Source organism: Lysobacter sp. TAF61 (assembly GCF_052113485.1).
Taxonomy (GTDB): Bacteria; Pseudomonadota; Gammaproteobacteria; order Xanthomonadales; family Xanthomonadaceae; genus Lysobacter_J.
Genome location: NZ_JBFRDH010000003.1, coordinates 284734 through 341644, shown reverse-complemented (window position 1 = coordinate 341644; position 56911 = coordinate 284734). Strand labels below are relative to the sequence as shown.

The 56911-nt window shown below is 65.9% G+C and carries 50 protein-coding genes, 4 tRNA genes and 3 pseudogenes (1 of these 57 cut by a window edge); 11 read left to right on the top strand and 46 right to left on the bottom strand.

Features of this window, described 5'->3' with window-relative positions:
- Positions 1-67 precede the first annotated feature (67 nt).
- The 3 genes from AB4Y64_RS09205 to AB4Y64_RS09195 all read left to right on the top strand — a co-directional run bounded on the left by AB4Y64_RS09205 (position 68) and on the right by AB4Y64_RS09195 (position 3149).
- On the top strand, positions 68-1309 hold the full coding sequence (locus AB4Y64_RS09205) for a patatin-like phospholipase family protein (protein WP_441816143.1): 1242 nt from the start codon (positions 68-70) through the stop codon (positions 1307-1309).
- Positions 1310-1386: 77 nt separating this feature from the next.
- A complete protein-coding gene (locus AB4Y64_RS09200) occupies positions 1387-1956 on the top strand; it encodes a phasin family protein (RefSeq protein ID WP_441816142.1) in 570 nt (189 codons plus the stop codon).
- Positions 1957-2201: 245 nt separating this feature from the next.
- On the top strand, positions 2202-3149 hold the full coding sequence (locus AB4Y64_RS09195) for a restriction endonuclease (RefSeq protein WP_441816141.1): 948 nt from the start codon (positions 2202-2204) through the stop codon (positions 3147-3149).
- Between the two features lie 4 nt (positions 3150-3153).
- Here the strand turns inward: AB4Y64_RS09195 and AB4Y64_RS09190 are convergent, their stop codons facing one another.
- Positions 3154-5145 carry an SDR family oxidoreductase gene (locus AB4Y64_RS09190; protein WP_441816140.1) on the bottom strand — a complete coding sequence of 664 codons (1992 nt, stop codon included), beginning with the start codon at positions 5143-5145 and terminating at the stop codon, positions 3154-3156.
- Between the two features lie 153 nt (positions 5146-5298).
- Here AB4Y64_RS09190 and AB4Y64_RS09185 point away from each other — a divergent pair, with 153 nt between their 5' ends.
- Positions 5299-5571 (top strand): acyl-CoA-binding protein, encoded by a 273-nt coding sequence (locus tag AB4Y64_RS09185; RefSeq protein WP_441816139.1) that lies wholly within the window; start codon positions 5299-5301, stop codon positions 5569-5571.
- Positions 5572-5619: 48 nt separating this feature from the next.
- Complete coding sequence (locus AB4Y64_RS09180) at positions 5620-6246, top strand: TetR/AcrR family transcriptional regulator (protein ID WP_441816138.1); 627 nt, start codon at positions 5620-5622, stop codon at positions 6244-6246.
- On the opposite strand, the gene AB4Y64_RS09175 is transcribed toward AB4Y64_RS09180, so the two are convergent.
- The gene (locus AB4Y64_RS09175) at positions 6234-6605 is read right to left on the bottom strand and encodes a hypothetical protein (RefSeq protein WP_441816137.1); all 372 of its coding nucleotides are present in this window, start codon (positions 6603-6605) and stop codon (positions 6234-6236) included. The two genes, AB4Y64_RS09180 and AB4Y64_RS09175, sit on opposite strands and share 13 nt — an antisense overlap.
- 151 nt (positions 6606-6756) lie before the next feature.
- Between AB4Y64_RS09175 and AB4Y64_RS09170 the strand changes: the two genes are divergently transcribed.
- Entirely contained in the window at positions 6757-7611 is an 855-nt protein-coding gene (locus AB4Y64_RS09170; RefSeq protein WP_441816136.1) for a hypothetical protein, read from the top strand.
- A 59-nt stretch (positions 7612-7670) separates the two neighbouring features.
- Here the strand turns inward: AB4Y64_RS09170 and AB4Y64_RS09165 are convergent, their stop codons facing one another.
- A complete protein-coding gene (locus tag AB4Y64_RS09165) occupies positions 7671-8294 on the bottom strand; it encodes a response regulator (RefSeq protein WP_441816135.1) in 624 nt (207 codons plus the stop codon).
- A gap of 84 nt (positions 8295-8378) precedes the next feature.
- On the opposite strand from AB4Y64_RS09165, the gene AB4Y64_RS09160 reads away from it, so the two are divergent.
- Positions 8379-10115, top strand: a complete 1737-nt coding sequence (locus AB4Y64_RS09160; protein WP_441816134.1) for a histidine kinase — start codon at positions 8379-8381, stop codon at positions 10113-10115.
- Positions 10116-10145: 30 nt separating this feature from the next.
- On the opposite strand, the gene AB4Y64_RS09155 is transcribed toward AB4Y64_RS09160, so the two are convergent.
- The 14 genes and pseudogenes from AB4Y64_RS09155 to AB4Y64_RS09090 form a co-directional block, all read right to left on the bottom strand.
- The gene (locus AB4Y64_RS09155) at positions 10146-11531 is read right to left on the bottom strand and encodes a hypothetical protein (RefSeq protein WP_441816133.1); all 1386 of its coding nucleotides are present in this window, start codon (positions 11529-11531) and stop codon (positions 10146-10148) included.
- Positions 11532-11535: 4 nt separating this feature from the next.
- Entirely contained in the window at positions 11536-12678 is a 1143-nt protein-coding gene (locus AB4Y64_RS09150) for a glycosyltransferase (RefSeq protein ID WP_441816132.1), read from the bottom strand.
- A gap of 47 nt (positions 12679-12725) precedes the next feature.
- Positions 12726-13925, bottom strand: coding sequence for a glycosyltransferase family 4 protein (locus AB4Y64_RS09145; RefSeq protein WP_441816131.1), 1200 nt, complete (start codon positions 13923-13925; stop codon positions 12726-12728).
- Positions 13922-15118 (bottom strand): hypothetical protein, encoded by a 1197-nt coding sequence (locus AB4Y64_RS09140; RefSeq protein WP_441816130.1) that lies wholly within the window; start codon positions 15116-15118, stop codon positions 13922-13924. The genes AB4Y64_RS09145 and AB4Y64_RS09140 overlap by 4 nt, the downstream gene beginning before the upstream one ends.
- Positions 15119-15144: 26 nt before the next feature.
- Positions 15145-16383 (bottom strand): WcaI family glycosyltransferase, encoded by a 1239-nt coding sequence (locus tag AB4Y64_RS09135; RefSeq protein WP_441816129.1) that lies wholly within the window; start codon positions 16381-16383, stop codon positions 15145-15147.
- A 193-nt stretch (positions 16384-16576) separates the two neighbouring features.
- Positions 16577-17965: an undecaprenyl-phosphate glucose phosphotransferase gene (locus tag AB4Y64_RS09130; RefSeq protein WP_441816128.1), complete on the bottom strand. Its 1389-nt coding sequence runs from the start codon at positions 17963-17965 to the stop codon at positions 16577-16579.
- A gap of 62 nt (positions 17966-18027) precedes the next feature.
- Positions 18028-19362: an O-antigen ligase family protein gene (locus tag AB4Y64_RS09125; protein ID WP_441816127.1), complete on the bottom strand. Its 1335-nt coding sequence runs from the start codon at positions 19360-19362 to the stop codon at positions 18028-18030.
- Positions 19363-19443: 81 nt separating this feature from the next.
- Entirely contained in the window at positions 19444-19851 is a 408-nt protein-coding gene (locus AB4Y64_RS09120; protein ID WP_441816126.1) for a hypothetical protein, read from the bottom strand.
- Between the two features lie 108 nt (positions 19852-19959).
- The gene (locus tag AB4Y64_RS09115) at positions 19960-20223 is read right to left on the bottom strand and encodes a hypothetical protein (RefSeq protein ID WP_441816125.1); all 264 of its coding nucleotides are present in this window, start codon (positions 20221-20223) and stop codon (positions 19960-19962) included.
- Positions 20224-20268: 45 nt separating this feature from the next.
- On the bottom strand, positions 20269-21441 hold the full coding sequence (locus tag AB4Y64_RS09110) for a hypothetical protein (RefSeq protein WP_441816124.1): 1173 nt from the start codon (positions 21439-21441) through the stop codon (positions 20269-20271).
- 55 nt (positions 21442-21496) lie between these two features.
- A pseudogene (locus AB4Y64_RS09105) lies at positions 21497-22123 on the bottom strand (CpsD/CapB family tyrosine-protein kinase); the annotation flags it as partial.
- Between the two features lie 141 nt (positions 22124-22264).
- Positions 22265-23650 (bottom strand): annotated as a pseudogene (locus AB4Y64_RS09100) (GumC family protein); the annotation flags it as partial.
- Positions 23647-24327, bottom strand: coding sequence for a polysaccharide biosynthesis/export family protein (locus tag AB4Y64_RS09095; RefSeq protein ID WP_441816123.1), 681 nt, complete (start codon positions 24325-24327; stop codon positions 23647-23649). The pseudogene AB4Y64_RS09100 and the gene AB4Y64_RS09095, both read right to left, overlap by 4 nt.
- Before the next feature lie 112 nt (positions 24328-24439).
- Positions 24440-25273 carry a tyrosine-protein phosphatase gene (locus AB4Y64_RS09090; RefSeq protein ID WP_441816122.1) on the bottom strand — a complete coding sequence of 278 codons (834 nt, stop codon included), beginning with the start codon at positions 25271-25273 and terminating at the stop codon, positions 24440-24442.
- A gap of 136 nt (positions 25274-25409) precedes the next feature.
- Here AB4Y64_RS09090 and AB4Y64_RS09085 point away from each other — a divergent pair.
- Both AB4Y64_RS09085 and arsC read left to right on the top strand, forming a co-directional pair.
- Positions 25410-25484, top strand: a tRNA-Val gene (locus AB4Y64_RS09085).
- Positions 25485-25593: 109 nt separating this feature from the next.
- The gene (gene arsC, locus AB4Y64_RS09080) at positions 25594-25947 is read left to right on the top strand and encodes an arsenate reductase (glutaredoxin) (protein ID WP_441816121.1); all 354 of its coding nucleotides are present in this window, start codon (positions 25594-25596) and stop codon (positions 25945-25947) included.
- Here the strand turns inward: arsC and AB4Y64_RS09075 are convergent, their stop codons facing one another.
- The 3 genes from AB4Y64_RS09075 to AB4Y64_RS09065 form a co-directional block, all read right to left on the bottom strand.
- A complete protein-coding gene (locus tag AB4Y64_RS09075; protein WP_441816120.1) occupies positions 25948-27570 on the bottom strand; it encodes an FMN-binding glutamate synthase family protein in 1623 nt (540 codons plus the stop codon). It abuts the gene before it with no gap.
- 50 nt (positions 27571-27620) lie between these two features.
- Positions 27621-28901, bottom strand: a complete 1281-nt coding sequence (locus tag AB4Y64_RS09070; protein ID WP_441816119.1) for a nucleotide sugar dehydrogenase — start codon at positions 28899-28901, stop codon at positions 27621-27623.
- Between the two features lie 84 nt (positions 28902-28985).
- Positions 28986-30023 carry a YeiH family protein gene (locus tag AB4Y64_RS09065; protein WP_441816118.1) on the bottom strand — a complete coding sequence of 346 codons (1038 nt, stop codon included), beginning with the start codon at positions 30021-30023 and terminating at the stop codon, positions 28986-28988.
- Between the two features lie 71 nt (positions 30024-30094).
- Here AB4Y64_RS09065 and AB4Y64_RS09060 point away from each other — a divergent pair, with 71 nt between their 5' ends.
- Positions 30095-30985, top strand: a complete 891-nt coding sequence (locus tag AB4Y64_RS09060; protein ID WP_441816117.1) for a LysR substrate-binding domain-containing protein — start codon at positions 30095-30097, stop codon at positions 30983-30985.
- Positions 30986-31245: 260 nt separating this feature from the next.
- On the opposite strand, the gene AB4Y64_RS09055 is transcribed toward AB4Y64_RS09060, so the two are convergent.
- The 24 genes and pseudogenes from AB4Y64_RS09055 to AB4Y64_RS08940 all read right to left on the bottom strand — a co-directional run bounded on the left by AB4Y64_RS09055 (position 31246) and on the right by AB4Y64_RS08940 (position 52161).
- A tRNA-Leu gene (locus tag AB4Y64_RS09055) sits at positions 31246-31332 on the bottom strand.
- Positions 31333-31384: 52 nt separating this feature from the next.
- Positions 31385-32296 (bottom strand): VOC family protein, encoded by a 912-nt coding sequence (locus tag AB4Y64_RS09050; protein ID WP_441816116.1) that lies wholly within the window; start codon positions 32294-32296, stop codon positions 31385-31387.
- Positions 32297-32521: 225 nt separating this feature from the next.
- Positions 32522-34186 (bottom strand): AIPR family protein, encoded by a 1665-nt coding sequence (locus tag AB4Y64_RS09045; protein ID WP_441816115.1) that lies wholly within the window; start codon positions 34184-34186, stop codon positions 32522-32524.
- A gap of 44 nt (positions 34187-34230) precedes the next feature.
- Positions 34231-34812: a hypothetical protein gene (locus AB4Y64_RS09040; RefSeq protein ID WP_441816114.1), complete on the bottom strand. Its 582-nt coding sequence runs from the start codon at positions 34810-34812 to the stop codon at positions 34231-34233.
- A gap of 397 nt (positions 34813-35209) precedes the next feature.
- Positions 35210-35283 (bottom strand) — tRNA-Cys (locus AB4Y64_RS09035).
- Between the two features lie 128 nt (positions 35284-35411).
- A tRNA-Gly gene (locus AB4Y64_RS09030) sits at positions 35412-35487 on the bottom strand.
- 154 nt (positions 35488-35641) lie between these two features.
- Entirely contained in the window at positions 35642-36208 is a 567-nt protein-coding gene (pgsA, locus tag AB4Y64_RS09025; protein ID WP_441816113.1) for a CDP-diacylglycerol--glycerol-3-phosphate 3-phosphatidyltransferase, read from the bottom strand.
- Positions 36205-38076, bottom strand: a complete 1872-nt coding sequence (gene uvrC / locus AB4Y64_RS09020) for an excinuclease ABC subunit UvrC (protein ID WP_441816112.1) — start codon at positions 38074-38076, stop codon at positions 36205-36207. Before uvrC ends, pgsA begins: the two co-directional genes overlap by 4 nt.
- A gap of 166 nt (positions 38077-38242) precedes the next feature.
- Positions 38243-38728, bottom strand: coding sequence for a low molecular weight protein-tyrosine-phosphatase (locus tag AB4Y64_RS09015; protein ID WP_441816111.1), 486 nt, complete (start codon positions 38726-38728; stop codon positions 38243-38245).
- The gene (kdsB, locus tag AB4Y64_RS09010; protein WP_441816110.1) at positions 38721-39518 is read right to left on the bottom strand and encodes a 3-deoxy-manno-octulosonate cytidylyltransferase; all 798 of its coding nucleotides are present in this window, start codon (positions 39516-39518) and stop codon (positions 38721-38723) included. Before kdsB ends, AB4Y64_RS09015 begins: the two co-directional genes overlap by 8 nt.
- Complete coding sequence (lpxK, locus tag AB4Y64_RS09005) at positions 39515-40579, bottom strand: tetraacyldisaccharide 4'-kinase (protein ID WP_441816109.1); 1065 nt, start codon at positions 40577-40579, stop codon at positions 39515-39517. Before lpxK ends, kdsB begins: the two co-directional genes overlap by 4 nt.
- Positions 40576-42324, bottom strand: a complete 1749-nt coding sequence (gene msbA, locus AB4Y64_RS09000) for a lipid A export permease/ATP-binding protein MsbA (protein ID WP_441816108.1) — start codon at positions 42322-42324, stop codon at positions 40576-40578. The genes lpxK and msbA overlap by 4 nt, the downstream gene beginning before the upstream one ends.
- Positions 42321-42767 carry an ExbD/TolR family protein gene (locus tag AB4Y64_RS08995; protein WP_441816107.1) on the bottom strand — a complete coding sequence of 149 codons (447 nt, stop codon included), beginning with the start codon at positions 42765-42767 and terminating at the stop codon, positions 42321-42323. The genes msbA and AB4Y64_RS08995 overlap by 4 nt, the downstream gene beginning before the upstream one ends.
- A 13-nt stretch (positions 42768-42780) precedes the next feature.
- Positions 42781-43416, bottom strand: coding sequence for a MotA/TolQ/ExbB proton channel family protein (locus AB4Y64_RS08990; RefSeq protein WP_441816335.1), 636 nt, complete (start codon positions 43414-43416; stop codon positions 42781-42783).
- Positions 43364-45807, bottom strand: a pseudogene (locus AB4Y64_RS08985) (DNA internalization-related competence protein ComEC/Rec2); the annotation flags it as partial. The gene AB4Y64_RS08990 and the pseudogene AB4Y64_RS08985, both read right to left, overlap by 53 nt.
- A 14-nt stretch (positions 45808-45821) precedes the next feature.
- Positions 45822-46544: a lipoprotein-releasing ABC transporter ATP-binding protein LolD gene (gene lolD / locus AB4Y64_RS08980; protein WP_441816106.1), complete on the bottom strand. Its 723-nt coding sequence runs from the start codon at positions 46542-46544 to the stop codon at positions 45822-45824.
- Complete coding sequence (locus AB4Y64_RS08975; protein ID WP_441816105.1) at positions 46537-47781, bottom strand: lipoprotein-releasing ABC transporter permease subunit; 1245 nt, start codon at positions 47779-47781, stop codon at positions 46537-46539. The genes lolD and AB4Y64_RS08975 overlap by 8 nt, the downstream gene beginning before the upstream one ends.
- 6 nt (positions 47782-47787) lie before the next feature.
- The gene (locus AB4Y64_RS08970) at positions 47788-48237 is read right to left on the bottom strand and encodes a hypothetical protein (protein ID WP_441816104.1); all 450 of its coding nucleotides are present in this window, start codon (positions 48235-48237) and stop codon (positions 47788-47790) included.
- Positions 48188-48385: an FAD assembly factor SdhE gene (locus AB4Y64_RS08965; protein ID WP_441816334.1), complete on the bottom strand. Its 198-nt coding sequence runs from the start codon at positions 48383-48385 to the stop codon at positions 48188-48190. Before AB4Y64_RS08965 ends, AB4Y64_RS08970 begins: the two co-directional genes overlap by 50 nt.
- Before the next feature lie 151 nt (positions 48386-48536).
- Positions 48537-49319: a succinate dehydrogenase iron-sulfur subunit gene (locus AB4Y64_RS08960; RefSeq protein ID WP_441816103.1), complete on the bottom strand. Its 783-nt coding sequence runs from the start codon at positions 49317-49319 to the stop codon at positions 48537-48539.
- Between the two features lie 15 nt (positions 49320-49334).
- Positions 49335-51128, bottom strand: coding sequence for a succinate dehydrogenase flavoprotein subunit (sdhA, locus tag AB4Y64_RS08955; RefSeq protein ID WP_441816102.1), 1794 nt, complete (start codon positions 51126-51128; stop codon positions 49335-49337).
- Positions 51129-51131: 3 nt separating this feature from the next.
- Positions 51132-51521, bottom strand: coding sequence for a succinate dehydrogenase, hydrophobic membrane anchor protein (gene sdhD / locus AB4Y64_RS08950; RefSeq protein WP_441816333.1), 390 nt, complete (start codon positions 51519-51521; stop codon positions 51132-51134).
- Positions 51522-51523: 2 nt separating this feature from the next.
- Positions 51524-51934, bottom strand: a complete 411-nt coding sequence (gene sdhC, locus AB4Y64_RS08945) for a succinate dehydrogenase, cytochrome b556 subunit (RefSeq protein ID WP_441816101.1) — start codon at positions 51932-51934, stop codon at positions 51524-51526.
- Positions 51935-51996: 62 nt separating this feature from the next.
- On the bottom strand, positions 51997-52161 hold the full coding sequence (locus AB4Y64_RS08940; protein ID WP_158731306.1) for a DUF1674 domain-containing protein: 165 nt from the start codon (positions 52159-52161) through the stop codon (positions 51997-51999).
- Between the two features lie 30 nt (positions 52162-52191).
- Between AB4Y64_RS08940 and ygfZ the strand changes: the two genes are divergently transcribed.
- Positions 52192-53067 (top strand): CAF17-like 4Fe-4S cluster assembly/insertion protein YgfZ, encoded by an 876-nt coding sequence (gene ygfZ / locus AB4Y64_RS08935; protein WP_441816100.1) that lies wholly within the window; start codon positions 52192-52194, stop codon positions 53065-53067.
- Between the two features lie 129 nt (positions 53068-53196).
- On the opposite strand, the gene asnB is transcribed toward ygfZ, so the two are convergent.
- Positions 53197-55140, bottom strand: a complete 1944-nt coding sequence (gene asnB / locus AB4Y64_RS08930; protein ID WP_441816099.1) for an asparagine synthase (glutamine-hydrolyzing) — start codon at positions 55138-55140, stop codon at positions 53197-53199.
- Positions 55141-56911, bottom strand: partial view of a thiamine pyrophosphate-dependent enzyme gene (locus tag AB4Y64_RS08925; protein WP_441816098.1) — the 3' portion only. The gene runs 497 nt beyond the window's last position; the window shows 1771 of its 2268 coding nt (coding positions 498-2268); its start codon lies beyond the right edge, outside the window; the stop codon is at positions 55141-55143.

The window sequence follows — 56911 nt, the reverse complement described above, 5'->3', positions numbered from 1 at the left end:
ACCGGACGGGCCGGTGGCGCCCGCCGAACCCGGCTACACTCGGGTCAACCCCGCAACCCGTGCCTCCATGCTGTCAGTCCATTCCGCCCGGCACCGGCCGCGCATCCGCTCCGATCGCCCCAGCCGGATAGGCCTGGCGGTTGCCGGCGGCGGCCCGATCGGCGGCATGTACGAGCTGGGCGCCCTGCGCGCGCTCGACGAAGCTCTCGATGGCCTCGACCTCACCCGCCTGGACAGCTACGTCGGCGTCAGCAGCGGCGCCTTCCTGGCTGCCGGCCTGGCCAACCGCATGGACACCGCGCAGATGTGCCGGATCTTCATCACCGGCGACAGCGACGACGTGCAGTTCCGTCCGGAGACCTTCCTGCGCCCAGCGATCTTCGAATACCTGCGCCGTGCCGCCGGCCTGCCGCGCCTGGCCGCGCAGTGGGGTCAGGACATGCTGTGCTCGGGCAAGGAAGCGCGCTGGTCGGACCTGCTGATGCGCTTCGGCGGGCTGGTGCCGACCGGGCTGTTCGACAATGCCCGGGTCGAGGAATTCCTGCGCGACGTGTTCACCCGGCGCGGGCGCAGCAACGATTTCCGTGAACTCGACGCCACCCTTTACGTCATTTCGGTCGACCTCGACAGCGGCGACGTCGTGCGTTTCGGCGGCGAGGGCTGGAACGACGTGCCGATCTCCACCGCGGTCCAGGCCAGTGCCGCCCTGCCCGGCCTGTATCCGCCGGTCGAGGTCCGCGGCCGCCACTTCGTCGATGGCGCGCTGCGCCGGACCATGAACGCTTCGGTGCTGCTCGAGCGCGACATCGACCTGCTCATCGGCATCAACCCGCTCGTCCCCTTCAACAAGGGCGATGCCGGCGTTGCCGTCAGCCGCGAGCGCAGCCTCGCCGCAGGCGGCCTGCCGGCGGTGCTGTCGCAGACCTTCCGCACGCTGCTGCAGTCGCGCATGCAGGTCGGCCTGGCGCGCTACGCCCAGCAGTACCCGGACATCGACCAGCTCATCTTCGAACCCAATGCCGAGGACGGCGAGCTGTTCTTCACCAACGCCTTCAGTTTCTCGGCGCGCCGGCGCATCTGCGAGATCGCCTACCGCAACACCCTGGCCGACCTGCACCGTCGCGCCGACACCCTGGGCCCGCAGCTGGCCGCGCACGGCATCCACCTGCGCACCGACCTGATCGTCGATGCCGGGCGCTCGATCCTCGACGGCCTCGACATGCCGACCCGGCACACCGAAACCACCGCCAGGCTCGACCGCGCCCTGGACGATGTCGGCCGCCTGGTCGCCGCTCGCCGCCGTCGCTGATTCCTCGCTGGTGTGAAAGCTCTAGAGCGCGGGGCGATGGTGGTGGCACATCAGCCACTCCCATCGAGGGAACCCGCATGGCGAAGTTCAAGAAGGCGGCCAAGAAGGCCAGCACCGGCCGCACCAGCACTGGTCGCAGCACCGCTGGCAGCAAGGCAAGCAAGGCCGAAGCCGACAAGGCCGAACAGCTCTCGCGCAGCCTGAGCGAATCGGCGCAGCAGATCTGGCTGGCTGGCGTGGGCGCGTTCTCTCGCGCGCAGGCCGAAGGCACCAAGCTGTTCGACGCGCTGATCAAGGAAGGCATGACCCTGGAGCAGACCGCGCGCAAGTTCGCCGGTGGCCAGGCCGATGCCGTCCGTGACGTCGTGGAATCCCGGGTTGGCCAGGCACGCGACCGCGCCGCCGATACCTGGGACCGCCTCGAAAAGGTCTTCGAGGAGCGCGTCAACCGCGCCCTGATCAAGCTCGGCGTGCCGGGCCGCGACGACCTGACCGAACTCAGCCGCAAGGTCGATGCGCTCACTGCCGAACTGCGCCGCCAGGGCGGCAAGCCGGCCGCCGCGCGCAAGGCACCGGCAGCGAAGAAGGCCGCCAAGGCTGCCAAGTCGCCGGCAGCACGCAAGCCGCGCAAGTCCGCCGCGTCCTGACCCGCCGCAACTGACCTACCGGGGCCGGCCCAGGCCGTCCCTGCCGCTTTACCGCACGGCCAACCGCCGCGCGCACAAACAAGCCCGCCAGTCCGCGCTTCCGTATGCTCCCCTCCCCTTACGGTTTCGGACTGGCGGGCTTTCTTTTTGCAGTGCGAACTCTGCCATGCGAGTTGAGATGAAGCTGGCGTATATTCGCGGGCCCTGAACCAACAGAGTCATGCATGTCGGCCGGCTTTTCCCCTTTGATTGCGACCGTAGTCGTTGTCCTTTCCGGTGCCCTGGCCACGGCCTACCTGTGGCTGGTCCGCCAGCGCCAGGCAGAAACCGCCGCCGGCATCGACGCCCTGGCCGGCATGCGCTGGCGCGAGTTCTCGCGGCTGGTGATCGAAGCCCTCCATGCCCGCGGTTTTGTCGCCGAATCGGTCGAGCAGACCCTCGAGCACGGACCGCAGGCCGAGATCCGCCTGATGCGCGAAGGCCGCACGTGGCTGCTGGCCTGCAAGCAGGCCGGCGCCCGCTCGCGCCTGGGTGCGGCGAGCGTGCGCGAGCTGGCCGATGCGGTCCGCTTCAACGGTGCCGCCGGCGGCATCCTCGCGACGCCGGCGCGGATCGACGCCGAGGCGCGCAAGGCTGGCGGCGAAATGGAGCTCTACGACGGCACGGCACTGTGGGCGCTGGTCAGCCAGATGCTGCCCTCCTCGCTGCGCGAAGACCTGACCGCGAGCGCACGCAAGCGCAGCATCCGCGAGATCGTCATCACATGGCTGGGCGCGATCGTGCTGGGCGTGGCGGTGGGCTTCCTGCCCGCCGTGATGCAGGGCGCGCCGGACACGGCACAAGTCACCGCTCCGCCGCTCGCCCAGCGCCCGTCTGCGGCGCCGGGCACGCCCGCCGCGCAGGCCAACGAGCCTGCCCTGATCGCCGCGGCACCGGCCGATCCCAATCGCGAACAGTTCGAGCGCGGCGAAGTCATCCACGCCATCTCCGCCCTGCCGTGGGTCGAGCGGGTGTTGTGGTCGACCAGCTCGACGTTGTTCATCCAGCAACGCGAGGATGTCCAGGAACTGCACGTGCAGGAAGTGTGCGCAGTGCTCAACCGCTACGAGTCGCTGCGCGCCTCACGCCTGCAACTGCAGCCGCCGGCGGAAAGCCAGCGGACGGTGCGGTTCCTGCAGTGCAGCAGCTACTGAATCGCTACCAGTGCACGCCTCGCATCAGCGAGGCGAACGCGATCTGCTCGTTGCTCGGCTTGACCTCGCCCCGTAGCGCCTGCTTGTCGCCACGTGCCGCCGCCGAATCGGGGAACAGCTCGAACGCGGTGCTCATGATCACCTCGTAGGCCTTCGGCGCGAGCGCATTGAGCACCGAAGCGGTGATGCCCAGTCGCGTCGCAATCCGGCTGGGTCGTTCGATGATCCCCTTCACGACCAGGTCGGCGGCTTCGTCCGGCGTCAGCGTCGGCACCGAGTCGTACATCTTGGTCGGCGCGATCATTGGCGTCTTCACCAGCGGCATGTTGATGGTGGTGAAGCTGATGCCCTTGCCGGACAACTCGCCCTGGGCGCAGCGGCTCCATGCATCGAGCGCCGCCTTCGAGGCGACATAGGCCGAAAAACGCGGCGAATTGGCCAGCACGCCGATCGAACTGATGTTGATGATGTGGCCCTTGCGGCGCTGGACCATGCCCGGCATGACACCCATGATCAGGCGCAGGCTGCCGAAGTAGTTGAGTTGCATCGTCCGCTCGAAGTCATGGAAGCGGTCGTAGCTGAGCTCGATCGAACGCCGGATCGAACGGCCGGCGTTGTTGACCAGCACGTCGACGCGGCCGTGCTCCTCGAGCACGGTCTTCACCAGCCGGTCGCAGTCCTCCATGTCGGCCAGGTCGGCGGTGTAGGCGAACACCTTGCCGCCGGCGGCCTTCATCTCGTCGCGCGCCTTGAACAGCTCGATCTCGCCACGCGCCACGATCACCGTGATCGCGCCGGCCTCTGCCACGCGCTGCGCCGTCGCCAGGCCAATGCCCGACGAACCACCGGTGATGACCACGACCTTGTTGCGCACCTTGCCCTTGAGCGAGCGGTCGACGAACAGGTCCGGGTCGAGATGGCGCTCCCAGTAGTCCCACAGGCGCCAGGCATACCCTTCCAGCGGTGGAACATGGATGCCGCTGCCCTTGAGCGCACGCTCGGCCTCGCGGTTGTCGAAGCGCGTGGGATAGGTCAGGAACTTCAGTGTCGCCTTGGGAATCTTGAAGTCGCGCAGCAGCATCCCGACGAAGCGCCGCACCGGCGGCAGGTTGCCTACCATGCCGCGCACGCTGCCGGGGATGAAGGCGAACATGCGCGCATCGATGCGCATGGTCATTTCCGGCGAATGGCCGGCGCGGGCGAAGGTGTTGAGCACCTCGCCCACGCGCATCGGTTCTGGATCGGTCAGGTGGAAGCAATGCCCGTCCAGGCGCGGCTTGTGGGCGATGTGGTCCATCGCATCGACCACAAAGTCTACCGGCACCACGTTGATGCGCCCGCCTTCCAGGCCGAGCATCGGCATCCACGGCGGCAGCAGCTCGCGCAGCTTCTTGAGGAAGGTGAAGAAGTAGTAAGGGCCGTCGATCTTGTCCATCTCGCCGGTCTGCGAGTGGCCCACGACCATGCCCGGCCGGTAGATGCGCCATTTGATCCGGGATTCGCGCCGCACCAGTCCTTCCGAATCGTGCTTGGTGCGCAGGTACGGATCGTCCAGACCTTCGGCCTCGTCGAACATGTCCTCGCGGAACACGCCCTGGTACAGGCCGGCCGCCGCGATCGAACTGGTGTGGTGGAACACTTCGGCCTTGATCGCCACCGACAGGTCGAGTGCGTTCTGGGTGCCGTCGATATTGGCCGCACGTTGCGATTCGGCGTTGGCGGTGAGGTCGTAGATCGCCGCCAGATGGAAGAAGTGCTTGACCTTGCCATTGAGCGCGCGAAGCTGCGCGGCGCTGACGCCGCAGTTGGGCTGGGTCATGTCGCCATCGACCAGGACCACGCGCTTGCTGTCCCATCCCATCTTCTTGGCGATGGCATCAAGCTTCTTGTGCGAGTCCTTGCGCACCAGCACATAGATGGTGCCCTTGCGCTTGAGCAGCTTGCTGACGAGGAAGCGTCCGATGAAACCCGTCGCGCCCGTGACGAAATAACTCATGTCCCACTCCCTGACCTTGAGCATGCCGCTTGGCGGCGTAATGGGCCTACGTTGCCAGAGCCGGTCGCGCGCGACAATTCCCGGGCGTATTGACCACCCCTGCGGTGCGTGCGGTAATGCCCGCACCATCTTGGCCGCCGGGAGGGGCGACCCATGTCCGATCTGCGAAACACCGGTTTACAGCAGGACTTCGAGCAGGCCGCCAAGGATGTCAAAACGCTGACCGACCGCCCCGACAATGAGACGCTGCTGCGGCTGTACGCGCTTTACAAGCAGGGCTCCGAAGGGGATGTCAGCGGTCCCAAGCCGGGATTCTTCGACTTCGTCGGCACCGCCAAGTACGAGGCCTGGGCCAAGCTCAAGGGCACCTCTACCGACGACGCCAAGAAGAAGTACATCGACCTGGTCAAGCGGCTGCGCGCCTGATTTTCACCCGACCCTCACACGCGTCCCCTCCGCCCCACGAGAGAACTGATGGCGAAACAGACCCGCCAGCGCATCCTTGAGAGCGCGTTGACCATGTTCAACGCGCTGGGCGAGCCGAACGTCACCACCAACCATATCGCCGACGAGCTGGAGATCAGCCCGGGCAATCTGTACTACCACTTCCGCAACAAGGACGACATCATCGAGCAGCTGTTCGCGCGCTTCGAGGAGCGCATGGACGCCGCGCTCGCCGCGCCGCAGGGACGATTGCCCGGCCTGGAGGACATCTGGTTGCAACTGCACCTGGTGTTCGAGTGCATCTGGGATTACCGCTTCCTGCATCGCGACCTGGTCGAGATCCTCAGCCGCAACCGCCGCCTGCGGCTGCGCTTCGCCCGCATCCTGCGCCGTGCCGACGAGCAGGCGCACACGGTCATGCGCGGCCTGGTGCAGGCCGGGATCATGCGGGCGTCGAAGGACGAAGTGGCAGCGACCGCGACCAACGTGCTGGTGATCGCCACGTTCTGGTTGAACTACGCCGCCGCGCGCGGCGACAAGGACGAACACGCGGCGATCCGCGACGGCATCGTGCAGGTGATGATGCTGCTGGCGCCGTTCCTGCGCGACGCCGAGCGGGTGCACCTCAATACGCTGACGCGCGCTTACCTGGACTGAGCCGCGGCCCGCTTCGCCGGCGCACGCGTCGCGCGACGCGACTGCGGCTTCCTGGTCGCGGTGCGCAGCTGGCGCTTGGCCTTCGGCTTCAACCCGAGCTTGTCGAGCACCGGCGCCAGTCGCGCCTCGACGTCGCTGCTGAACTGCACCACGCGCGGTTCCACCTGGCGCATGCGCGCACCGGCCGTGCCAGCCAGCGCCTGCGCGCCACGCTGCAACGCATCGATCCGCGCCGATGCACGGGCCGGTGCCGCCAGCGCTGCGCGGCGCGAGACTGCGACCAGGCCCAGGCCGGCCAACCAGACGTGACGCAGCGTGGTCTTGCTCGCTGCGCCGGACTTGCGCTTCACAGCCGCCATCGGAAACTCCATATCCAGGCGGAATGCCCGGCTTTGGCGCCCACTTTCGTGGCGAGCGATCGAGCAAACACACTAAGGGCCTCGCACCCCTTGCCATGTCCCGTCCACTGGCGAGATGCTGCCCGTCCCGACCCGCCGACAAGGACCGCAGATGGCCGCCAAATCCAGCTGGGCAGCGTTTCCGCATGACGCCAAGGGCTTCGCCTATGCCGGCGACGCGCTCAAGAAGGCCTGGCCGAAGCTGCATGCCGGCGACACCGAGCCCTTCCCGGACAGCAAGCGCGCCTCGGCGTTGATTTCCGCCGCCGGCAAGGCCGCGCCCAAGGGGCTGGATGCCGACGCGCTGGCAAACGCCTTGCAGGACGCCTGGCGCAGCTTCCACCACGGCGACTTCAAGGCGGCGTTCGATGCCGGCGAAGCACTCGGCCCGGCCGGCGCGTCGGTCGCGGTGAAGGCGATCGGCATCCACGCCACTTACCTCGTCGACGACGACGCGGAAAAGCTCAAGCGTTTCGAGCAGGCGGCGAAGATTGCCGAGGCGGCAGTGAAGGCTCTGCCAGACGACGCCAACAGCCACTATCGCCATGCCTTCGCACTGGGCCGTTACAGCCAGGGCCTGAGCATCGCCAAGGCGCTCAAGGCCGGCATCGCCGGCAAGGTGCGCGGCGCGCTGGACAAAACGTTGGCGCTGTCGCCAACGCACGCCGAGGCACACACGGCGATGGCGCTGTACCACGCCGAGATCATCGGCAAGGTCGGCGGGATGATCGGCGGCCTGACCTACGGCGCGAAGGCTGCAGAAGCGGAGAAGCACATCAAGACCGCGTTGAAACTGACGCCGGACTCGCCCATCGCCCATATCGAGCACGGCAACGTGTTGATGCTGCTGCATGGCGACAAACAGGAAGATGCCGCCGCGGCTGCGTACGAGAAGGCAGCCAAGCTCAAGCCGGTCGATGCGATGGAAGCGCTGGATGCGGCGTTTGCGGCGTCGCAGCTGGAGTAGTCATATCCCTTCTCCCGCACGCGGGAGAATGTGGCCGAAGGGCGGATGAGGGCGCTTTCTCAGCGACCCCACATCGTCAGCAGTCCGCGTTCGCGCGCAATTCGCGCCAGTTCGCCAACGGTGCGCGCGCCCAGCTTTTCCATCAGGTTGGCGCGATGGCGGTAGAGGGTCTTTACGCTGATGCCCAGCTCGCTGGCGATCGCCTTCGGCGGCAGGTCCGACAGCAGGCCGCGCAGGGTTTCGGCTTCGCGCGGCGTCAAGCGCGAGGCGACCGGCCGTTGCACGGTGGCGTTGAGATCGCTGCTGAGCACGATTTCACCCTGCATGACCCGATCGAGCACGCCGACCAGTTCATCCACGGCGGCGGCCTTGGTGACGTAGCCATGCGCGCCCAGGTCCAGCGCCCGCAGCACCAGCCCGGGGTCGTCGTGCATGCTCAGCACCACCCGTCGCACGTCGGGCACAACGGTGGCCAGCTGCCCCAGCAGGGTCAGGCCGCTGTTGCCCGCGCTCAGGCTCAGATCGAGGACGGCGATGTCCGGCGAATGCGCGCGGGCGGCCGCCACGGCGTCGGCCACGGTCGAGGCCTCCGCCAGGACTTCGTAACCTTCGGTGTTTTCAAAGAGGCGCTTGAAGCCCTCGCGGACGATCGCGTGATCGTCAACTAGCAATACCCTGACCATGACACTAGTCTGACAGCCCTCGCGCCCCGCGGGTTAGAAAAAGTCTCCCTCCCGGCCCATGGGCACCGGGTAATCTGCCTGCCGATGAACCAGACTCTGCGCCCATCCGACCCGCCACGCCCGGCTTCCCCGCCGCGCCCCCTCGCCGTCGAGAAGGGCACGCGCTCCGGCGGCGCGATACGCGAGGTCGCCATTGGCCTGGTGGCCATGATCGCGGTGATCGCGGTGTACGTGCCGTTGGGGCTCGCGGGCTTCTTCCACTGGATGGTCGCCAACGGCGTCCTGTTCACCGCCCTGTGGTGCATACCGCGGCGCTGGTGGCCCTGGTTGTTCGCCGGCGCGGTGCTCGCGCGCACGATCAACGGCGTGGCCATCAGCATCACCTCCGGCGTGCCGGGGGACTTCATGCTGTATTGGCCCGGCCCGCTGCAGTTTGTGCTGGACAACCTCCTGGAACCGTTCCTGCTCGCCACCGGCGTGATCCTGCTGCAGCACTGGCGGGTCTTCCCGAAAGACGCCATGAACCTGGAGTCCATGACCCGGATCCACCTGGCCACCGCGGTCTCCGCGCTGGCCGTGGTCAGCAAGGACCTGGTGTATGCGCTGATTGACGGCCGGGTCGGCGACATGCGGCTGGCCCAGGTCATCGACATCGCGCCGCTGGCCGGCCCCAGCGTGCTTGCGATGCTGGCCGCCTACCTGCTGAAGAACTTCCTGGGCAACTTCATCGGCTGCATCCTGATCGTGCCGCTGGGCGCGTGGATCGACGAGCCGGCGCACTACTCGCCGTCCAAGCCGATCATCACCAGCGCGATCCGCTACCTGTTGCCGACCATGGCCCTGTACCTGGTACTGAGCCTCAGCCGGCCCGGCAGCAACCTGGGTGAACTGCTGCGACTGCTGCTGATGGTCGCGGTGGTGGTGTTCGCCATGCGCCACGGCTGGCGCGGTGCGGCGCTGTCGGTGCTGGTGGCCAGCATCGCCATTGCCGTGGAGGAGCACGTTGGCCTGCCGGTCTACACGCCGATCCGCCTGCAGATGTTCATCGCCATCACCGGAGCGATGGCGCTCCTGTTCGGTGCCGCCATAGACGACATGCGCCGCGGCACCGCCCTGCTCCGTCAGGCCAATGCGCAGGCTGCCGTGCTGACCTCGCAACTGCACGCCTCGGCGCTGCGCAACCTGCAGGCCGAAGAGCGCGAACGCCGACGCCTGGCCGCCGACCTGCACGACGAGTTCGGTCAGAACCTGACCGCGCTGCAGACGCACCTCAAGCTGGCCCAGCGTGATTTCATCGCGAGCGGGCGCAGTGCCGTGGTCGACAACCTGCTGGAACTGACCCGCAACATGCGCCGCAATATCGGCTCGGTGCTGGAATCACTGCGCCCGGCGGCCCTGGACGAACTGGGCTTGTACGCGTCGATCGAACGTGGCCAGATCCGTCGCCTGGTCGAAGAAGCCGGGCTCGCGTTCGCCTCCCACCTCGAAGGCGACGCGCGGCTGCTGTCGATGCTGGCGCCGGTGCACCGCAACGCGGCCTACCGGGTGGTGCAGGAAGCGGTGACCAATGTGGTGCGCCATGCCCGCGCCAGTAGATGCGAAGTGCGGCTGCGCATCAACCTGCGCAATGATGCGATCTGGTTGTTCATCCATGTCAGTGACGATGGGATTGGTGGCGTTGACGGCATGCGCGCGAACAACGGGCTGACCAATATCTCGGATCGCGTGGTGGCGTTGAGCGGCGCGCTGAAGCTGGCCGATCAGCACCCGGGGTTGCGCGTGCATGCGTTGATCAGGCAGCCGTTTGCGGAGTTTGAGTGACACAAACACAGCGCCACGCGCTCCGGGTGATCACGCCGTACGGCGGATCAAGTCTCTGCAGCAACCAATATTGAACAAATACATCATTCCTACGTACATGGAAGCGCCAAGCCCAGTCACGACAACTGCTCGATCCAGGCCTTGAGACATGGGCAGTCCGGCAGATACGGCATAAATTGGAACGCACGCCACCAGGACCATCAGTATTGCCCTGACTGGCATGCGAAACACCAAGCTTCGTCTCGCGACTATGCAGGCCACGGCCAAACTCACGACCAGGGCGATGATGAGTAGCAACAAGATGCGAGTCGGACTACCCCTCAAGAATGACGCACCCAATCCAACCAGAAGCAGTGCCAGGACTGGCGAGAGCAGCCCCAACCGGGAGTCTCCCGATATCACGAACAGCGAATCGACACCGAATGTACGAAAGGCGAGCAGCGTGGCAAACGCGACAGACAGAGAGATGGACGATTCAAATCCCCGCTCATAGGCGACAGGCACAATTGCAGAGGTGAAGTCGCCAACCACCGACATCAACCCAACGCCTGCGGGAAGGATCACAGCTGCGGCCAGGAACATCTGATCGGCGTAGGCGGCCTCTCCTCGACCAGAGTCGGCACTCGCGATTGTCCGCTGAAGAATGACGATATTGGCTGCCGCCCCGAGAACCAGGAGAACTCGAAGGCTCAGATCGAATGCAAACAACGCGCCCGCGGTTTCCGCGACGGCATCCGATGAGATGGTCGCGCGAGCGACGAACTGCAGCGCGGCCGACGCAATCGACGACAGCGCCGCCAGCGAGCCGAATCGAAACAGGAAGCTCAGTTGCACCGGATCAATGCCGTCGACGGACCAATCTCGCCAACGTCGAACTGCGCCCCCAAGTGCGATAGGAAAAGAAAGCGCCAGCGCGAACACGACGGCAACTCCAGCGCCAAACAACTTCGCGCTTATCCAGACGAACACTAGGCCAGCCAGCGCCCTAAGTACCATCAGCGAAGCTAGCTTGCCGTTCTTCCCCACGGCCCTCAGATAAGCCTGGGACCCATCGAACAACCCTTGGCAGCACGCATAGACGCACGCGGCAGCCACCCATAGCTGCCACCCGCAGAGTGCGTGCCCCACCAGCAACGCTCCGCCCAGCGCCAACAGTGCCGCCCCCACAATCAAGTACATCGCACGAAGCGTACCAACCCTGATTGAGGCCAGCTGCGCGTTGCCACCTGCGTAACGCAACATCGAAACCCGCAACCACTCGTAAGCACTCGCCACGATCAACTGCCCCAGGCTCCAGGACAGCGAGAACTGACTGTACTGTGCCGGGTCAAGGTAATGAGGCACGATCAGCTGAACGACAAATGAGCTCACGGATGCGAGCAACACGGCAACCGGAAGAATTACCAGGAATCGCATTTCGTCAGCCAATTCCCATCACAGGAAGCATTTGCCGGGCAAGCTCGCTCCAAGAGTAAGGCTGAGTAGCTCGTACAAGTTGGTCGGTCTCAGAATCCGAGATTGGCTCGAACAACAAGCGCTCGCACTCGTGCAGCCAATCCTCAGGTTTGTCCGAGAACACCGATCGCGGCAGCGCTGCATTCAGCTGACCTTGGACGCCTGAGGTTGCCAGAACCGGTATGCCATGGGCCAAGCTCTTCAGGAGCTTCAGCTTTCCGCCATTCAGATAGGCGAACGGCATGATGGTGAAATCCGCTCGAGCAAGCACGTTCGACATGCCTTGGTCAGTCAGATCTGACTGCAACTCCCATCCCCTCTCTTCGCAAAGACGCACAATCTCCACACTTGGACAAGATCCCGCTACGCACACGTTGAGCCGCTCACCCAGCCCAGAAGCAATGACCGGCTCGAATGTCGACGCAAAGTAACGAAGCGCATCGAGATTCATCTTGACCCCGAGCGATCCGATGAACAACAGACGAACCACATCGGAACCGCTGATCCTGGATAACGCTTCCGCCGGCACTTCGACTCCAACGGGAATGACAAATGAGTCATGGGTTCCGAACTCGCGTTCATAACCCTGCTCGTCAGCCGACGCAACGTGAATGAATCGCGCCGAGCGAATGACCGAGGGGAGCCTTTTCCTCAACCACCGGAGACTGCAGTACGCAACCAGTCTCGACAGGGGATTCGGGCCAGATGCGGCCATCTCCCGGAACCATTTGACTTCGTCGTTATGGGTTTCTATGAGGCAGGGTTCGGAAGCTTCTGAACAGTACGCCGAGTAAGCGTCAGCCGCCCAGATACCAACGGACGGGAAACTACAGACAAGCCGAGGCTGCACCAAACCTGAAAGTACCGAAGACACCGCCGCCTGATACCTCGGCGTCACGAACTTCTCGTAGAGGTAGTGACTCTGACGCAACAATGTTCTGAGTGCCGCCCAAGACTTGCTTCGGTTCCGATTCTCGAAGCGCTCGAGATGGACAATGCGCCCATCGCCTAGACGATAGATTGAGTCCTGGGCAACGAGAAACACCTGATTGCAGTGGCGACTAAGAGCGAGCCATCGTCCGAGGATCAGGATATCCGCTCCATTCATCGCCGGAATACTCAGATGTGGAGCCAAGACTACCCACGGGCGATCTATCATGCCAAGGCCTCTCGTGCACGATCGGCGCCTTGCTCCGTCCTCTCCACAATCAGTTCGAGCCGATCCACAGCGGCTTCAATGCTGAAATGCTCGCACGCATGCGCTCTTGCATCTTGGCCCATCTGAGGCCATCTGCGTCGGTCGGCCAACGCTCGCATCATACCGTTCCGAAACGCTTCCACCGACGGATCACGAACGAGCCAGCCTGTAACTCCATCGACCACGGTCTCTCCGGGGCCGCCGGCAGCATGCGCGAGCACTGGCTTACCCAGCATCATCCCCTCGATAACGGAGAGCCCAAATGGTTCCGCATCAATGCGCGAGTTAACGACCACGTCGCACATGGCATAAAGAGGTCTGACATCCCGAACTGCACCGGCAAAGATCACGTCCGAACTTACCGAAACTTCCGTTGCGACGCTCTTGAGGCAATCCGCGAACGCACCATCGGTCGGACCACCAACTATCAGGACTTTCACTCTGTGCCGACTGATGATTCCCGCAAGAGCCCGAATCAGCTCCTCTTGACCCTTCTCGGGAACCAGCCTGGCAAACACTCCGAAAACGACATCCTCGCCATGCAATCCGAAGCTCGCTCGCTCTTCTGGAACAAACGCCCCGCATTCGAAACTCTTAGATTCGATACCCAGGTGCATCACCCTTGCCTCAACTCTGCGATTCATCAGGGTCGTTGCGGTGTATCGGCTGTTCGCGATGGGTACAACCCTGAAGCGGGAGAAGAACCAGTCGTAAATGCGCTTGTTCAGGTTCAGCGGATACCTCGAACTAACTTCGTTCGGCATGATCCAGTACGCCCTCTTGCCGCAGTTGTACGCGCTAATACCTGCCAAGAAGACCAAGTTCGGCATGCGAACAACGACTACGTCGACATTCCTCCGCCTTACCCAAGCGCGAACTCTGCTGGTGGCGCAAATGCCAAACAGCACGAGCCGAACGACGGAATATAGTCCGCGCAGACCCGACTGGAAGTTCGGTGATTTGCCAGGACCCGAACGCTCCACCTTTGCACCGAGTTTCTCGCATTGATCAGCCAATGACCCGCCAGATAGCGAGTACACGTGACACTCCACTCCACGCTCCAGCAGGCACGCGACGAGAGAGGTTACGAAGCGACTCACACCGTAGCTCTCTGACCCGTCGATCACGAAACCAAAACTTCTATCGGGGTTGATCATTTCGCCGCTCTCGGACTGGAGAATGCCACCGAATAGCCAACGAGCATCGCAATAAAGCCGAACAATCGTGGTGATTCAAGCGCGCCAAGCGCACACCCCAGGAAGAGGGAGTAGCACCAAAGCTCCACACCAATCCTCGCAGGCCGGGCCTGCAGCCGAATGCAGCGGGAGTAAAGGTAAACGAACGCAGGGAAGAGGATTGGCCCGTAATAGAACAGCCCGAGCATCCACGCGTTTGTCCCGAACTGAGTACTCTGAAATGGATTCAAACTCGCGACATAGGAAAGGTCGTACTGCGCACCTGGACCGGCTCCCAGCCAGGCACCTCCTAGCCAAGACTGGAGCGTATTCACCAGAGGAAGGGCCAATCGAATACCTTCCGAGCTTTCCGCGATTGCTTCTGGTGAGGAGAAGAGTCTCAGCAGTCGCTCTGAAACCAACAGCAATCCGGCAAGTCCCAGGATCGAGATGCTTCCTATCTGCAGGACCCTTTTCAATGGATACGACTTCCCTTTCGCGACCATGACTGCACAGACAATCGCCGCACCGATGGGAATTGGGCTCCGGAGCATGTACCAGCAGCAGAACAACACGGCGATCGCCGCGAGCAGCCATCGATGAGAGCGATTCGACGACAAGCTAGCGACGACCGCCACGGATACTCCGATTGCGGCGATCGATGGCTCGGCGGCGAACGCGGTTGGCCGTCGAGTACCGGCCAGCGTGATGTCCCGCTCGAGACTGAACTCACCGCTTCCGTAGTAAGAGAATCCGACGCCTGAAGAGTAGATGTACTCACCAACGCGGCTCGACATTTCAGCAAGCGGCCCGAAGTACTCCAATGCAATGACTAGAAACATGAGGAGTGACACGAGCAGCATGCTCGCGGACAAAGCCGCGGGTCGCACCCTCATCGTCCACCGAAGCACCACCATTGAAATGACAATGGATACCGAAGTCTGGACCCAACTTGACACAATCTTGTCGACAGGAGGCGACGCGGGCGTGGCAATCAACGAGACAATTGCGATCGCACAGAGCGCCATAAGGGGCGGTACAGATGCACGCAAGGCCTGCAAGGAGCCGCCAAGCAGGAGCGGAACCAGAAGCGATGTTGCCGATGGGAGTCGAAAGTCACCCACGGCCACGCCTGCATCGAAGTACAGGAGGATGAAGGCAAGCACGACCTTCATGGCATCAATGGTGCGTCGACGAACAATCATGGTGCGCGCGACCCCGCGATCAATTGCTTCATTTCCGATTCAAAATCAGCAAGGACAGCTGCATTGGAGATGTCCTTCACCGCCAACGCCCTAGCCGCTGCACCAAGCTTGTCGCGACGCGCTTTGTCACCCACAAGGTCCAACAAGGAAGACACGAAGTCTTGAACGACCCCAGGCTCCGTCGCAACACCGACGTGCTCCAGGGTACGGGCGAGACTGCTTCCAGTCGCGCACGTGCCCAGGACTGGGCGCCCGCTGGCCAGCATCCCCGTCAACTTGGACGGCATCACGAGATCCTCAACACAATCAAGTTGAGGCAGCAGGTGTATGTCAGCCAGTCCCAACCAGTCGTTCAGGCGCTCCATCGGCTGCAGTTCCGCGACTCTCACATTCGGCAAGTCACGACATTCGATCTCAAGGCGTTCCCGACCGGGCCCGGCCCCACCAAAGACAAAGTACAAGTCGCCTCGACCTCTCAGGGCCTTGGCTGTTTCCGATAGAAGCTCAAGCCCCTGTTTCATTGCCATGTTCCCCGAGTAAAGCGCAACGACCGCGTCTTCCGGTATTCCCATCTCCGCTCGATACGGGCTGGGAGCTACCAGAGGATGGATCGCCTGAGTGTTAACCCAGTTGGGGAACAGAATTCGTTTAGGCGACGCAACTCCCTTTGCCTGGAGCCGAGCCGCCATACCTTCAGAGATGGTGGAGACCCGATCAAACCGCCGAAACAGCCACCGTTCGATCGCGCGCGTCATTCGCACCAGTCGGCCGATTCGAATCATGCCCATATCGATCGCCGCGTCCATTTCAAAATCCTGAACATGGAGCCAGCATTTCGACCTGGATGCGCGAGAATAGAGCCAGGCAGCCGGCGCACTCGCCAGCGTTGGGGCAACGTTGATGACCAGATCAGGCCGGAACCGGGCTGATGCCATCAAGCCGATCATTGAGGAAACCGCGAAGGTGGCGAGGTGCAGAACTCGGGTCACACCACGGGGCTTCGCCGGCACCCAGATTGGACAATGGAGAACATCAACGCCGTTTAGACGTCGATGCCGAATCTGCCACGAACGGTACTCCGGCCAAACTGACCACGATGGGTAGTAAGGCTGGCCGGTCACAACACGTACTGTGTGCCCGCGCGCGGCGAGCCATTCACACATTTCGGCCGTGTACTTGCCCGTTCCGATATGCTCGGGCGCATAGTTGATTCCAACTACTAAGACACGGCTCATCTAAGTCAACCAACTACGCCCAGTTCAGAAATTCGTCGTACCCACAGACCTGAATTCTGTTGGGGCTGTAGAGATTGCGACCATCGTTCGATCCCAGTCTCGGCGGAAAGGCGATTGCAGCCACTCCGGCAACGCGGGTGCCCGTTACCTGCCCTATGGATCCGGCGCCAGAGCTTGCATTGCACTTCAACACCTAGTAGGCCGCTCTGCTCATGAACCCCTTCACCACCGTCATCGCGATGATGCGAAGATCAAGCAACAGGGACCAGTTCTGCATGTAATGCAGGTCGTACTCGACACGCGAGGCCATCTTGTCGACGGTATCGGTCTCTCCACGCAGGCCATTGACCTGCGCCCAGCCGGTGATCCCCGGCTTCACGCGATGGCGCTGCATGTAGTTCTGCACGATCACCTTGTAGTGGTGGTTGTGCTCCACCGCATGCGGCCGCGGCCCCACGATCGACATCTTCCCCTGCATCACGTTGATGAACTGCGGCAGTTCATCGAGGCTGGTGCGGCGCAGGAAACTGCCGAAGGCCGTCACGCGCGGGTCGTGGCGGGTCGCCTGGGTCAGCTTGCCCGCGCTCTCGCCATGAACGCGCATGCTGCGGAACTTCCAGACCTTGATCGTCTTTCCGTCCAGGCCATGGCGCTTCTGCTTGAACAGCACCGGCCCGGGCGAGCTCAACTTCACACCGATCGCGATCAGGCACAGCAGCGGCGAGATCAGGACCAGGATCAGCGCGCCCAGCACGCGGTCCTGCACGCCCTTGAGCAGGCGCGCCTCGCCATTGAGCGGACTCGCGCGCAGGTTGATCACCGGCAGGCCCGCCATCTGCTCGACGGAGTGGTTCAGCAGTTGCAGGCCGAACAGGTCGGGCACGAACTTGATGTCGGCCGTCGAGTGGTCCAGGTCGGTGACGATGCGGTCGATGGCGACCTGCTCGCTCACCGGCAACGCGATCCAGACCTGGCCGATGTGGTGCAACTCGACGTAATGCGCCAGCGCGCCCAGGTCGCCCAGATGCGGAACGCCGGCCAGCGCCGGCTGCATGCCGGCCGCCGTGCTGAACCAGCCGCGCACTTCGATGCCGGCCCAGCGCTGGCGTTCCAGGGTGCGCACGATGTGCGCCGCATCGGCGTTGCTGCCAACCACGACCGCGGTGCAGATATCGAGCCCGCGTACACGCACCCAGGCGGCCGCCTTGCGGCACACCAGCCTGCCCACGCCAGAGGCCAGCACGGTGCCAATGAACCAGTACGCCCACCACAGGCGCGAGGTCACGCCCTGCACCTTCAGCAGCGCCACATAGAGAATGCCCAGCAGGAACACCACGGTCCATACGCCGAGCAGCTTGAAGGCTTCGGCAACCACGCTCTTGCCGCGCCAGCTGCGATACATCGAAAACGAACCCATCGACAGCAGCGTGAACAACACGCCGCGGGCCACCGCCTGGCGGATCTCCAGCGGCATGTCGGTCGTGTCGAACCGCAGCCAGTAGGCAACCACGCCGACCGCAACAATCACGGCGATGTCGAGCACGCGCAGCATCAGCCCGAACAGGGCCGAAAACTTGTTCAATGACGCACGTTCGACTGCGTACTCCGGCCGGATTGGCGAGAACAGCATGCGGACCCCCCCAGTCATCGCGATTCGCTCGCGTTCGTCAGGAGGAAGGACAGCACCAGCGCGAACACCACCGCGACCGCATGGGTCCGCAACGGGTAATCGACCAGGGAGTGCGCCAACGGGACAAACGCGGCAATCGCCGCGGCACTGAGTATCGGCCCGTGGAAAGTGTGATCAATGAGACTTTTTCTTGTGACGCAGATCACCGTGACCAACAGCGTCAGTATCAGGACAATTCCTGGCAAGCCGGCCTCGATCAGCGTCTCCAACACATCGTTGTGCGCGTGCAACGCGAACACCTCGCGCATCGCCGCGACCGGCTCGAGCGGCGCGTACACCGACTTGAAGCTGCCCCAGCCGCTACCCCACGGCAGGTACGCCTGCGCGGCGTCCCAGCCGTAACGCAGGTACTGCCAGCGCAGGTCTTCCAGCGGATCCTGCTGCAGGCGGTGGCTGATGCCGTCCCATGCGTAGACGGCAATGCCGGCGATGGCCACCGCAATGGCGGCCATTGGCGCCCAGCGGCGTACGCGGCCAGGTTTGCTGGCGTCAGTGACCCGCGACGACAGCACGACGCTGGCCAGTGCAGCCGCGCAGGCGAGCGCCAGCCCGGTTCGCGAGAAGCTCAGGGCCGCGGCGAGGAACAGCATCGCCGCGACCGCATACCAGGCCAGGGCGGCAGGCACGCGGCGCCTGGTCTGGCTCTGCACGCCCAGGGCGATGGCGAAAGGCAGCAGCATCGCCATCAGGCAGGCGAAGTGATTGCGATTGGCGAACAGGCCGATCGCGCCGATGGGATGGTGATAGTCGTAGAAGCGCAGCGCGGAATGAGTACCCGCAGCAGACTGGGCGTAGCCCAGCAGCGCCGTCAGCGTCGCCAGCACCAGCGCGAGCTTGAGCAGCCGTAGCCTTGCCGCCGTCGTCAGCGTGCACGCCAGCGCCCAGAACGACGCGAACACCAGCATCGCCAGCAACGCACGCACGGTGCCCCAGCGGTCCAGCGTCAGCGGAAGCCATCCATGCGTTTGCCTGGCCTGCGCCAGATCGGCAAGCACGTCCGAACGTCCCGGCAGCATTGAAAGCATCGCGGGAGGCAGTGGAATCAACTGCAGCACGGCCAGTGCGATCGCGCCCAGGCAGACGACGGCCATGGCGCGCTGCGGCCTGGATGCAGGCGCCCATTGCCAGCGCATGAGCGCCAGCAGCAGCGCCGGCAGCGCAGCCATGTGCACGATGACGTCGCCGATGCCACGCGACCCGCCACCGGCCAGCAGCACTGCAGTCAACAGCAGCGCGGCAGCAAGTTCGGCGGCCGTATCAGGCGTCCCCTTGGCGCCCTTCAAACGCATTTCAACCTCGTTGACAGCAAACGGGCCGCACGCGGCGGCCCGTCGCTATCCATTCTGTTCTGAGTGGACGGCGGTGCGCGCTTACGGGCTCGACGGCTTCGGCGGAGCCGGAGCGGGCTTTGCGTCGTCGCCACCGCCAGACGCCAGCGCCACGGCGCCGGCAGCCACGGCGATGCCGGAGCCGACCATGACGTAGTTGGTGTCCGAACCGGTCTTACCCAGGCTCGGGCACTTCGCCGGCGCGGTGTCCTGCACGGTGTAGCTGCCGGTGACCTTGACGGTGCAACCGTTGGAATAGGTGACGTACGCTTCGCCGCCGTTGACGACGACCACGTCGCCGGCCTCGGCGCCAGCGCTGCTGGCCTCACCGACCGTGCGGCCACCGACCTGCACGTCGCCACTGTTGGAGCGGACAAGTACCTTCGGCGATTGCGCAAGCGCACCACCAGCAAGGGTCAACGCGAACATCCCAACAATCAGCGACTTCATTGCACAACTCCGGATCTATTCAATTGGATTCGTCTCAGACGATCGGGCCGCTCGAGGCGACCCGTTCGCCACTGCACCGGACCCACGGTCCGGCGCAGCTCGAAGGCATTACGGGCTGGACGGCTTCGGCGGCTTCGGAGCCGGTGCCGGCTCGTCGCTACCACTGCTGCCGCCGGCAAGCGCTGCAGCGGCGGCAACGCCGGCGCCAACGGCCAGCACGGTCGAACCGTCGACCTTGCTCTTCTTCTCCTGCGAAGCGACCTTCTTGGCCGGAGCGGCCTGATCCTTCGCGGCGTCGTTGGCCGGTGCGGTCTGCGCGGAAGCCGCGCCAAATGCGAGGACAGCGACCAGACCAAACAGAATCTGCTTCATGGCTTTAGAACTCCCTATCAACACGAAATGTGTCACTGCGACAGCCTATTCGGAGCGTGACGCAGTTTGCAATGTGACAGCACTGGGAACTTTTCTCAGTTGCACGTCATCGACGCGCAAAGTGCCACTGATCTGTCGTTCGGACAGCGACCGGCCGGTGTGACGCAGCGTCAGTTGTTGACCCTGACAGTCAGGCGGCACATCGAACGTCGCACGCGCGGTCCGCCAGTGCGACGACGCTGAGGCCGGAAGGTCAAGTTGCATGAGGTTTGCGTGCGCAAGCTCCGGCCCGGCCGCGCATTGCACGAACCAGGCGAAGCGTCGCGGCGACCCGGTCCGGTCATCCACGGCACTGCTGAGCTCATAACGCCCCGGTGCAAGCGCCAGGCGCTGGCGCGGGCCAATGAATCGCATCGCGCGACCGCTGAAGTCCGCCTGCAGCGATTGCTGCCCCTGCACCGGGTCGATGGCGTCGAGGGTGATGCTGACGCCGGGTTCGTCGGACCACTTCCAACCGAATCCACCGGTCTGGTCCTGGCCCTCGAAGCCGCCATCGAACGGCAGGCCATCGAGCGCCCTTTCATCTTCTGCCAGCGAAGCAAGCCATATCTCGCGTGCACGCGCAGCCTGGCCGAGCGCGGTGAGCGCATCGACCCGCACCGACAGCTCGGCAGGCGTCAGCGGCACGGTCTGGCTAAGGCCCGACAGCAGGGCCTCGGTCTGCGCCGGGTCGGAAGTGCGCAGCACTCGCGCCAGGGTTCCGCGCCACGGCGGATCGGCCGCCAGCACCCGCACCAGCGCCGCGTGCAGTTCGGGATTGCCGGTGAAGGGCATCAACGAAACCAGCATCGGCTCACGCAGATGCGGCGCAATGCGCAGCAGTGCATCGACGTGGGTCACGCCCTCATCCACCCTGCCCTGCGCGAACGAGGCATCGACCAGCATCGCCTGGGCGATGTCGTCGCGTGGCGACAGGCGCGCGGCGGTGCGGTAGAGATCGATCGCGCGGCCGGGGTCCGGCTGCAGCGCAGCCGCCAGCCCGAGCAGGCGGAATGCGCCGCCATCGATCGGGCGGTCGCGCAGCGTTTCACGCGCGGCCACGGCAAGCACGTCGGCGTCGCCGGCCTGTCCACGTGCGGCGGCCACGCGTCGATCGGGACCGAACGCAGCGCCGACATCCGCATCGACACGCACCTGCTGCCAGGCCATCCAGGCCATCGCAGTGACCGCAAGCAGGCCAACCCCGAGACGGAGCTGGCCGGCCCGCGGCCGGTCAGTCGGACGAGCCGCCGTAGGCATAGTAGGTATAGCCGTAGCCTTCGCCCTTGCGCTTGAGGTCGAATCGGGTCAGCACGGCGCCGAGGACTCGGGCACGCGCGGCCTTCAGGCGCTGCAGCGAAACGCGCAGTGCATCGTTGCGGGTGTCTTCGGCCGCGGCCACCATGACGGTGGCTTCGGCCTGGTTGGCCAGCAGCGGTGCATCGGCCAGGCCCAGCACCGGCGGACCGTCCAGGATCACCATGTCGAACTGCTCCCGCAATTGCGCGAGCAACCTGGCCAGCGAATCGCCAGCAAGCAGCTCCGGCGGGTTCGGCGGCAGCGGACCGGAGGTGATGACGCTCAGCTTTTCGTTGGGCAGGTGCTGCAGTACGTCGGCCAGTTCGCGCGCGCCTGCCAGCAGGTTCGACAGGCCCATCGCCGAGGACAGGCCGGTGGTCTTGTGCACGGACGGATTGCGCAGGTCGGCGTCGACCAGCACCACGCGCTTGCCAAGCTGGGCGATGTTGCGCGCCAACTCGTGCGCCGTGGTGCTCTTGCCCTCCGACGGGCTGGCGCTGGTGATCAGCAGGCTGCGCGGCAGGCCATGCACCGTGGCGAACTGCAGCGCGGTGCGCACCGAGCGGTAGGCCTCGGCAAACGGCGAGCGCAGGTCGTTGGCCGCCTGGGCCGTGGTCATGCCCTGCTCCAGGCGCGGGATGGCACCCAGGACCGGTAGTCCGGTGATGGCTTCCAGCGCCTTCGGGTCATGCACCGTGTTGTCGAGGTGGTGCATGAGGAACGCCAGCAGGACACCGAGGAACCCGCCCAGCAGCATGCCGACCGCAAGGTTGAGCAGCTTGCGCGGCGAGTTCGCCTTGTCGGGCGCGACAGCGCGGTCGATCACCGAGATGTTGTTGGCGCCCACGCCACCGGCCACGCCGATCTCCTTGTAGCGCTGCAGCAGCGCGTCGTAGAGCTGGCGGTTGGTTTCGGCCTCGCGGCGCAGGATGTTGTACTGGATCGAGCGGCTCTGCAGGTCGAGCACGTCGCCCTTCAGGCCGGTGATGCGCTCGCGAAGCAGCGTCTCCTGCGCCAGCGCGGCCTGGTACTCGGCGCGGATGGCGTCGCGGATGTTGCCGACTTCCACATTGATCTGGCGATCGGCTTCGGCGATCTGGTTGCTCAACTGCACCATGTTCGGGTAGTCGGCCTTGTAGGTACCCAGGTTGTTCTGGTACTCGGCCATCAGCGTCGAACGCTGCTCGCGCAGCTTCTGGATCAGCAGGTTGGCGACGACCTGCGGCAGGCCCATGCCGTTGCCGGTGCTGGCCTGGGCCCACATCGCCTCGGCCTTGATGCGCGAACCCTGCGCCACGGCGAGGGCGGCATTGAGATCGCTGAGGTTCTGGGCGTCGAGCGAAGGCTTGTCGTCGCCGACGGACACGATCCGCTCGGTTTCGGAGAACGCCACCAGCTCCTTCTCGGAATCCTCGAGCTTGCCCTTGAGCTGTGTCAGTCGTTCTTCCAGGTACTTCTTGGCGTACGACGAGGCATCGAATCGACGCTCCAGGTTGCTGGCGATGAAGCCGTCGGCATAGGCATTGGCCACGCGCGCAGCCAGCAGCGGATCGGGCGAATCGAAGTTGACGCGGACCAGGCGCGAGTTGCGCACCGGCTCGATGCCCAGCTCTTCCTGCACCAGCTCGATCATGGCCGCTTCGCGCGCCTGCTGGCGGGTGGAAGCGGACACGGCCTGGCCGTTGGCCTTGTCGGTGAGGTCCTCGTCGACCTTGGCCATGTCCTTTTCGAACTGCTTGTTCGCGGTCAGGCGCAGGTCCTGGATGACGCGGCGCGCAAGCGAGCGGCTCTTCAGCAGCTCGTACTGGGTCTGGTAGAAGTCGCGATCCATCGGCGACTCGGTCGGCTGCAGGCCTTCGAACTCGACGATCTTCATCGTGTCGCGCTCGATCTGCAGGGTCGAACCGGCGCGGTAGATGGGCGTGGCCAGCAGCGTGAATACCAGCGTCAGGAACACCACCGCGAACGCGGTGCCGATGACCCACCACTGGCGCTCGCGCAGGATGCGCCAATACTCGAGAAGGTTGATCTCGTCGCCGTCACGGTCTTCCTGACGCAGCGACTCGATGGGTTCTGCTACAGCGTTCAATTGTAGGACCTCCACACCGCGATGAACGGCGCCAGCTGGATCAACGTCCGCAGCGTCTGGCGACCCATCGAGGTATCCACCACGATCACGTCCTCGCCGAAGATCTGCGGATCGGGCTGCTCACCCTTCTCGATGGCGGCGACGTCGAAGCGCGCGTACTTGCGCTCGCCGCCGATGGTGCGGAACACCAGCACGTTGCGATGGCTGGCAACGTCGCTGAAGCCTTCCGACAGCGCCAGGCACTGCAACAGGCTCAGTCGCGAGGTCATCGGGTAGATGCCGGGCTTCTTCACGGCGCCACCGACGGTCACGCGCTGGCTGGAGAATTCCTTCACGAACACGGTGACCTGCGGGTTCTGCAGGTAGCGCGCCTTGTAGCGGCCGGAGATGTCCTGTTCGACTTCGCCCACGGTGTGGCCGGCGACGTCGACGGCGCCAATCAGCGGGAGTGCGATCTGCCCTGCATTGTTGACCCGGACGTCACGGTTGAGGTCCTCGATCTGGAATACCGTCACCGCGAGCAGATCGCTCGGGCCGATCAGGTACTCGCTACGGCCCATGGCCGCCGCCACCGGATCACCTTCCGGCAACGTAGCTGCTTCATCCTTCGACCCGCCGACATTCGAACAGGCGCACAACAACATCAGGCACGCAAGCGCCCAGACTCGTAAACCCATAACCACGTGCCATCCCCAAAAAAACAAGCCGTACGCAGGCGCGCACGGATTCCCACTTCAATTATGCCGCACGTCCCAGTTTCGACTGCCCCGTCGGTACTGAGACTTTTCCTCACTTCCCCCGGATCGAGCGCAGCCAGCGGCTGACCGCGCCCTCGCCCGACGCCCCGTCCGGGCCGCGTACCTGGGGCACGAAACTTGCCTTCCGGAACAGCGCCGGCGGCAGTTGCTCGGGCGCCACATCGTCGACGATGCCGCGCGTGCGGGTATCGACCATGTGCACGGCTTCTTCCATTCCGACCAGCCCGGCCGCAGCCTCGCGGGCCTCGGCCAGCAGCGGCGGCCGCCGCTGCGGATGGTGCGCGTCGGTCGCCAGGATCATGCACAGCCCTTCGCCGACGAAACGCTCTCCCCAATACTTCACCCGGCGCCCGTAGCGCCCGGTCATCGCCCCGGCGGTGATCTGCATCCAGGCGCCACGCTCTGCCAGCCGCTTGAACACGTCGTAGTGCGTCTCCACCCAGGTCAGGCGCTCGGGATGGGTGATCACCGGCACCAGGCCCGCGGCCATCAGGTCGAACACCGCCTCTTCGAAGCGCGGCGGTGCGACATGGTGCGGCGGCTCCAGCAGCAGGTAGCGCGAGCCGGCCAGGGTCGGCACGCGGCCACCGCGGATGCCTGCGAGCAGGTCCGGATCCATGTGGACGTCGGCGCCCTCGACCAGCCGCAGCGCTATCCCGCGCTCGTCGAGCTCGGCCTGGAACGCAGCGATGGCGGCACGAATGCCGTCGGCCGTGTTCTCGTACATGCCCGGGTAGATGTGCGGCGTGCAGGCGACGGTGACGATGCCGTCGGCCGCGGCCATGCGCGCCATTTCCAGTGCCATGTCGAGATCCACCGCGCCATCGTCGATGGCAGGCAGCAGATGGCAATGCAGATCGAACATGGCGCCCCCCCGAGCACAGAGCGCGGGAGTGTAGCGGCAAAGCGCGCCGGCCCTGCTGAACGAGCTGCGCCTGATTTGCCGGCACGAGGCTCTTGCCAACCCGGGCCCGGCTTGAGGTATACTGCGCAGCCATTTTGGGCGGTTAGCTCAGCGGTAGAGCACTGCTTTCACACGGCAGGGGTCACAAGTTCGAAACTTGTACCGCCCACCAGTACCAGGCAAAGGCCGGCGAAAGCCGGCCTTTTGCTTTTCAGCGCCGGCTCGCCAGCCGCCAACCCAGGCCCGCCAGCACCGTCGCCGCAGATTCAGCGAGGCTTTCGATGAACGACACCCGCCTGTACCACAACCCCCGCTGCTCCAAATCGCGCGGCGCACTGGAACTGCTGCGCGAACGCGGCATCGAGCCGATGGTGGTCACCTATCTCGACACACCGCCTTCGCCCGCCGAGCTGCGTGGCTTGCTGCAGATGCTGCAGTTGCCGGCACGCGCCCTGCTCCGCACCGGTGAAGACGAGTACGCCGCGCTCGGGCTGGCCGACGAGTCGCTGCCGGAATCGGCACTGATCGAAGCGATGAGCGCGCATCCGCGCCTGATCGAGCGTCCAATCCTGGTCCATGCCGGCCGGGCGGTGATCGGGCGCCCGCCTGAACGCGTGCTCGAACTGCTCGGCTGACTACAGCGACTTGCTCCCGCGCATCGCCGCCACCAGAGCGGGCGCGGCAAAGGTGTCGCTGCGCGCACCGGCCCAGAACGACTGGAACACCGCGTGCTCCGGGATCCTGGCCACCAGGTCGCCCGGTCGCAGGAACGTGTAGAGCGCGGCCAGTGATCGCACCTCGATCGGCGAAACCCGACGAAGGATGTGCTCCGGACCCAGTTGCTCCGGATGCTCCAGCCCCGCCGCGCACAGCAGATCGCGCAATGCCTTGAGCGTGTTCTGCTGGAAGGCCGCCACGCGCGTGGCCTTGTCGGGCACGTCGAGATTGCGCCAGCGGCGCGGATCCTGTGTCGCCACGCCGGTCGGGCAACGGTCGGTGTGGCAGCTCTGCGACTGGATGCAGCCAAGCGCGAACATGAAGCCGCGCGCCGCGTTGCACCAGTCGGCGCCCATCGCCAATGTGCGGGCGATGTCGAACGCGCTGGTGATGCGCCCGGCAGCGCCGATGCGGATGCGGCCGCGCAGGTCCAGGCCCACCAGCGTGTTGTGCACCAGCATCAATGCTTCGTGCATCGGCACGCCGACATGATCGATGAACTCCGCAGGCGCCGCGCCGGTACCGCCCTCGGCGCCGTCGACGACGATGAAGTCCGGCAGCAGTCCGCTTTCGAGCATGGCCTTGGCGATGCCGAACCATTCCCACGGATGGCCGATCGCCAGCTTGAATCCGACCGGCTTGCCGCCCGACAACTCGCGCAGCTGCGCGACGAACTCCAGCAGGCCCAGCGGCGTGTGGAATGCGCTGTGCGCGGCCGGCGAGACGCAGTCCACGCCCATCGGCACGCCGCGGGCCTGGGAAATCTCCGCGGTCACCTTGGCCGCCGGCAATACACCGCCGTGGCCGGGCTTGGCGCCCTGCGACAGCTTGATCTCGATCATCTTCACCTGCGGGTCGGCGGCACACGCGGCGAACCGCTCGGCACTGAACGATCCGTCGTCGTTGCGGCAACCGAAATAGCCCGAGCCGATTTCCCAGACCAGGTCGCCGCCGTTCTCGCGGTGGTAGGACGAAATCGAGCCCTCGCCGGTGTCGTGGTAGAACCCGCCCATACGCGCGCCGCGGTTGAGCGCGCGGATGGCATTTGCCGACAGCGAACCAAAGCTCATCGCCGAGATGTTGAACACGCTGACGGCATAGGGCTGCTTCGCACTGCCCTCGCCCACCACCACACGGAAGTCGTGCGAACCATGCGGCTTGGGCGCCAGCGAGTGATTGATCCACTCGTAGTCGATGCCATAGACATCCTGCTGCGAACCGAACGGCCGCACGTCGCTGACCGACTTGGCGCGCTGGTAGACCAGGCTGCGCTCCTGTCGCGAGAACGGAACCTCGGCGATATCCGACTCGATGAAGTACTGCCGCATTTCCGGGCCGATCGATTCCAGGGCATAGCGGAAGTGGGCGAGCAACGGGTAGTTGCGGCGCAGGACACTTCGGGTCTGCATCAGGTCCCAGGTTCCCAATGCCACCAGCGCGCCGGAACCGGCCACGCCCCACCACCACGTGGCGTGCCACGGCGCCAGGATCAGCGACGCCAGCAACGCGACCAGGCTGGCGGCAAACAGGGAATAGCGCATGTGGCGGCAACCGTCGGGAAGGCGGTCAAAGCATAACGCGGCGGCCGTGATCAGAGCCTTGCATCGACCCCGTCGCGCGGGTACAGGCTCTTGATGTCGTACAGCAGCGCATGTTCGCGCCCGAACGCACGCGCACCGGCGGCGCCCAGCTCGCGGAACTGCTCATGGGCAACGGCCAGCACCACCGCGTCGTAGGTTTCGTGCTGCGGCGCACTGGGCAGCAACTCGATGCCATAGGCGCGTCGCGCTTCGTCGGCATCGGCCCAGGGGTCGTAGATGTCCACTTGCGCGCGGTACTCGCCGAACTTTTCTGCAAGCTCGATCACGCGCGTGTTGCGCAGGTCCGGGCAGTTCTCCTTGAAGGTGATGCCCAGGATGAGGATGCGCGCACCGGCAACGGCAATGCCGCGCTGGATCATCAGCTTTACCACGTCGGCGGCGACATGCTCGCCCATCGCATCGTTGATGCGGCGGCACGCCAGCAGGATGTCCGGGTAGTAACCGGCCTGCTGTGCCTTCTGGATCAGGTAATAGGGATCGACGCCGATACAGTGGCCACCGACCAGGCCCGGCCGGAACGGCAGGAAGTTCCATTTCGTGCCGGCGGCCTCCAGCACTTCGGTGGTGTCGATGCCCAGGCGCTGGAAGATCAGCGCGAACTCGTTGACCAGCGCGATGTTGGCGTCGCGCTGGGTGTTCTCGATGACCTTGGAGGCCTCCGCCACGCGCAAGCTGGAGGCCTTGTGCGTGCCGGCCTTGATGATGCTGCGATAGAGCGCATCGACGAAATCGGCTGCTTCGGGCGTGGAGCCGGAGGTCACCTTGGGGATGTCGACCAGGCGACGCTTGCGGTCGCCCGGGTTGATGCGCTCGGGGCTGTAGCCGACGAAGAAATCGTGGTTGCAGCGAAGGCCCGACGCGCGCTCGAGCTCGGGCACGCAGATCTCTTCGGTTGCACCGGGATAGACCGTCGACTCATAGACGACCACGTCACCGGCTTTCAGCAGCGAACCAATCGTGCGACTGGCGGCAATCAGCGGCGAGAAATCAGGGCGCTTGTGCTCGTCGACCGGCGTGGGCACGGTGATCACGAAGACGTTGCAGTCGCGCAGTTGCTGCGGATCGGAAGTCAGGGTCAGGCGCCTGGCATCGACCAGGTCAGCGCGCTCCGTCTCGCCGTTGTAATCCTCGCCACGGGCGAGCTGCTCGACCCGGCGCGCGTCGATGTCGTAACCCAGCGTGTCGTACTGGCGGGCGAACTCGACCGCCAATGGCAGTCCGACGTAGCCCAGCCCGACGACCGCGATGCGCGACCCGGCAATCTCCTGCATTCACCCACCTGCTCGATGTTCTGGCCCGACCACCCGGCGCCCGTTGCGGCTCGCCACCTGCGGTCATTCTAGGGCCTGCAGGGCTCAGGCCAGCCAGCGCACCAGCACATATCCGCCAATCGACAGCCAGCCGAACAGCACGGCAGCCAGCAACAACGGCCTTGGCCCGAGGGCACGCAACCGCGACAGTCGCGTCTCGATTCCCAGTGCAGCCATCGCCGTGGCGAGCAGCAGCGTGTCGAGCATCAGCAATGCCGAGCGCATCGATGCCGGAATGGTCACCAGCGAATTCAACACCACCACGCCCAGGAAACCGAACGCAAACCACGGCACCACCATCGCCCGCTGGCCGCCATTGCGCGCCTCACGCCAACCCAGCACCAGCAGCACCGGCACCAGCATCAGCACGCGGGTCAGCTTGACCACCACGGCCGCGTCGGCGGTCTCCGGGCCGATCGCACTGCCCACCGCCACGACCTGCGCCACTTCGTGCACGGTCGCGCCGGCATACAGCCCGAACGCTGCCGGATCCAGGCCCAGGTGCGGGTACAGCTGCGGGTAAAGGAAGATGTTCAGCGTGCCGAACAGCACCACGCTCGCCACCGCGATGGCGACCTTGCTCGGATCGGGCCGGATCACCCGCTCCACTGCCAGCACCGCAGCCGCGCCGCAGATCGCGCTGCCAGCGGCCGTGAGCAGGGCGGTGTCGCGGTCCAGGCCGAACCAGCGCCGCCCCACCCAGGTGCCCAGGCCCAGCGTCGACACCACGACGATCACGTCGATCAGCAATCCATGGACACCAACGGCGGCGACGTCCTGGAAGCTCAGGCGCAGCCCGTACAGCACCACGCCGGCACGCAGCAGCTGGCGCTGGGCCAGGCCGATGCCCGGGGCGATCCCGGCCGGAAGCCGGCTGCCGGCGAGATTGCCGATCAGCATGCCCAGCACAATGGCGACGGTCAGCGCGCTCAGCTGCCAGCGCTGCAGCAGCGGCAGCTGCGCGGCGGCCAGGGCCACCAGGCCCACCGCCAGGGCCAGGCCCAGGCCAGGCGCCCAGCCCGGGATCCATGCGTGCCACGGGCGGGGAGTGCTGGTTTGCGAAGCGGGAGCGATATAGGCCATGGCGTGAATGGTCACGTCCGGGCCAAATCAAGTAAATTTGATATTACTTAGCCACCCGATAAATTCTCCTGATGATTGGCATCAGCCCACGGCAGCTCGAGGTGTTCGTCGCCATCGCCACGGCCGGCAGCGTCCGCGCCGCCGCCGGGCAACTGCACCTGACCCAACCGGCGGCGAGCATGGCGCTGGCCGAGCTGGAGCGCGTGCTCGGCGCCCCCCTGTTCGATCGCACCCAGCGTCGCCTGCACCTCAACGCGCATGGCCGCCATCTGCTGCCGCTGGCGCAGGAACTGCTCGAACGCATGCGCGAACTCGGCCGCCATGCCGGCGATGCCGCCGCGCTGCTGACCGGCGAGCTGCGCGTGGGCGCCAGCAATACCGTCGGCAATTACCTCGTCGGCGACCTGCTCGGCGGATTCATCACGGCCCACCCGCAGGTCGCGCTGAAGCTGCACGTCGACAACACCGCAGCGATCGTAGCCGGCGTCCTCGACTACAGCCTCGACGTGGGTTGCATCGAAGGCCCGGCCACGCATCCGGACCTGGAGCTGCTGCGCTGGCGCGACGACACCTTGTGCGTCTGCGCGCCGACCAGCCATCCGTTGGCCAAACGCCGGCGCCTGCGCCCCGAGGACTTCGCCGGTGCCCGTTGGATCCTGCGCGAAGGCGGATCGGCCACGCGCGACCAGGCCGAGCGCGCGTTGGCGGCGCTGCCTGCGGGCGAAACCGTGCTCGAACTCGACCAGAGCGAAGCCATCAAACAGGCCGTGATCGCCGGGCTTGGGCTGGCCCTGCTGCCCGCAGTCGCGGTGACGCACGCACAGGCCGCCGGTCGCCTCGCCGTGTTGCGCACGCCATTCCTGAGTCTCAAGCGCCAGCTGAGCCTGGCCCTGCACCGGCGCAAATATCGAAGCGTGCTGCTGCGCGCGTTCCTCGAGAGCGTGCGGTCCGCGAAGGCGTGACGCCACCAGATTTCCGGACGGTTTCACGGACCATCTTTGGACTCCGCCGAGGGCAGCCCCAACATGCCGCAGGGTCTGGTCCGTGGAAGCGGTCGGACAATCTGCACTCGCGCCAACCGCAGCCAACAAAGGTTACAAGCCCTACAAGCCAGCCAAGGCAGTCGAAAAAAGGTTGCCGCAGCGAAGCGCCCGACCAAGCACCTCTGAAACCGGGTCAAGCCCAGGGCTCGGTACCCACAGGCGATTAGCCTTGCCACGTTTGGTGCCCGGAGCCGGAGTCGAACCGGCACGGCCTTTCGGCCAGCGGATTTTAAGTCCGATGCGTCTACCAGTTCCGCCATCCGGGCTGGGATGCGTGGTGCGCGCTAGCTTACGCGAAGGCCTGGCAAACCGGCGCGGTCACCCTGCGGCGGCGGCCTCGATCTTCGCCACATCCAGCTTGTGCATCGGCAGGAACGCGCGGGTGACGCGATCGATGACCGCCTGGTCGCCCGCGGCCAGGATCTCGTCCATCAGCTGCGGCGTGATCTGCCAAGAGACCCCGAAGCGGTCCTTGCACCAGCCGCACTGCTCGGCCTCCGGCACGCTCGACAGCTGCGCCCAGTAGCGGTCGATCTCCGCCTGGTCGCGGCAGGTGACCACGAAGGAGATTGCCTCGTTGAAGCGGAATCCGTGCGGATGGCCACTGTCCATCGCCGCGAACCAGCCCTCGCCCAACCGGAAGTCCGAATACATCACTGACCCTTCCCGGTCCGGCGCCATGCCGGCGGGATACTTGACCAGTTGCCCCGCCATGGAGCCATCGAACACTGAACGGTAGAACGCGCCCGCCGCTTCGGCCTTGCCGTACGCGTCCCCGGTAAACATCAGCGACGGCACGATCGGCGGCCTGCGCTCACCGGCCGGGTCGGTCAGCATCAGTTGCCACGACAGGCCGTAGCGGTCCTGCACCCAGCCGTAGTGTTCGCTGAAGGGGTACTTGTCCAACGGCATGAGCGCCTGGCCTCCATCGACCAGCGCCGCCCACAGCTTGTCGAGTTTTGCCCGCGCATCGTCATCGCGCTCCGGGTCGAAGTGGACGAAGAACGACACCGACGGATTGAACTTGAACAGCGGCCCGGCGCTGATCGCCATGAACGGCTGCCCGTGCAGGCTGAAGGACACCACGTCGCAGTCGCCCGAGGGCGTGTTGCGCAATCGCGCGACGGAATCGATCGCCGATTCCGGAAACACCGAGCAGTAGAACTCGGCGGCTTCCTTCGCCTCCTTGTCGAACCACAGATGCGGCGTGATCGGTTTGACGAGGGACATGCCTACTCTCCTGGATCGTTCGCAGGGTCACGGTCTAGCGTGTCCCGGATCGACAGGGCGTGAATGTCGCCAGACAAAACAAAAACCCCGCCGAAGCAGGGTTTTGTTTTCGAACTTGGAGGCCTGGGTCGGAATTGAACCGGCGTACGCGGCTTTGCAGATCACCATCGCACCTTATAGATCAATCACTTAGCTATTAAGCCATCTTTGACCACTCCGGGCGCATCACACAACTTCATTTGCCAGAGCGCGGCACTTCGCCAAGTTCTTGAACAGGCTGGCCGGATAGCTGTCCGCAAACTCACCCTTGACCGCACCGACCGTAGAGGCAACAACTTCCGCAACAACGCGCTTGGTTTCGCTTTCGAAGGCCGCAAACGGATGCCCAAAATCCATACCGAGCCTCCGAAATGATGCCCACTGAATGAATCTGTTGCCATGAACGCAAATAAGTGAGTCTCGGCCGCTATGGCGTTTAGCCTCTTCTTGAAGAGCCTTCTCGATGCCTCGTAACGCCTGCACGGCCTCCCATAGCGCCGGCCCCGTTACTCCCCCGTGGAAGAGCTGCCGATAAGGGGCTTTGGTCAGGTCCTCCCAAAGCTTGCCAATCTCACGCTTGGCCTGCACTGCCAACGACACATCGGAGTTAATACAGGCTAGTGCAAGCGTTCCTTCGACCAGATCGAATCGCCGGTCCGACGACCCTGTTGAAGCTTTGCCTGCCTTGAATGCATATTCAATCCCTTCGATGTGCAGTTCTTGCCGCAGACGATCCTGGTTCGGATCAAGTGCAACGAAGTCCCGCTTCTCGATCGAGTTCTGAGTGTTCGTGTATCGAGTAACCAGGGATCCATACCCGTCCGGGCTCTTGGAAGTCGAAATGACCCGGACCGGTACCATCGCCTTCTCAACGGCCTCTGCATCCTGCAAGTGAGCCGCATGGATTGATCCAACAGTTTGTGCACCGTTTACCACGCAGAAACCCGAACACTCGAATATTCCGTTGTCGGTGGACTGCCCCCCGATTGGCTTCTTCGCAACATCAGACGCGATTGCGGTAATTCCGTTGTTGAAGTACCAAAAGTCTTCAGGCCCGGAAGCAAGCGTCGAAACGATATCCTGATTGACCAGGCTGCTACCCAAGAACTGTCGGATGTTGCGCTCGAACAATCGGTTCCCGTGCGCGTGCATCCAGCCTGCGACATCCGAAGCGCACACTTGACCGTAGATCGCGTGGTATGGCTCTCTCACCTGTCCCCACCCCGACATTTGAAGCTCGATAGTGATTGGCGCTCCAGCTACGCCGATGGCGACTGCCTTATGGAGATCCGCCTGAGCCAAAACACGCGTATACATCAACTCAGAGGTGTCATTCTGAGAGTCGATGTAGCGCTCGAGTGATTCAGCAACTGGCTTGCCAAGCTCGTCCTGACCAGTATGGGCAACGACAAGTGTGAACTTTGCGCTTGCATCAAATAGAGCGCGCTCGATATCAGCTTGTCGAGCATGGACACGCTCGTTGAGCCCATCGAGGTCATTGTCGAGTAGCTTTCGCACTCCGTCGATGAACTTCAGCATGTCCCCTAGATCGATGGATCCCCGCCCGTCGTCATGCCACTTGGATTGAACCAAGTAGAGCATCTTGTCGTTGGCATCAAAGTAGACGAGATCAATTCCCCCATCATTGCTGCCATCGGTGACATAGGGCGCAAGGTCAGCGAGGGGAACCTCAGCCAGGTGAGAGACGGCCAGCATTGCTAGCGCACGGCTCAAGAATGCGGTGCGCTGCTGGTTCGCGTCCTTGTGTGCCACCCAATCCGCCATGTCAACGACGCCCTTTGCGTGCGTTGATAGGTACCCCTCAATTTGCGAAACGTGAATCTTAGACATCCCACTCCCTTCGATATGTGGTTTTCAACTTGTTGGGAATATTCTCAAACAAGCGATTCCAGCAGCCTTTCCCGTCGGCGATTGGCCTTGTGGTGCATTGCGATGGCCTTCAGCGACTCCGGCTTTGCAGCGCGAACCAGTTCAAAAGTGTCCTCGATGCACCGGTCAATGCGCGGCCCGCCGCCACCCAGCAACGCCTCAACGAGCGCAGGAACAACCAGTCCCAGCAGGTTCGGATGATCTCTGACCGCAAAGGCCAAGGCTTGTAGGGCGTGCGCGCGCCGGAGGTTATGTGGTTCGGAATTGGCAAGGCTCACGAGTTCCTCAATCCGCCGGGCCGCCAGATCAGGAGATGTACCGGAAAGAACTTGTATTGGCCAAGACGACACCGTGACCACACGATTGACTTCGTGTTGCTCCTTCGCAGCCTCCAGTGCTGCGAGCAAAGTCTTCTCTTGGTCGCGTCCGGCCAGGTGCTCGGAGGCTATTGAAAGAGCCTGGCACCGATACCAAGGGTGTTTGATCCCTCGGGCGATCTCCACCGCACGTCGCGGGTCCTGCTCAGCGACCTTCCTGACCCTCGCACGCTCCGTCACGTCCCGTCGGGTGATTTCCTGCTCGCTCATAAGGATCCGATAGCTATCAGGCGATAGTCGATTCGATTATGCAATGCGACTGAATCCTTGCCCGCCCTCCGCTCGACGGAGCGCAGCTCGATCCTTTCGGATCGGCTAAGCCCAACCCCTGTGCGACAGGCGCTCTCGACAATCTCGCGTCAGCGGCCAGCACCTCCGCTGCAAAACCACTCAGCCACTCTGCGACATTGCAGGGTCCGTCAGATCATCTGTGAGAGGCCCATCACAAGCTGGCCAAGCTCCTCATCGCAGATCCTGCAACTCGCGTACACCCACTCTAGGCAGGCTGGCATCGATTCTTGCCACTCCGAGCCCGCGTAACTCTTTGAATCGCTCTTTCTCGAAGGCAAAAAAAAGGGCTCCGCTTTCGCGTAAGCCCTTGTTTTTTTGGAGGCCTGGGTCGGAATTGAACCGGCGTACGCGGCTTTGCAGGCCGCTGCATAACCACTCTGCCACCAGGCCGGTGACTTTCGAATCCGCAGTGCGGATTCTTCCATATTCCAGGCCCGTTCACGCAAGGGGGCCGGAAACAACAAGGCCCCGCTCGCGGGGCCTTGGTTGAGGGAGCTGATGAACTGCACCCTCGAATTTGGAGCGGGAAACGAGACTCGAACTCGCGACCCCGACCTTGGCAAGGTCGTGCTCTACCAACTGAGCTATTCCCGCAGAGGAACCGACATTTTAGGCATGGAAGCGAATCTGTCAACCACTTTTTCGCTACCCCGGAAGTTCCTGTCGCCGAACTTCCGCCCTGCCCAACCGAACGAGCCACTGTCCGGTCGACCGTCGAACACTGCACCGTTCGCGATGAGCATATTTTCTATGAACGCGCGTCTTCGCGCAAGACCGGCCATGCGGCTCGCAGGTACGCCAGCCCCGACCACAACGTCAGCAATGCGGCAGCAGCCAGCAACCATTCGCCGATCATGAACACATTGATGCCGGCAAAAGGCTCCTGGTACAGCAGGCACACCAGCGCGACCATCTGCACGATCGTCTTGAATTTGCCGATGCTGGCGACCTTCACCGTTGCACGCTGGCCCAGTTCGGCCATCCATTCGCGCAACGCCGATACGGCAATTTCTCGACCGATGATCACTGCCGCCCACAACGCCATCCACACCGTCGGATGCTTCTGCACCGTCAGCAGCAGCGCCACCGCAACCATCAACTTGTCCGCGACCGGATCGAGGAATGCGCCGAACGCCGAATACTGATCGTACTTTCGCGCGATCCAGCCATCGAGCCAGTCGGTGATCGAGGCGAACGCGAAGATGAAAGCGGCCGCGAAGTTGGTCCACTTGAAAGGCAAGTAGAACACCAGCACCAGCACCGGGATCAACAGGATCCGCAGCAGGGTCAACATCGTGGGTACCGTCAACTTCATCCTTCGCTCCGCGCGCCGCTCTTCGCGTCGTTCATGTCAGGTGTGTCCAGCCCGTGCAGGGTCGCATAGATACGCTCGGCCAGGGCGTCGTTGATGCCGTCCACCCGGGCGATTTCCTCGATTCCCGCCGCCTTCAGGCCGCCCAGGCCGCCAAAGTGGCGCAGCAGGCTGGCGCGCCTGCGCGGGCCGATCCCGGCGATGTCCTCCAGGCGGCTGGTGTTGCGCGCCTTCTGGCGGCGCCCGCGGTGGCCGGTGATGGCAAAACGGTGGGCCTCGTCGCGGACCTGCTGGACCAGCTGCAACGCCGGCGACTCGGCGCCCGGATGCACGGTGCGGCCGTCGGGCAGCAGCAGCTCTTCGTCGCCGGGGCGGCGGGCCGGGCCCTTGGCCACGCCCACCAGGATGACGCCGTCGACACCCAGCTCGGTCAGCGCCGCACGGGCCTGCGCGACCTGGCCGGCGCCACCGTCGATCAGCAGGACGTCGGGCATCACCCCGGCCTCCTCCACCGCGCGCCGGAAGCGCCGCTCGATCGCCTGGTGCATGGCGGCGTAATCGTCGCCCGGCTCGATCCCGGCGATGTTGTAGCGGCGGTACTGGCCACGCACGGGGCCTTCGGCATCGAACACCACGCACGAGGCCACCGTGGCCTCGCCCATGGTGTGGCTGATGTCGAAGCACTCGATCCGGGCAGGCAGTTCGACCATGCCGAGCATGTCGCGCAGCGCCTCGGCGCGGGCGCGCTGGGCAGCATGGCTGGTGCGTTCGCTGGCCAGCGACAGTTCGGCATTGCGCTTGGCCATGTCGAGGTAGCCGGCGCGATCGCCACGCACGTTGCACTTGATCTGCACCTTGCGTTCGCCGGCGCTCGACAGCGCCTGTTCGATCAGCTCGCGATCCGGGATGTCGCGGTCGATCACGATCTCGCGCGGCGGCGGCTGCTCGCCGTAGTACTGCGAGACGAACGCCGCCAGCACTTCTTCCGGGTTGTCGCTGCCGTTGGTTTTCGGGAAGAACGCCCTGGTGCCGAGGTTGCGGCCGTCGCGGAAGGCAAGCAGCAGCACGCAGGCGGCGACGCCCTGCATGGCGATGGCGAGAACATCCAGGTCGGCGGCGCGACCGTCGACGTACTGCCGCGCCTGCACGCTGCGGATCGAGGCAACGAGGTCGCGCAGGCGCGCGGCTTCCTCGAAGTCCAGACGCACGCTCGCCGCCTCCATCGACTTGACCAGGTCGTCGCTGAGCTCGTCGCTGCGCCCTTCCAGGAACAGGCCGGCGCGGCGCACGCTCTCGGCATAGTCGCGCGCCGGCACGAGGCCGACACAGGGCGCGCTGCAGCGGCCGATCTGGTGCTGCAGGCACGGCCGCGAACGGTTGCGGAAGACGCTGTCCTCGCAGCTGCGCAGCTTGAACAGCTTGTGCATCAGGTTGAGCGAGTCGCGCACGGCGCCGACGCTGGCGTACGGGCCGTAATAGCGCCCCGGGATCGCCCGCGGCCCACGGTGCATGGCAATGCGCGGCCACGCTTCCTGCGTCATCAGCACGTAGGGGTAGCTCTTGTCGTCGCGCAGCAGCACGTTGTAGCGCGGCTTGAGCGACTTGATCAGCTCGTTCTCGAGGATCAGCGCCTCGGTCTCGGTGCGGGTGACGGTCACTTCCATGCGCGCGGTCTGCGCCAGCATGGTCATGATCCGCGCCGACTTGGGCGTGGCGTTGAAATAGCTCGAAACGCGGTTCTTGAGCACGCCGGCCTTGCCGACGTAGAGCACGCTGTCGTCGGCCGCGATCATCCGGTACACGCCGGGCGCGGTGCTCAGCTTCTTGATGAAGGCCTTGCCGTCGAACGGCGCGGTGGCGGCGCTGCTCATGGCGTACCGTCCCTGCCCGGCAGCGACGGCGAGGCGCCGGCGGGAGCCGTGGGCGGAAGGCGGGCGATGGCGGGCGTTGCGGTCACAAGCATCGGCTCAGGGATTGGGCCAATTATGCGGCAGCGCAAGGGCCGGCCGCGGTCTTTTGCGAGCTTTGCTGCCGAGGTTACAGGCGATGTTCGCGCCGCAGCCTGCTGATGACGCCATCGGCGGCGCGATCGAGCAACTGGAACACCTGTTCGAACTGCACCGGGCCGCCCGTGTACGGATCCGGAACTTCGCCATCGGCTTCGATGCCCGCCCAGTCGAGCAGCAGCACCGCCCTGGCGTGCGCGCCGCGCGGGGCGCGGGCTTCGACGTCGCGCAGGTTGGCGCGGTCGGCACACAGCAGCCAGTCGAAGCGACGGTAGTCGTCTGCGGCAAGCTGGCGCGCGCGCAGGCCGGAGATGTCGATGCCATGCCCGGCGGCGCTGGCGATCGCGCGGCGGTCAGGCGGCTGGCCGACATGCCAGTCGCCGGTGCCGGCCGAATCCACTTCCACCTGCCCCGCCAGCGTCGATGCGGCGATGCGCGCACGCAGCACGCCTTCGGCCACCGGCGAGCGGCAGATATTGCCCAGGCAGACGACCAGCAGGCGGACCGGTTCAGCCACGGCCGGCAGCGATCCAGGCCTCGGCGCGGGCGAGGTCTTCGGGCGTGTCTACTCCCGGCGGGAACGGTTCGGGCGTGATGCCCACGGCGATGCGATAGCCGGCTTCGAGCACGCGCAGTTGCTCCAGCGATTCCACCTGCTCCAGGCGACCCGGCGGCAGCGCAGCGAAACGCTGCAGGAACCCGGCCCGGTAGCCGTAGATGCCGATATGGCGCAGCCACTCGCCCTGCCCCGGCATGGTGGTGCGGTCGCGGGCGAAGGCATCGCGCGGCCACGGAATCGGCGCCCGGCTGAAATAGAGGGCATGGCCGTTGCCGGCGCGCACCAGCTTGACGGCATTGGGATCGAGCAGCGTATCCACGTCGGTTACCGGTGCGGCCAGCGTCGCCATCTCGGTGTCGCCATCGAGCATCAACGAAGCCACGGCGCGGATACCCGCGGCCGGCGCGAAGGGCTCGTCGCCCTGCAGGTTGACCACGACGGTATCGTCGCTCCAGCCGGCGATGCGCGCGCATTCGGCCAGGCGGTCGGTGCCGGAGGCGTGGTCGCGCGAGGTCATTGCCACGCGCACGCCGCTGTCGGTGAGACCAGAGCCGGCAATGGCTGCGGCGATGCGCTCGTCGTCGGCGGCGACCCAGACTTCGCGCGCACCGGCGGCCAGCGCGCGACGGGCGACGTGCAGCACCAGCGGCTCGCCGGCCAGCATCCGCAGCGGTTTCCCGGGCAGGCGGCTGGCGGCGTAGCGGGCCGGGATCGCAACGACGAAATCGGAGGGATGGCCGCTGCTCATTGCTGTTTCCCTTCGTTGCCGCCGCTCTGGCGTTCGCTGTGGCGATAAGGACGCGACTTGCTCGCCAAGCGGTCCAGCAGCGACACCCAGAATGCCTCCGGCAAGTCGGCGCGCACGGGCACGCTGAAGTGACGATCGTCGGCGAACGCGGTGCACTTCACCGCATCCTTCTCGGTCATCAGCACCGGCAGTTCGCGGCTGCCGAATTCGAAGTCGGCGGCGCTGTAGCGATGGTGGTCGGCGAAGGCATGCGGAACGACCGCGATTCCAAACCCGCGCAGCATCGAGAAGAAGCGCTCGGGGTCGCCGATGCCGGCCACTGCATGCACGCGTTGCCCGGAGAACGAGGTCAGCCGGCGCGGGCGTCCGCCCAGCATCGGCTGGGCCTGGTCGGCGAACAGGCGCATCGGCCACTCGCCAAAACCGGTATCGCCATTGCCGGCGCCACCGGCGCCGACGTTGACCACGCGGAAGTCGCAGCGCGCGCCGCGTTCGGGCAGTTCGCGCAGCGGCCCGGCCGGAAGCAGCAGGCCATTGCCGTAGCGGCGGCGGCCGTCGACCACCTCGATCTCGATGTCGCGCGCCAGTTTGTAGTGCTGCAGGCCGTCGTCGCAGATGACCAGGTCGCAACCGGCCTCGGCCAGTGCCTTGGCGGCGGCGGCACGATCGCGATCGACGCGGATGCGCACACCGGTACGCTGCGCGATCAGCACCGGCTCGTCGCCCGCGGCGTCGGCGGGGCTGCGGATGTCGACCCACATCGCGGCACTGGCGTCATCGCGACCGTAGCCGCGGCTGGCGACGCCCGGGCTCCAGCCCTCGGCGCGCAGCCGCTCGACCAGGGCAATGGTGAGCGGCGTCTTGCCGGCGCCGCCGGCGGTGATGTTGCCGACCACGATCACCGGCACGCTTGGGTGCTGGCGCTTGAGCCATCCCTTCAGATACAGGCTGCGACGCAGCCCGCTCAGTGAACCGTAGACCGCCGAAAGCAGGCGCGCACCGAAGGGCACGCGCGCGTCGTCGTACCAGAAAGCCGGGGTTTGCGACGACCGTTTGCTCATTCAGCCTCGCGGAACTGCATGCGGTGGAGGTGCGCGTAGAGGCCGCCGAGCGCCAGCAGTTCGCTGTGCGTGCCGCGCTCGACGATGCGGCCCTGGTCCAGCACCAGCACCTGGTCGGCGTGTTCGATCGTCGACAGGCGATGGGCGATCACCAGCGTGGTGCGGTTGGGCATCAGGTGGTCGAGCGCGTCCTGGACCAGGCGCTCGGACTCGGTATCGAGCGCGGCCGTGGCCTCGTCGAGGATCAGGATGGGCGCGTCCTTCAGCATTGCGCGCGCGATCGCCAGTCGCTGGCGCTGGCCACCGGAAAGGCGACCGCCCTTGGCCCCGATCTCGGTGTGGATGCCCTGCGGCAGGCGTTCGACGAACTCCATCGCGTTGGCGCCGCGCACGGCCTGTTCCAGCGCCGGCGCGCCGGCCTGCTGCAGTTCGCCGTAAGCGACGTTGGCCGCGACGGTCCCGTCGAACAGCATCACCTGCTGGCCGACCAGTGCAATCTGCCGGCGCAGGTCCTGCAGGCGGTAATCCTGCAGCGGATGGCCATCGAGCAGGATCTGCCCGGCCTCGATGTCGTAGAAGCGCGGGATCAGCTTGATCAGCGTGGACTTGCCGCTGCCGGAACGGCCAACGATCGCGGTGACCGTGCCGGGGCGCGCGACAAAACTGATGTCGATCAGCGCCGGCTGCGCCTGGCCCGGATAGCGGGCGGTGACGTCGCGGAATTCGAGCAGGCCTTCGGAACGGTCCAGCGGACTCCGGCCGGTGTCGACCTCGTCGGGCGTGTCCAGCACGTCGAACAGGCGCTCGGCCGACGCCACGCCACGCTGCAGCATGCCCTGCACGTTGGTCAGCTGCTTCAGCGCCGGGATCACCGCCAGCATCGAGGTCATCAGGCTGACGAAATCGCCCGCGCTGAGGCGGCCGTTGGCGGCTTCGCGTCCGGCGAAGAACAGCAGCAGCGCCAGTCCCACCGCGCCCATCAGCTGCACCACCGCCGAGGAGATGCTGCGCGTGGATTCGACCTTCAGGCTCAGGCGCAGGTGATGGTTGGCCTGGCCGGAGTAGCGCTCGAGTTCCGCGCCCTGTGCGCCGTAGACCTTCACTTCCTGATGGTTCGACAGCGCCTGGTCGGCCGACTGCAGCAGCTGTGCGCCGCTTTCCTGGATGCGATGGCCGATGCGGCGATAGCGCCTGCCGACGGTGTCCATCGTCCAGGCCAGCAACGGGCCCAGCAGCAGGATGGCCAGCGTCACGCGCCAGCTGTAGTAGAGCATTACCGCCATCATCGCCACGACCTGCAGCGACTGCTGCAGCATGACCTTGGCGGCGTCGATCGCGGCCTGCGCGACCTGGTCGCTGTCCGAGCCCAGGCGCGTGAGCATCGAGGCGACCGGCTCGGTGTCGAAGCGCAGGCCCGGCAGGCGCAGGTACTTGCCCAGCACCATCACGCGCAGGTCGCGGGCGATGCTGCGGCCGGCACGCGCCATGAAGGTGTCGGTGATGTAACCGGCGATGCCGCGCGCGACGAAGATGCCGACGATCGCCAGCGGCAACAACAGGCTCAGCTTGCGGTTGGCGTTGATGAAGGTCTCATCGACCACCGGCTTCATCAACCAGGTGAAGGCGCCGGCGGCGGCGGCTTCCACGAGCATGCCCAGCAGCGCCACCAGCAGCACGCCGCGATACGGCGAGACGAAGTGCTGGAGTCGGCGGTAGGTGGACCAGGGCGACGGCGAGTCGCTCACTTGCCCGCCCCCGCGGCGGCCTGGCTGGTTTGTGGCGCGGTTGCGTTCATGACCTTGCGGAAGCCCAGCTGGCCAAGTGCGTCATACACGGTGACCACGGCCTGGTAGGGCGTGCGTGCATCGGCGCGCAGCATCACCGGGCGGTCGCGGTCGTTGCCGGCCACTTCGGCGATCGTGGCCTTGAGCGATTCGACATCGCTGCGCAGCACTTCACGGTCGTCGACGAAATAGCGGCCGTCGGCGTTGACCAGCACGATCAGCGCCTTCGACGTGTCGCTGGCCGGCTCGCCGGTGGCGCGCGGCAGCTCGAGCTTGAGCACCGAGCGCGCGTCGAAGGTGGCGGTGACGACGAAGAAGATGATCAGCACCAGGATCACGTCGATCAACGGAACCAGATTGATCTCCAGCCCGTCTTCGAAGGCGCGGTGGTCGCGGATACGCATCGTGTCGTGCGCCTCAGGCGGCCTGCGGCGTGCGCACGGCGCTGGCCGGACGCGTCTCGAGCGTGTCCATCAAGGCGATGGCCTCGTGCTCCATCGACACGATGTACTCGCCGATGCGCCCGCGGAACCAGCGGTGCGCGATCAGCGCCGGGATCGCCACGATCATGCCGGCGGCGGTGCAGACCAGGGCCTTGCCGATGCCGCCGGCGAGCTGGTTCACGTCGCCGATGCCATGGTCGAGGATGCCCAGGAACATCTGGATCATGCCGACGACGGTGCCGAACAGGCCCAGCAGCGGACCGGCAGCGGCGATCGTGCCGAGGGTGTTGAGGTAGCGCTCCATCTTGTGGACCAGATGGCGGCCGACGTCTTCGATACGCTCGCGGATCTGGTCGCGCGGGCGATGGCGGACGTCCAGGGCAGCCGCCAGCAGCTCGCCCAGCGGCGAGGTCTTGCGCAGCGACTCGATGTGGGCGGGGTCGAGCTTGCCGCTGCCCGCCCACGTCCGCACTTCCTTGCCCAGGTTGGGGGGCAGCACGGCGTTGCGACGCAGCGACCAGGCGCGCTCGACGATCAGCGTCAGGGCCAGTACCGACAGCAACAACAGGGGAATCATCGGCCAACCGCCGGCCTTGACCAGTTCCAGCACGCCAACCTCCGGCCCTCGGCCGTGTTAATCAGGCCGATAGGATAGCCCAGCCGCGCCTTTCTCCCAGCGCTGCGCTGCATCCCACAGCCGCGGCTGTGCCTGCCGTCGCGATTCGACGCTGACGCCGCCGCGTTCCAGTCGCACGCGCAGGGCGCCGGCGCGGGCGGTGTCGTGCACCTGCGCCCCTGCCTGGGCCCATCTATCGACGATCCCGGGCCTGGGATGGCCGAAGCGGTTGCCGTGGCCAGACGACACCAGGGCGTGGCGAGCGCCGGTGGCGGCGACGAATAGAGGGTCCGAGGATCCGCCACTGCCGTGGTGCGCGACCGTCACCACGTCGGCGCGCAAGGCCGCGGGGGCGGTCCGGACGAGGATCCGCTCAACGACCTCGCCGATGTCGCCGGTGAGCAGCGCTGCGGCCCCGGCGGCTTCGATCCGCAGGACGCAGCTGGCCTCGTTGCCCAGGTAGGGGAAGAACCGGCCCGGATGCAGGAAGCGGAAGCGGACGCCGTCCCACTCCCAGCCCTCACCGGCCACGCAGGGCAGCGCGCCGGCCATTGCAGCGCCCTCCGGCGCCAGCAGCCGGCCCTGGCCGAACGCCCGCCGGACCGCCTCCAGGCCGCCGGCGTGGTCGTTGTCGGGGTGGCTGACGACGAGGCGGTCGAGCCGGCGCACCCCCGACGCCTGCAGGGCCGGCACCACCGCCCGCTCGCCGGCATCGAACCCGTCGCGCACGGCCGGCCCCATGTCGTACAGCAGCACGTGCCGCGCGGTGCGCACCTGGACCGCCAGCCCCTGCCCCACGTCGATCACCACCAGTTCCGCTTCGCCATGGCGCGGCAGGTGACGATCCGGCCACAGCAGGGGCAGCCACAGCAGCAGCGCCAGTGGCTTGCCCGGCACGCCGCGCGGAAGCAGCAGCCAGAAGGCCCCGATCAACGCCAGCGGCATGGCGAACCAGGCCGGCTCGGGCAGCCACCACACCGCCACCGGCGTCGCCGCCAGGCGTTCGAACAGGGGCCAGGTCAGCTCGAACGCGCGTGCCGCGGCGTACCAGGCCCATGCTCCGTATCCAGGCTCCAGCGCCTCCAGGCCCAGGCCGAGCAGCGACAGCGGCACCACGACCAGGCTCCACCACGGCACCGCGAGCAGGTTCGCCAGCAGCCCGGCCAGCGAGGCCTGGCCGAACAGCACCGCGCTCATCGGCAGCAGGCCCACCGTCACCACGCCTTGCGCGGACAGGAAATCGTGCAGCGGCCGGTTGCTGGCGCGCGGCAGGCACCACAGCAGCCAAGCGACGCCGGCGAAACTCAGCCAGAAGCCGGCGCCGAGCACGGCCATCGGGTCAATCAGCAGCACCGCGAATGCTGCCAGCGCCAGCGAATCGGCCAGCCGCATCGGCCGCCGGAACATACGTACGCCGGCGATCACCGCGATCATCAATGCAGTGCGCACGGTGGGCAGGGCGAAGCCGGCGACCGCGGCGTAGAGCGCGGCACCGCAGAGCCCCGCGGCGGCGGCCACGACCTGCGCCGGCATGCGCCTGGACAGCGCGACCGGACACAGCCACCACAACCCGCGCGCCAGCAGCGCGAACAGCCCGGCCACCAGCCCGACGTGGAAGCCGGATATGGCGATGAGATGGGTCAGGCCATTGGCGCGCAGCACGTGCCAGTCGTCGTCGCCCAATGCCCGGGTGTCGCCCAGCGCGAGGGCACGGATGAAGCGCGAAGACGGACGATCCATCGCGGCGATGCGCGCCGACATGGTTTCGCGCCACGCATCCAGGCCGGCGGCGGGTGCGAGCATTCGCGCCTGCCCGGGTTGGCGCACGTAGCCGGTCGCGGTGATGCGTTGCGCGAGTGCATAGCGCTCGCTGTCGGATCCGCCGGGATTGCGCAGGCCGCGCGGCGCACGCAGGCGCAGATCGAACTGCCAGCGCTGCCCGGCGCGCAGGGCCGACCGAACCCGCGGATTGCGGTCGTACCAGGCCAGCCGTAGCGTGCGATCCCGCAAGTACGATGCCTGGGTCGCATCGTCATCGACCCGGAAGAAGAAACGCGTACGCGCGACTTCGTGCACCGGCAGTTCGATCACGCGGCCGCGGACCTGCGCGTCACGCTGTTCCCACTGCGCTGGCAATTGCGACGCCAGCGAGTGGGCCGCATGCAATCCGGCCAGGCCAACACCCAGCAACATCCAGCCGCAAATGAGCGTTGCGGCGCCTGCGAAGCGCAGGCCGCGCCAGACCAGCACGACCCCAGCCAGCAGCGGCGCGATCGATCCCTGCCACGGCAGCAACCACGGCACCCACAGGCAGGCGCAGACGCCTGTCAGCAGTGCCAGCGCGGTGGTGGTTCCGAACGGCGGCGTCCTTGCCGCGTCGCGCATTGACCTCTCCTTGTCTAGACCTCGTCGCGGGCCAGCTCGCGCAGCTTGCCTTCGTGCAGCTCCAGCACCCGATCCAGGCGCCGCGCCAGGCGGCGGTCATGGGTTACCAGCACCAGGCTGGTGTGCTGTTCGCGGTTGAGCGCGAGCATCAGTTCGAAGACGGTCTGCGCGGTCTTCTCGTCGAGGTTGCCGGTCGGCTCGTCGCCGAGCACGCAGGCGGGACGATTGACCAGGGCGCGCGCAACCGCGGCGCGCTGGCGTTCGCCGCCCGACAACTCGCCCGGCTTGTGCTCGAGGCGATGCGCAAGGCCGACGGACTCCAGCAACTCCTGCGAACGCCGGGTGGCGTCGGCGACCGGCGCGCCTGCCAGCAGCACCGGCAGCATCACGTTTTCCAGCGCCGTGAACTCGGGCAGCAGGTGATGGAACTGGTAGACGAAGCCGAGCGCGCGGTTGCGCAGCGCTCCACGGGCGGCATCGGACAGCGTGCTCATCTTCTGCCCGGCAACGAACACCTCGCCCGCCGTGGGCGTATCGAGGCCGCCCAGCAAGTGCAGCAGCGTGCTCTTGCCGGCGCCGGAGGCACCCAGGATCGCCACCGTCTCGCCGGATTGCACCGACAACTGCAGCCCCTCGAATACCGGGGTGCGCAGCTTGCCCTCGGCGTAGGTCATCGCCAGGCCCTCGGCGCGGAGCGCCTCGCCGCTGTGCTTGGGGCCGTTGCTGGAATTATTCATAGCGCAGCGCCTCCGCCGGAGCCGTACGCGCGGCGCGCCAGGCGGGATAGATGGTGGCCATGAACGCCATGACCAGCGCCACCGCGGCGATGATCAGCACGTCGCTGGTCTGCAGGTCGGTCGGCAGGCCGGTGATGTAGTAGACGTCTTCGGGCAGCAGCTGGACGCCGAGCACGGCTTCGATCGCCTTGAGGATGTGTTCCAGGTTGAGCGTGAGCACGATGCCGCCGATGACCCCGATCACCGTGCCGATCACGCCGATCAGCGTGCCCTGCACCACGAACACCTGCATCACCCCGCGCGGGGTGAGGCCCAGCGTGCGCAGGATGGCGATGTCGGCCTGCTTGTCGGTCACCAGCATCACCTGCGAGCTGACCAGGTTGAACGCGCCCATGGCGATGATCAGCGACAACAGGATCGCCATGATGGTCTTCTCCATCTTCAGCGCGCGGAACATGTTGGCGTTTTCGCTGGTCCAGTCGCTGACCCGGTACGGCCCGCCCAGGTTCACCGCCAGGTCGCGGGCGACGTCCCAGGCCTTGTCCATGTCGTGCAGGCGCAGGCGCACGCCGGTGACGCCCTCGCCCATGCGCAGCAAACGCTGCATGTCGTGCATGTTGGCGACCGCCAGGCCCTTGTCGAACTCGTTGTAGCCGGCCTCGAAGATGCCGCTGACGGTGAAGCGCTTGAGCTGGGGCACCGCGCCGAGCGGGGTGCTGCGGAAATCGCTGGTGGTCATCACCACGCTGTCGCCGATGCCGACGCCGAGCCACAACGCCAGCTCCTTGCCCAGGACGATGTTGAAGCTGCCCTGCTGCAGCGAATCGAGCTTGCCCTGCACCATCTTCTCGGCGAGCACCGAAACCTTGCCCTCCTCTGCCGGCAGCACGCCGCGGACGAGGGCCGGCTGGTTGCGCGCACCCGACAGCAACGCCTCCTTCTCGATGTAGGGGGCGGCGCCGGCGACGCGGGCGTCGGCGACGGCGGTGTGGACCGCCTGCTGCCAGTCCGTCAGCGGTTCGCCGTAGGCGCTGACCGTGGCGTGGGCGGCCATCTGCAGCATGCGGTCGCGGATCTCGCGCTGGAAGCCGCTCATCACCGCCAGCGTGGTGATCAGGGCCGTCACGCCCAGCGCTATGCCAGCGATGGAGGCCAGGGAGATGAAGGAAATGAAGCCGTTGCGGCGCTTGGCCCGGAGGTAGCGCAGGCCGATGGCCACGGGGATGGGTTTGAACATATCGGGCTATGGTGCCATCGAAGGCGCTTTTTGCGCAGCGGCTTTGACCGGAGCGGCCAGCCTGAGTTCACGGCGCTTGCCGGCCGGGAGGGTGTCGGGCCACCAGGCCAGCCGCCGCGGCCGGCCATCGGCGTCGCGAAACCGCACAAAAGCCAGCGGACCGCGCCAGGCTACCGCAAGCTCCGTTACCGCCCGGCCGCCCACGCTGGCGTCGCCATCAGCGTCGATCGCCAGCCATCGTCGCGGCCGGGACAGCTCGCGCCGCCCCAACCGCAGCCCTTCGGCCAGACACAGCAGCGCCAGTGGCAGCGACAACGGCAGTGGCAACTCGCATCCGGTTACCGCCACCGCGGCCAACGCCCCGAGCGCCACCAGCGCCGCGGCGAGCAGCCGCGACGGGCGCCACTCAAGGAGGCAGGGAACGGATGCGCGCGACGAGCGCGGCGAGGTCGGCATCGGTCGGCGCATCGTTGCCCATGAACCAGTGCCAGAGCTTATCGTCCTCGGTTTCCAGAAGGCGTAGGAAAACGACGCGCTCACCCTCGCCGGCCTGCCGCCAGGCGCGTTCGAGATAGCGCTCGAACAACTGATCGAGTTCGCGCATGCCGCGCCGGCAGCGCCAGCGCAGGCGCCGCAACTCGCGTTCGTCGGCTTCGTTGATGTCTTCCACTTGCTTGCCTCCGACCCACTTCAGCCCGAACAAAAAAGGCGCACTCGCGTGCGCCCCCTCCGTGTTGCCACCGGTCCGCGCGTCGTCAGACGCGACGGGCCAGCATCAGCTTCTTGATCTCGCCGATCGCCTGCGCGGGGTTCAAACCCTTCGGGCAGGTGCGCGCGCAGTTCATGATGGTGTGGCAGCGGTACAGCTTGAACGGATCCTCGAGGTCGTCCAGGCGCGCACCGGTGTCCTCGTCACGCGAGTCGACGATCCAGCGGTAGGCCTGCAGCAGGACCGCTGGGCCGAGGTAACGGTCGCCGTTCCACCAGTAGCTCGGGCAACTGGTCGAGCAGCACGCGCACAGGATGCACTCGTACAGGCCGTCGAGCTTCTTGCGGTCTTCCGGCGACTGCAGGCGCTCGCGGTCCGACGGGGCCGGGCTCTGCGTGCGCAGCCACGGCTTGATCGAGGCGTACTGGGCGTAGAAGTGGGTCAGGTCCGGAACCAGGTCCTTCACCACCGGCATGTGCGGCAACGGGTAGATCGGGACTTCGGCCTTGCCGCAATCCTCGATCGCCTTGGTGCATGCCAGCGTGTTGGTGCCGTCGATGTTCATCGCGCACGAACCGCAGATGCCCTCGCGGCAGGAACGACGGAAGGTCAGGGTCGGGTCGATCTCGTTCTTGATCTTGATCAGCGCGTCCAGAACCATCGGGCCGCACGCCGCCATGTCCACCTCGTAGGTGTCCACGCGCGGATTCATGCCGTCGTCGGGGTTCCAGCGGTAGACCTTGAAGGTGCGCGGCTGCTTGGCGCCCGGTGACGCCCAGTGGCGGCCCTTCTGGATCTGCGAGTTCTTGGGTAGTGAGAATTCAGCCACGTTGCTCGCTCCGGATCAGTAGACGCGCTTCTTCGGCGGAACCACGGCCACGTCGTCACTCAACGTGTACATGTGCACCGGGCGATAGTCGATGGCGGTTTCGCCGTTTTCGCTGACCGAGCACAGGGTGTGCTTTTGCCAGTGGGCGTCGTCGCGGTCCGGGAAGTCCTCGCGGGCATGCGCGCCGCGCGACTCGGTGCGGTTCTCGGCAGAGACAATCGTCACCAGGGCCTGGTCGAGCAGGTTCGACAGCTCGTAGGTTTCGATCAGGTCCGAGTTCCAGATCAGCGATCGGTCGGCGACCTTGACGTCGGCGAACGAAGCGTGGATCTCGCGCATCTTGCGCACGCCGTCAGACAGCGTCTCGCCGGTGCGGAACACCGCGGCGTCGAGCTGCATCGTGCGCTGCATCTTGTCGCGGATGACCGCGGTCGGCGTGCCGCCATTGGCATTGCGCAGCTTGTCCAGGCGCGCCAGGGCCGAATCGCACGCGTCGCCGGCCAGGCGGGCCTGCTTGCCGTCGACCTTGACCGTCTCGGCAGCGCGGTTGGCGACGGCGCGGCCGAACACGACCAGGTCGAGCAGCGAGTTCGAGCCCAGGCGGTTGGCGCCGTGGACCGACACGCAGGCCGCTTCGCCGATCGCATACAGACCGGGGACCACTTCGTCCGGGTTGCCGTTGCGCAGCTGCACGACTTCGCCGTGGTAGTTGGTCGGGATGCCGCCCATGTTGTAGTGCACGGTCGGAATCACCGGGATCGGCTGCTTCTCGACGTCGACGTTGGCGAAGATGCGCGCCGACTCGGCGATGCCCGGCAGCTTCTCGTGGATCACCTCCGGTCCGAGGTGGGTCAGGTCGAGCAGGATGTGGTCCTTGTGCTCGCCGACGCCGCGGCCTTCGCGGATTTCCATCGTCATCGCGCGGCTGACCATGTCGCGCGGCGCCAGGTCCTTCACGCTCGGGGCGTAGCGCTCCATGAAGCGCTCGCCGTTGCTGTTGCGCAGGATGCCGCCTTCACCGCGGACACCCTCGGTGATCAGGCAGCCGGCGCCGTAGATGCCGGTCGGGTGGAACTGCACGAACTCCATGTCCTGCAGCGACAGGCCGGCGCGCAGCGCCATGCCGCCGCCGTCGCCGGTGCAGGTGTGGGCCGAGGTCGCCGAGAAGTAGGCGCGGCCGTAACCGCCGGTGGCCAGCACCGTGCCCTGCGCCTTGAACAGGTGCAGCGTGCCTTCGGCCATGTCCAGGGCAAGCACGCCGCGGCAGGCGCCGTTGGCGTCCATGATCAGGTCGAGCGCGAAGTACTCGATGAAGAACTGCGCGTCGTGCGCCAGCGACTGCTGGTACAGCGTGTGCAGGATGGCATGGCCGGTGCGGTCGGCAGCGGCGCAGGTGCGCTGCGCCGGCGGGCCTTCGCCGTAACGGGTGGTCATGCCGCCGAACGGGCGCTGATAGATCTTGCCGTCCTCGGTGCGCGAGAACGGAACACCGTAGTGCTCCAGCTCGATGATCGCCGGGATGGCTTCCTTGCACATGTACTCGATCGCGTCCTGGTCGCCCAGCCAGTCCGAGCCCTTGACGGTATCGAAGAAGTGGTAGCGCCAGTCGTCCTCGCCCATGTTGGCAAGCGCCGCGGCGACGCCGCCCTGCGCGGCCACCGTGTGCGAACGGGTCGGGAACACCTTGGTGATGCAGGCGGTCTTCAGGCCCTTCTGGGCCAGGCCGAAGGTGGCGCGCAGACCGGCGCCACCGGCGCCGACGACGACCATGTCGAAGGTGTGTTCGTGGATCTTGTAAGCGGCGGCCATGAATCAGGCTCCCAGCGCGATGCGGATGACGGCGAGCACGCTGGCCAATGCCGCGAGAACGCAAACGAAAACGACCGCGAGCTGCGATGTCACGGCCAGCCACGGGGTATGGACGTAGTCCTCGATGATCACCTGCATGCCGAGCTTGGCGTGCCAGAACGAGGCGATCAGGAACGCCGACAGCAGCACCGCATTGCACGGATGGCCAACGGTGGCGCGGATACTGGCGAAGTCGCCGCCGATGAGCGACAGGATCAGCCAGATCACGTAGAGCGACAGGAAGACCAGGGCAATCGCGGTGACGCGCTGGACCACGAAATGGTGGGTACCGTCCTTGGCCGAGCCCAGGCCGCGGGCGGTCTTGAGCGGGTTGCGCAGGCGGCCGTTTTGCATGCTCATGCGCCACCCCGCTGGGCCATCATCGCCAACAGCCAGAGGATCACGGTCAGCACCAGGCTACCGAAGACCGACACCCAGCTGCTGCGGACGAACGATTCGATGCGGTAGCCGTAACCGGCGTCCTGCACCAGGTGACGGATGCCGTTGAGCAGGTGGAAGGCCAGCGACCAGCTCCAGCCGAACAGGACCAGGAAGCCCAGCGGCGACCGCGCGCAGGCGGTGAAGGTGCTCCAGGATTCGGGTCCGGCGGCCAGCGCCACCAGCGCCCACACAACCAGCAGGCTGCCCAGGGTCAGGACGATGCCTGTGCCGCGGTGCAGGATCGAAGTCACCATCTGCACCTGCCAGCTATAAACCTGCAGGTGCGGTGACAGGGGGCGTTCGCGGACGCGTGGATCGTTAGCCATGGGCTATGGCGTTCTCTGAGCTGGGCGGCAGGAGCCGCGTGGCGGGGAAGCGTGGTGACGCGTCAGAAATCGATGCAGCGGCCGTTTTTTTCCCAGTCGCCGTAGCGGGTCGGTTCGGGGCCTTCGCGCCCGCCGTGCTCCTTTGGCCTGTTGGGATCCGTCAATGGCGCGGGCTGCGGAGTCGAATCTGCCTCGGGCGCTTCAACGGGTGGGGTTTGGCCTATCATCACGGCGCTGAATGTTAATTCCCGCGCCCCATGCATGACAACCCGCAGGCCGTTGCCGGCCCCGCTTTCGCCCTGCCCGACCATCGCCTGATCGCGCTCACCGGCCGCGATGCGGTGGCTTTCGCGCAGGCACAGTTCATGAACGACGTCGGTCTGCTGGAGCCGCGCTGCTGGCAGTGGAATGGCTGGCTGACGCCCAAAGGGCGCGTCACGGCGTTGTTCGCTTTGCTGAAACTGTCCGATGAGGCTCTGTGGCTGCTGCTGCCCGATGCCGATCCGGTCGAGCTGGCAGCTGCGTTGCAGCGCTTCGTGTTTCGCAGCAAGGTCAAGATCGAGATTCGCCAGGATCTGCACGTCAGCGGCTCCTTTGCGGCACCGGCGATGGCACAAGGCTCCGCCCTGGGCGGTGACGACGGGGTCGAGACGGTCGAAATGGACCTCGGTGGCGAGGCCGGACCGCGCAGCCTGCGCATCTCCGCCGAGCCGGCCGCACCCGCCGATGCGCAGGCACTGGCGCGCTGGCACGCCTTCGACCTCGAACACGGCCTGCCCCGCCTTCCCGCCTCCCAGGGCGGCCACTGGACGCCGCAGCAGCTCTCGCTGGAACGCCTGCAGGCTTTCAGCGTCAAGAAAGGCTGCTACCCGGGCCAGGAAATCGTCGCGCGCACGCATTTCCTCGGCCAGGCCAAGCGTGGCCTGGCGCTGCTGGAAGCCGATGCGGCCCTGGTTGCCGGTGCGGACGTGATGGCCGGTCCGGCGTCGCTGGGCAAGCTGGTGGCCAGCGCGGATGCAGGCGATCGCCACCTGGCGTTGGCGGTACTGCCGCTGGAGCGCGAAGCGCAGGAAATGTCCGCCGGCGATGTCGCACTGCGCGAGTTGCCGCTGCGCAGCGGGTTGGCTCGCTAGCGCCACGCCACGCCGTCGTCCGTAATCCGTCATCCCGGCGAATGCCGGGATGACGGCAATCGGGGATGACGGCAAAGGGTGGCGATGACTCAGGGGTGACGGGACGAAGGTGGCGGGGAAATTCGCCGACTAAAGTTCCCGCACCGCGCGACGCTGCCCGCGCCAATGTTCGTGCCACGCCTGGAACATCAGCACGTTCCACAGATGCGTGTGCCACTTGCGCTCGCCATCGAGGAACTTGCGCCACAGGCCATGCACCAGGGCGGCGTCGAAGTACCCCTCCTCGCGCAGACGCTGCTCGTCCAGCAGCGAAGACGCCCACTCGCGCAGATCGCCGCGCAACCATGCGCTCACCGGCGCACCGAAACCGCGCTTGCCGCGATCGACCATGTGATCGGGCAGATAGCGGCGAAGGACCTGCTTGAGCAGGTACTTGTTGCCCTTGGCATGACGCTTGAAGGCAAGCGGCAGCGACCAGGCGAACTCGGCGACGCGCCAGTCCAGCAACGGCGCGCGCGCCTCCAGGCTCACCGCCATGCTCGTCCGGTCGACCTTGCATAGCAGGTCTTCGGGCAGGTAGACGCTGAAGTCGGCCAGCATCATCGCGTCGGCCGCGGTACCGGCGCCGTGCAGCGGATCAGCCTGGTCGTACAGCGTCGCCGGCAACCTCGCACCAGGCACTGCACAGGCCGGATCGCGCCAGCGGGCAATGCGTTGACGGTAGACGTCGCCAATGCCGCTGGCGCCCATCTCGGCCGCCAGCGCGGCGAAACCGCCCGTGCGCGAGGCCTCGCCATGCCCGCTCGCCCTGCGCGCCATCGCCCTGCGCAGCGGCGACGGCACGCGCCGCTGCCAACGCCAGTTGCGCAACGCGCGCTCGTAGCGCTTGTAGCCGAAGAAAAGCTCGTCGCCGCCGTCGCCCGAAAGCGCCACCGTGACCGCGCTGCGCGCCAGTCGCGCCACCAGCGCGGTCGGCACCTGCGAGGCGTCGGCAAATGGCTCGTCAAACATCGCAGGCAGTGTCGGCACCACCGCGAGCGCATCACTGCCGCTCACATACAGCTCGGTGTGCGCGGTGTGCAGGTGATCGGCAACCTCGCGTGCAAGGTGCGCCTCATCGTGGTGCGAGCGCTCGAAGCCGATGGTGAAACTGCGCACCGGATGGCGGCTCTGTGCCTGCATCAATGCCGTGACAATCGAGGAGTCGGTGCCACCGGAAAGGAAAACGCCAACCGGCACATCAGCAACCATGCGCAGGCCTACCGCCTCGCGCAGCAGCTCATCGAGGCGGTTCTCGGCCTCGCGCTCGTCGCCCTTGAAGGGTTGCCTGATCGCCCCCTCCATGCGCTCGCGAGGATCCCAGTAGCGGTGCTGATCACGCTCCGGATCATGAGCGCCGGCGCCGGCCGCCACCGCTGCCGCATCGATGCGCAGCAGCGATCCCGGCATGAGCTTGAAGGCACCTTCGTGGATCGCGTGCGGCGCCGGGATGTAGTCCAGCCGCAGCAACAGCGCCAGCGCATCGCGGCTGACGCCGTTGTCGAAATCCGGATGCCGCCACAGCGCCTTGAGCTCGGAGCCGAACACGAAGGTCTGGCCGGCCCAACCGTAGTACAGCGGCTTCTTGCCAACGCGATCGCGCGCCAGCCACAGGCAGCGCTCCTGGCGGTCCCACAGTGCGATCGCGAACATGCCGTTGCAGCGCGCGATCGCGTCCTCGACGCCCCACTCCACCACCGCCGCCAGCAGCACCTCGGTGTCGGAATGGCCACGGAATGCATGGCCGCGCGCCACCAGCACCTCGCGCAGCTCGGCGAAATTGTAGACCTCGCCGTTGTAGGCGATGACGAAGCGATGATCGCTCGACGCCATCGGCTGGTGGCCCAGCGGCGACAGATCGAGGATGCTCAGGCGGCGATGGGCGAGCGCGATGCCCGCCTCCGCCTGCGTCCAGACACCACGGTCGTCAGGGCCGCGATGGACCAGCGCATCGCCCATCGCGCCGGCGAGCGCGGTCAGCTGCTCGTCGCTGGCGTCCTGGGTGGCGCGCAACAGTCCGGCCAGGCCGCACATTCAGGTGAGCCGGTCCGCCGCTGCGACGATGTCGTCTTCGCCCGGAATCACCAGGAAGGCCGCACCGGCCAGAGGCGTATAGGTGTCGACACCGACCACGCGCTGGAACGGTCGCGCGCCGTAGCCACCCTCGGCAATCGCGGTGAGGATGCCCTCGCCGACGCCGGCACTGTGGCGGCCCTCGTCGACGATCAACAGGCGCCTGGCGCTGCGTGCCTGCTCGCGGATGAATTCCTCGTTGAGCGGAACCAGCCAGCGCAGGTCGACCACGCGCGCCTTCCAGCCGTGCTTGGCCTCGATGGTCCGCGCCGCGCGCAGGCTCATTGGCACGCCGTTGCCGTAGGTGAAGATCACCAGGTCGTCGTTGCCTTCGCCGTAGACGCGCCCCTCGCCCAGCACCATCGCTTCGTCGGGCTTCGGGTAGGTGGTGAGCCATGCGCCGTCGCCGGGCTCGTACAGGTCCTTGGTCATGTACAGCGCGATCGGCTCGAGGAACACGCTTACGCGGCCGTCGACCTTCGACAGCGCGGTCAGCGTGCGCAGCATGGTGGCCGCATCGTCGCCACGCGACGGGCAACCGACCACCAGCCCCGGGATGTCGCGCAGCGCGGTGATCGAGTTGTCGTTGTGGAAATGGCCGCCGAAACCACGCTGGTAGCCCAGGCCGGCGATGCGCACGACCATCGGATTGGCGTACTGGTTGTTGCTGAAGAACTGCAGGCTCGCCGCTTCGCCGCGGATCTGGTCGCAGGCGTTGTGGAAGTACGCCAGGTACTGGATTTCCGGGATTGGCAGCATGCCGACGTTGGCAAAGCCCTGGGCCATGCCCAGGATCATCGTCTCGTCGAGCAGCGTGTTGAACACGCGGCGCGGGCCGAACGCCTTCTGCAGGCCCTTGGTGACGGTGTAGACGCCACCCTTCTGCGCCACGTCCTCGCCGAACAGCAGCGTTTCGGGGTACTTGGCGAAGATGTCGTGCAGGGCGTTGTTGATCTGGATCGCGAGGTGACGTGGCGGCTGGTTCTCCGGCAACTTCGCTTCGCTGCCGAACACTTCCAGTCGGCGCGACCCGTAATCCGCGCGCGTTGCTTCGGCCATCACCTTGGTCGGCGTGTACGGCGCGAGCGGCGCGATCACTTCGGCGAGGTTGTCGAGCTTGGGCCGGCGATCGGCTTCTTCGGCCGCGGCGAAGCACTTCTTCCGCGTTGCCTCGTACAGCGCCAGCACTTCGTCCTTCGACATCAGGCCCGATTCCAGCGCGATGGCCGCCGACCTCAACAGCGGATCGGTGGCCTCGACCGCGCACAGTTCCTCGATCGAACGCCATTCGATCTCGAAGTCGGTGCCGGCGTGGCCCATGATGCGGGTCGTCTTCAGGTGCAGGAAGGTCGGGCGGCGCGTGGTGCGGCAATGCTCGACGGCACGCTGCACGTCGCCGTAGCCGCTGGCCAGGTCGAGGCCGTCAGCGGTGAAGTAATCCAGGCCGTCCATGTTGCGGAAACGGCTGCCGATCCAGCCGCCCGGCGTCTTGACCGAGATGCCGATGCCGTTGTCCTCGCAGACGAACAGGACCGGCGCCGGCAGCTTCTGGTAAGCGGTCCAGGCGGCGGCGTTGAACGCGGTCTGCGCGGTGGCATGGTTGGCCGATGCGTCGCCGAACGAGCAGACCGTGATGCTGTCATCGGGAATCGGCAGCGCATGACCCAGGCGCTTGCCCGCTTCGATGGCGACCGCGGTGCCCAGGGCCTTGGGCAGGTGCGAGGCGATGGTC

Coding starts and splice junctions, on each gene's coding strand:
- AB4Y64_RS09205 (WP_441816143.1), top strand. CDS start 68: ATGCTGTCAGTCCATTCCGCCCGGCACCGGCCGCGCATCCGCTCCGAT.
- AB4Y64_RS09200 (WP_441816142.1), top strand. CDS start 1,387: ATGGCGAAGTTCAAGAAGGCGGCCAAGAAGGCCAGCACCGGCCGCACC.
- AB4Y64_RS09190 (WP_441816140.1), bottom strand. CDS start 5,145: ATGAGTTATTTCGTCACGGGCGCGACGGGTTTCATCGGACGCTTCCTC.
- AB4Y64_RS09185 (WP_441816139.1), top strand. CDS start 5,299: ATGTCCGATCTGCGAAACACCGGTTTACAGCAGGACTTCGAGCAGGCC.
- AB4Y64_RS09180 (WP_441816138.1), top strand. CDS start 5,620: ATGGCGAAACAGACCCGCCAGCGCATCCTTGAGAGCGCGTTGACCATG.
- AB4Y64_RS09175 (WP_441816137.1), bottom strand. CDS start 6,605: ATGGCGGCTGTGAAGCGCAAGTCCGGCGCAGCGAGCAAGACCACGCTG.
- AB4Y64_RS09170 (WP_441816136.1), top strand. CDS start 6,757: ATGGCCGCCAAATCCAGCTGGGCAGCGTTTCCGCATGACGCCAAGGGC.
- AB4Y64_RS09165 (WP_441816135.1), bottom strand. CDS start 8,294: ATGGTCAGGGTATTGCTAGTTGACGATCACGCGATCGTCCGCGAGGGC.
- AB4Y64_RS09160 (WP_441816134.1), top strand. CDS start 8,379: ATGAACCAGACTCTGCGCCCATCCGACCCGCCACGCCCGGCTTCCCCG.
- AB4Y64_RS09155 (WP_441816133.1), bottom strand. CDS start 11,531: ATGCGATTCCTGGTAATTCTTCCGGTTGCCGTGTTGCTCGCATCCGTG.
- AB4Y64_RS09150 (WP_441816132.1), bottom strand. CDS start 12,678: ATGAATGGAGCGGATATCCTGATCCTCGGACGATGGCTCGCTCTTAGT.
- AB4Y64_RS09145 (WP_441816131.1), bottom strand. CDS start 13,925: ATGATCAACCCCGATAGAAGTTTTGGTTTCGTGATCGACGGGTCAGAG.
- AB4Y64_RS09140 (WP_441816130.1), bottom strand. CDS start 15,118: ATGAAGGTCGTGCTTGCCTTCATCCTCCTGTACTTCGATGCAGGCGTG.
- AB4Y64_RS09135 (WP_441816129.1), bottom strand. CDS start 16,383: ATGAGCCGTGTCTTAGTAGTTGGAATCAACTATGCGCCCGAGCATATC.
- AB4Y64_RS09125 (WP_441816127.1), bottom strand. CDS start 19,362: ATGCGTTTGAAGGGCGCCAAGGGGACGCCTGATACGGCCGCCGAACTT.
- AB4Y64_RS09120 (WP_441816126.1), bottom strand. CDS start 19,851: ATGAAGTCGCTGATTGTTGGGATGTTCGCGTTGACCCTTGCTGGTGGT.
- AB4Y64_RS09115 (WP_441816125.1), bottom strand. CDS start 20,223: ATGAAGCAGATTCTGTTTGGTCTGGTCGCTGTCCTCGCATTTGGCGCG.
- AB4Y64_RS09110 (WP_441816124.1), bottom strand. CDS start 21,441: ATGGCCTGGATGGCCTGGCAGCAGGTGCGTGTCGATGCGGATGTCGGC.
- AB4Y64_RS09095 (WP_441816123.1), bottom strand. CDS start 24,327: ATGGGTTTACGAGTCTGGGCGCTTGCGTGCCTGATGTTGTTGTGCGCC.
- AB4Y64_RS09090 (WP_441816122.1), bottom strand. CDS start 25,273: ATGTTCGATCTGCATTGCCATCTGCTGCCTGCCATCGACGATGGCGCG.
- arsC (WP_441816121.1), top strand. CDS start 25,594: ATGAACGACACCCGCCTGTACCACAACCCCCGCTGCTCCAAATCGCGC.
- AB4Y64_RS09075 (WP_441816120.1), bottom strand. CDS start 27,570: ATGCGCTATTCCCTGTTTGCCGCCAGCCTGGTCGCGTTGCTGGCGTCG.
- AB4Y64_RS09070 (WP_441816119.1), bottom strand. CDS start 28,901: ATGCAGGAGATTGCCGGGTCGCGCATCGCGGTCGTCGGGCTGGGCTAC.
- AB4Y64_RS09065 (WP_441816118.1), bottom strand. CDS start 30,023: ATGGCCTATATCGCTCCCGCTTCGCAAACCAGCACTCCCCGCCCGTGG.
- AB4Y64_RS09060 (WP_441816117.1), top strand. CDS start 30,095: ATGATTGGCATCAGCCCACGGCAGCTCGAGGTGTTCGTCGCCATCGCC.
- AB4Y64_RS09050 (WP_441816116.1), bottom strand. CDS start 32,296: ATGTCCCTCGTCAAACCGATCACGCCGCATCTGTGGTTCGACAAGGAG.
- AB4Y64_RS09045 (WP_441816115.1), bottom strand. CDS start 34,186: ATGTCTAAGATTCACGTTTCGCAAATTGAGGGGTACCTATCAACGCAC.
- AB4Y64_RS09040 (WP_441816114.1), bottom strand. CDS start 34,812: ATGAGCGAGCAGGAAATCACCCGACGGGACGTGACGGAGCGTGCGAGG.
- pgsA (WP_441816113.1), bottom strand. CDS start 36,208: ATGAAGTTGACGGTACCCACGATGTTGACCCTGCTGCGGATCCTGTTG.
- uvrC (WP_441816112.1), bottom strand. CDS start 38,076: ATGAGCAGCGCCGCCACCGCGCCGTTCGACGGCAAGGCCTTCATCAAG.
- kdsB (WP_441816110.1), bottom strand. CDS start 39,518: ATGAGCAGCGGCCATCCCTCCGATTTCGTCGTTGCGATCCCGGCCCGC.
- lpxK (WP_441816109.1), bottom strand. CDS start 40,579: ATGAGCAAACGGTCGTCGCAAACCCCGGCTTTCTGGTACGACGACGCG.
- AB4Y64_RS08995 (WP_441816107.1), bottom strand. CDS start 42,767: ATGCGTATCCGCGACCACCGCGCCTTCGAAGACGGGCTGGAGATCAAT.
- lolD (WP_441816106.1), bottom strand. CDS start 46,544: ATGAATAATTCCAGCAACGGCCCCAAGCACAGCGGCGAGGCGCTCCGC.
- AB4Y64_RS08975 (WP_441816105.1), bottom strand. CDS start 47,781: ATGTTCAAACCCATCCCCGTGGCCATCGGCCTGCGCTACCTCCGGGCC.
- AB4Y64_RS08970 (WP_441816104.1), bottom strand. CDS start 48,237: ATGCCGACCTCGCCGCGCTCGTCGCGCGCATCCGTTCCCTGCCTCCTT.
- AB4Y64_RS08965 (WP_441816334.1), bottom strand. CDS start 48,385: ATGCGCGAACTCGATCAGTTGTTCGAGCGCTATCTCGAACGCGCCTGG.
- sdhA (WP_441816102.1), bottom strand. CDS start 51,128: ATGGCCGCCGCTTACAAGATCCACGAACACACCTTCGACATGGTCGTC.
- sdhD (WP_441816333.1), bottom strand. CDS start 51,521: ATGCAAAACGGCCGCCTGCGCAACCCGCTCAAGACCGCCCGCGGCCTG.
- sdhC (WP_441816101.1), bottom strand. CDS start 51,934: ATGGCTAACGATCCACGCGTCCGCGAACGCCCCCTGTCACCGCACCTG.
- AB4Y64_RS08940 (WP_158731306.1), bottom strand. CDS start 52,161: ATGATAGGCCAAACCCCACCCGTTGAAGCGCCCGAGGCAGATTCGACT.
- ygfZ (WP_441816100.1), top strand. CDS start 52,192: ATGCATGACAACCCGCAGGCCGTTGCCGGCCCCGCTTTCGCCCTGCCC.
- asnB (WP_441816099.1), bottom strand. CDS start 55,140: ATGTGCGGCCTGGCCGGACTGTTGCGCGCCACCCAGGACGCCAGCGAC.